Source organism: Roseovarius sp. E0-M6 (assembly GCF_037083845.1).
GTDB lineage: Bacteria > Pseudomonadota > Alphaproteobacteria > Rhodobacterales > Rhodobacteraceae > Roseovarius.
Genome location: NZ_JBAPLA010000002.1, coordinates 452501 through 507583 on the forward strand (window position 1 = coordinate 452501; position 55083 = coordinate 507583).

Consider the following 55083-nt stretch of genomic DNA (forward strand, 5'->3'; position numbering starts at 1 on the left):
GGTTCCACTTCTGTCCTCAGGTCGCCGCAAGGCGATAGGATGACATGAGTGGAAGGCATGTTTCAGGCTGCTTCCTCAACCTGGCTCATGTATCCCGGCTGAAACGAACAGAGTTGTCCAAGTCAAGTACACTAACCAAAATGTTGCTGTTCACCGACATGAACAGCAGCGGGATAGTATGCTTTTGGTCCGGAATAAGGGCGGTGGTTTCTTACCAGCTTCCACTGCTGTGCAGGCTAGTCTTGCTTTTTCTGGATCAAATCAAGCGCGAAAAGGGCGTTTGGTGAATGCCTTGGCAGTAAGAGGCGATGAAAGACGTGATACTCTGCGATAAGCCATGGGGAGCTGAGAATAAGCTTTGATCCATGGATTTCTGAATGGGGCAACCCACCTGATACTGTGTTATTATTGCTCGTTCGCGAGCAGCTAATAATGCGGTAAAACAGGTACTTTTAACCTGAATACATAGGGTTAAAAGAGCAAACCCGGAGAACTGAAACATCTAAGTACCCGGAGGAAAGGACATCAATTGATACTCCCCTAGTAGCGGCGAGCGAACGGGGACTAGCCGAGCCTTGAGAGTGACTAGAACATGTTGGGAAGCATGGCCATAGCGGGTGACAGCCCCGTATAGGAAGCTCGATAGGACGTATTAAGTAGGGCGGAACACGTGAAATTCTGTCTGAAGATCGGAGGACCACCTTCGAAGGCTAAGTACTCCTTACTGACCGATAGTGAACCAGTACCGTGAGGGAAAGGTGAAAAGCACCCCGACGAGGGGAGTGAAACAGTACCTGAAACCGAACGCCTACAATCAGTCGGAGCTTGACTGGACTCTAATAACAATCTGCTTCATCAAGACGATATAACGTCGGATTGAGGAGCAATAACGTGTCGGACATAATCGGTATCTCGGACGGAACCTTTGCGGTTGTCGGTCTTATCTTCGGTCTTACGGACATGGCTATAAACCATTGTCCGAACGAAGGATGCCTGGCGCGAAACGAAGTGCCGGGATACACAAGCGCCTCGATTGGTGAGACCTACTTTCAGGAGGCTCACCAAGGCGAAGAGCTTTACATCCGGCGCGACACGAAGCTGGCCTTTGGCCCCTTCCAGAACATCTATGGTGCGTCGCTCAGCAATGACGGCGAATTCTGGGTCGGAGCAGGCCATGCATGGACGCAGCCTTACTTTGATAAGAGGGCTTACATCCAGCTTCACGCCATGACCGGCCTTTACTCAAAGGGCGATGGCGTTGATCTCGGAGGTCCGATCGAATTCAGATCGGGGATCGAGATCGGGTATCAGGCGCGCAACGGTGTGCGTGTGGGCCTCGGGTTCGATCACAGGTCGAATGCAGGGCTCTACAGCCAGAACCCCGGCCTCGAGACGATACACCTGCGGGTCTCCATCCCAACGAAATGATTGTTATTAGTGTCCAGTCTTGTGACGGCGTACCTTTTGTATAATGGGTCATCGACTTGGTCTATCTAGCAAGCTTAAGCCGTTAGGTGTAGGCGCAGCGAAAGCGAGTCTTAATAGGGCGAATGAGTTAGATGGATCAGACCCGAAACCGAGTGATCTAGGCATGACCAGGATGAAGGTAAGGTAACACTTACTGGAGGTCCGAACCCACATCTGTTGAAAAAGATCGGGATGAGTTGTGCCTAGGGGTGAAAGGCCAATCAAACTCGGAGATAGCTGGTTCTCTGCGAAATCTATTTAGGTAGAGCGTCATCCGAATACCCTCGGGGGTAGAGCACTGGATGGGTAATGGGGCCCCACAGGCTTACTGATCCTAACCAAACTCCGAATACCGAGGAGTACTAGATGGCAGACACACAGCGGATGCTAACGTCCGTTGTGGAGAGGGAAACAACCCTGACCTCCGGCTAAGGCCCCTAATTCATGGCTAAGTGGGAAAGCAGGTGGGACGACCAAAACAACCAGGAGGTTGGCTTAGAAGCAGCCATCCTTTAAAGATAGCGTAACAGCTCACTGGTCTAAATAAGTTGTCCTGCGGCGAAGATGTAACGGGGCTCAAGCCATGAGCCGAAGCCGAGGAGTGCGTATGCACTGGTAGCAGAGCGTAGTGTGACATAGTCTCATTCCTCCTTAGCGGGCTTGCCCGCATTGGAGGAGAGAGGCTTTCGATGAAGCGGGCGCGTGAGCGATCCCGTGGAGAGATCACTAGTGAGAATGATGACATGAGTAGCGACAAACAGTGTGAGAGACACTGTCGCCGAAAGTCCAAGGGTTCCTGCTTAAAGCTAATCTGAGCAGGGTAAGCCGACCCCTAAGGCGAGGCCGAAAGGCGTAGTCGATGGGAACCAGGTTAATATTCCTGGGCCAGATGGAAGTGACGGATTGTGAAGGTTGTTCACCCTTATTGGATTGGGTGGGCCGCTAATCAGTCCCTGGAAATAGCTCCATCATAAGATCGTACCCTAAACCGACACAGGTGGACTGGTAGAGAATACCAAGGCGCTTGAGAGAACGATGTTGAAGGAACTCGGCAAAATACCTCCGTAAGTTCGCGAGAAGGAGGCCCAGTTTCTACGCAAGTATTGGCTGGGGGCACAAACCAGGGGGTGGCGACTGTTTACTAAAAACACAGGGCTCTGCGAAGTCGCAAGACGACGTATAGGGTCTGACGCCTGCCCGGTGCCTGAAGGTTAAAAGGAGAGGTGAGAGCCTTGAATTGAAGCCCAGGTAAACGGCGGCCGTAACTATAACGGTCCTAAGGTAGCGAAATTCCTTGTCGGGTAAGTTCCGACCTGCACGAATGGCGTAACGACTTCCCCGCTGTCTCCAACATCGACTCAGCGAAATTGAATTACCTGTCAAGATGCAGGTTTCCCGCGGTTAGACGGAAAGACCCCGTGCACCTTTACTACAGCTTCGCACTGGCTTCAGGCACAACTTGTGCAGGATAGGTGGTAGGCTTTGAAGCAGGGACGCTAGTTCCTGTGGAGCCGCCCTTGAGATACCACTCTTGTTCTGCTTGAAGTCTAACCGCGGTCCGTTATCCGGATCCGGGACCCTGCGTGGCGGGTAGTTTGACTGGGGCGGTCGCCTCCTAAATCGTAACGGAGGCGCGCGAAGGTTGGCTCAGAGCGGTCGGAAATCGCTCGTTGAGTGCAATGGCAGAAGCCAGCCTGACTGCGAGACTGACAAGTCGAGCAGAGTCGAAAGACGGCCATAGTGATCCGGTGGTCCCGAGTGGAAGGGCCATCGCTCAACGGATAAAAGGTACGCCGGGGATAACAGGCTGATACTGCCCAAGAGTCCATATCGACGGCAGTGTTTGGCACCTCGATGTCGGCTCATCTCATCCTGGGGCTGGAGCAGGTCCCAAGGGTACGGCTGTTCGCCGTTTAAAGAGGTACGTGAGCTGGGTTTAGAACGTCGTGAGACAGTTCGGTCCCTATCTGCCGTGGGTGTAGGATACTTGAGAGGAGTTGCCCCTAGTACGAGAGGACCGGGGTGAACGATCCACTGGTGGACCAGTTGTCGTGCCAACGGCAGTGCTGGGTAGCTATGATCGGAAAGGATAACCGCTGAAGGCATCTAAGCGGGAAGCCCCCCTCAAAACAAGGTATCCCTGAGGACCGTGGTAGACCACCACGTCGATAGGCCGGAGATGTAAGCACAGCAATGTGTTCAGTTGACCGGTACTAATTGTCCGATAGGCTTGATTTGATCCAGTAATAGCCAGACTTCGTTCCTTTGGGGACGCTGAGCTGACTGGTCAAAAGCATACACACCTTGTGTACTGACTTGGAATTCAGAGGTTTTTCTCGGTTTGGTGGTCATAGCAAGAGCAAAACACCCGGTCCCATCCCGAACCCGGTCGTTAAGTGCCTTAGCGCCAATGGTACTGCGTCTTAAGGCGTGGGAGAGTAGGTCGCTGCCAAACCTAGTAAAACCTCTGAGAGTATCTCTCTTTCGATGTAACCTCACCTGACCATTATCTTGGCCCGTGAGGCACAAATTGGCGCGGGGTGGAGCAGTCCGGTAGCTCGTCAGGCTCATAACCTGAAGGTCGTTGGTTCAAATCCAACCCCCGCAACCAAATATACCTAAGAAATATCAAATACTTAGGCCGCGCTCAGGGTGACTTTTGCATGTCGCGCCGTGTTGCAACCCCGTGCGACACATTCCCGAAAGATTCCAAACCCTTACGATGAGCCCCGGTTCCTCCGTGCAATACCAATGCGACACGGGACAGCGGCGATATTCCGCATACGTTCGCGGCTGACGCCGAGTGCAATCTTGGCCAGTTGCCGCCTTTTTGCATTGACCACCGATCGCGGATTCCCGATCCTTCCCATATGCTTCCATTCTCGACCGAATTCCCCGTCCTACCTAGCGCCAATCGAGCCGCCTTCGTGGCGGAAGTGGTTGCCTGGATCCGAGGCATGCAGCATCAGACTGTGCTCTCGAGCAGATCTGAGGCAGAGCTTGACGGAGCCAATGTTCACGTCCGGTCGGCTAATGGTGAAGAACTCCGCATGCGTGAGCTCCAGACGAACGAAGGCTGGAGCGCAATCGGTATTCGGCACGACCTTCCCGATGATCTCGGGCGGGCCTGGCGGACGGAATGCGTCCTGAAACGTGCTGCCGCAGAGGGTGGGCAGGGCTTGGTTCGTCTTCGGACCCAGTGCATAGCTTCGACACCGGGAGCACGACTCGACACCCCGCGAAAGCCGTACCTGATCAAGGCGCTCTTGAAGAACGGTTGGGGAGGAAAAGACCAGCAGTTCAGCGTCACCGATCAACCTGTCTGGCTCGAGAACAACGATGCCGGCCTTGCATCAGCCAAATCAATGGCTCTGGGCGAAGCGGCAAAATGGCTGCCGACCGTCTACGTGTCGGCGACAGGGGCATCTGCCTGGCTGCTCAGCCAGCGGGAAATTGAGAAACTTGCCTATGACCTCGGCGGAATTGCGCATGTCGTTGTCGAACCAGATCGAGCGTTCTCGTTTCATCTTCGCGACGAGACAGAGGGCCGCAACGCCTATGGGGGGACGGTTGGTTTGTCAGCTCCCGGACAAGGTATCGTTAGGCGATACTATCTCGGGTGGCAGATCCAAGACGGTAAAGAGCTGGCTGCCGCGATTGTGGCAGCGGCGTCGACCTGGCGGAGTCAGATGCCAGCCTTCGGTTGGGACTGGACCGAGCTGCAGGAGCAGGCTCTCCGCGTTCAGCGCGAACGTGAGAAGGATAGTCTGACCGAGGCAGAATGGGACCAGCTGCATCAGGAGCAGATTGACAACCTGCAGGACAGAATCCGCGAACTTGAGCAGCAGCTAAGCGTAAGTCCGGCTGCGAGCCTCGGCACGGATGAGGCTGAGTTCTCCACCGACAATCTCGTTCAGAGGGTCGGTCCGGAGGTCTATTCCGGCGAGATATCTGACAGACTCCGGTTTGCGGCGAAAACGACCTTGTTTGTCGCCGAACAGATCGGGCTCGATGCCAGGCCCAAAGCCATTCTTCAGCGCGTTGTCGAACGCCTACCCGCGTCGCCCGCGCTCGCCGAACTCTCGAAGGATCTTGAGCGAGCGACCAAAGACCCCAAGCGGATTGCCAGTGAACTGACTTCGCTCCTCGCCCGACATGGCTATTCGGAGAAGTCCGACAACAAGCACATCCGACTTGAAGCGAACAAGGGCTTTGACGGCCTGGACTCAATCACGCTTCCGAAGACCCCGAGCGAGAACAGGGGCCTCAAGAATCTTCGGAAGCAGATCGAGCGCACATTGGGCATGACCAAACTTGGCGATTGAGCGATCCTTACGCCGCGGCCGTCGCCACGCCATCCAGCCGAACCGCGACGCCGGTGACGCCGCCCCCTGCGGCCTCGACAGCGACGCCGATGGGGAAGCGTCCAGTGCCAGGCGTGTTCACCTGTTTGGCGGTGTTGTCCCACGCCACGCGCGCGCCGATGGCCAGTACAGCGGCGCTGGCTTTTGGCAGCGTGTAGATGCCGGTAGTGGCCAGTTCGAGGGGATCGCCCTCGGTGGCCGAGTAGGCCGCGATGCCGAAGACGCTGCCAACGACCAGCCCGTCGCCAGATGCGATGCCGCCTGCCGGCGTTGGCACGGTAATTACCTTGCCGTTCTGGATATATGTTTTCATGGTCAGAGCCCTTTCGAGGATTGGATGCGGACGACGGAGACGCGCCCCGCGGTGCCCGTGATCTGCCGGTTAAGGTCCGCGAGCGCAGCGGCCATTTCGCCATCGCTCGCGTAGGTGATCCGCTTGCCGTCGTATTCGACGGTGCGGACGCCCTGGTAGCGCGCGGCCATCAAGGCGTCCCGCCAGGCGGTGAGTTGGGCGAGGTCGGCCATCACGCACCCGCGTTCATGAACCAGCCGCGGTGGTCGATGAAGCCCGCGCCGAAGTCCAGGATCACCCGGATTTCAACACCATCCACGTCCCAGCCAGACCGGCTTTCCACCTGCGGACCTTCAGCGCCCGAAAGGTAGGCAAACTCCAGCCCGTCGATTTCACCGGGATCGGCGGTGACATACCAGCGCGTGGCGCTCGACAGCCGAGGTTCGACCACCATCGAGAGCGATCCCGAAAAAGGGTTCGCATCTGCTGCGGTGGCAGGCGAGATCGAGGCCAGCCACTTCTCGGCGGTGGTCTCCAGCGCGGGCGGGACCAGCAGGTTGCGCGGGGTCACGCGGATTGTCCTGTCCTCGATCCCCTTCTGGGTCCGCAGCGCCAGCCGCGCCGCCGACAGCGTCGCATCGGAAATCACCGCGCCCGAGCCAGCCTTGTTACCGTGATCGGCGTGGAACAGCGTCTTGCCGTCCGACATCGTCGGCCCGTTGCCGCTGCCATTCTCAAGGAGGGTCACGAGGATCCGTGCTTCGGTCTCTGCTGCAGCCTGACCCATGCGGCGGGCGAGGTCCGCGAACGCGCCGAGGTCGTCGTTCACCAGAACCTGCCGCGTGATGCCGATCTTGCGTGCCCAAGTCTCGACCTTGTAGGCCTCGCGCGCCTCGGCCATCGTGCCGGCCTTGATTTCGCCGTGCTCGTTGAGCTTTTCCAGCAGCGGCGCCTCGCCCAGCATGATCTTGTTCACCGCGCGGAAATCCCGGGCCGTGGTCTGGCGGCCGAGGCGGCGGATTCCCGACGGCGCAGTCTGATAGGCATCGCGCAGCACGCGCCCGACCGTGTCCCCAAGGATGATGGGGAAGTCGGAGGTGGTGTGCAGCGCGCGTGTGATAATGCTCGCAGGCGACAGCGCCATGGCGGACTCGCCGCGCAGCGTCAGCAGTTCCTTGGCCATGTCCACGGGTGTGGCATAGGCGTAGCGTCGTGCAGGCTCGCTCAGGTCGTGGCGCGGATTGATCCGCGCATAAAGCGCCTCGCCCATCTGTCGGGTGCGCAGGGCGGGATCATCCTGGCTTTCGCCCATCTCTACGCGCACCTGTTCAGTGCGGATCGCCGGTGCACTGCGTGTGGCGAGCGCCTCGAAAGCGGCGCGGCGTGCTGTTTCGGGATCGGCAGCTGCGTCGATCTGGCTATCGACCCAGGACTGGTCGAGCCCGGCGATGCGGCCGATGGACCGGATCTCGGCATTGGTCGCAGCGCGGGTCTGAGCATCGTTTCCGTCCGGAATGGTGCTCGCGCGGCGCTGCACATCGTTGGCAGTACCAACGATGTCTCCACGGCGTTCAGCATTGTTGTCGTCTGCAACATTGCTCGGTGTTTCTGTCATTTCTTTCTCCATGCGAATATGGGCGCCGGGGTCGGCGGGTGTCGGGACCAGGGAAATTTCGTGGGGTGCCCAGCGCACTGCGGTCAGCACGCGCGTGCCGTTTTTGGCCGTTTCGGCCCAGTCCTCGACGGAGTAGCCGACCGAGACATGCCGCAGGATGCCTGCCAGCACGTCCTGCCAAACCGGTTCAACTTCCGGTCGGGCCGAGAACTGGATGACAGCCGTGCCACGCTTGCCATCAACGCCAGCGCTGCGGACCGAGCCCAGCACGTCGCGCACGGCGGTTTGGCGGTGCGCGTCCAGGACGCTGGCGCCTTCGAGGCGCGACAGGTCCACCGCCTGCGGATCGAGACTGAGCCGTTCAATATACTGCCCGGCCATGTCGCGGCGGCGCACCGGCGAGCCTGTGGACCAGATAACCTCGACGGTGCGGGCTTCTGCGTCAGCCGTCGAGGGTGCCAGCGTCGCGCGGCGGGTCAGCAGTTCGATTGTATCAGCCATCTTCGGACTCCTTCTTTGGCGGCCCGCTCGTTTGGCCGAAGGTCAGACCCAGCACATCCGCGCGCCCCTTGTCGGCGGCAATCTCGGCATCGACCTGCTCGGCGTCGTAGCCGCGCTCGGAGATGGCCTGCGACCGGCTCTTGAGCCCAGCGCCGATCGCCAGAATTTCGGCTTCCACATCCTTCTTGGGATCGACGTAGTCGAACTTTGGCGGCAGCCATTCGCAGCCGAGATAGGCATCGGGGTTCCGGTCGAAGTCCCGCGCGGGCAACTCGCCGGTCAGCACCGCGAGACGGACGAACCGCTCCCAGACCGGGCGGCAGAACAGGTGCACCACCACGTTATGCTGGAGCTGCTCGACGCGGCGGCGGAATTCGATCAGGCCCGCTCGGATCGAGGAATAGGTGACGCCCTCCAAGTCGCCTGAGACCAGTTCGTAGGGTAGGCCGAGCCCCGCTGCGACGGCACGGAGATGGTTCTTCACGAATGGCGCGTAGGCCTCGTTCTCGGTCGGATTTGAGAAGCGGATGTCGCTGCCTGGCGGCAAAGGGATCAGACTGCCGGGTTCCATGCCCACGGTCAGCGCGCCGCCGGTGTTGGTGCCCGAGAGCCCGCCCGCCGTGCCGTCGGGATCGGTGATGAAACCGGTGAACAGCGCCGCGACCTTGGCCTTGACCAGCGCGGCGTCCTCGAACTGGTCGAGCTCGTGCAGCCGTAGCAACACCGGTGCGAGCCATGTAATCCCGCGCAGCTGGCCCGCGCCGAGCGGCTTGAACAGGTGCAGGCAATCGGCGGCGGGGACGCGGATCGGATCGATGTGATGCGATCCCAGCGGATCGCCCGGGCGGGAGGACAACATTCGATATGCAACCCGGCGACCTGCGGCATCGAACTCGATGCCCGCGCGGATCCGCGCCCCGCCGCCGATCTCGCGGTGCAGGTCCATGGGAACCTGCTCGCGATCCAGAAGCTCGAGGTGAAGGGGAATGCTGCTGGCGTCGCCGTTCACGCGCATCCGCGCGAAGCTCTCGCCGCTTTCGACCATTGCGCGCACGGCCATGGCCTGCAGCCCGTAAAAGTCCGCAAGCCCGCCCAGATCGGCATGATCGGTCCAACGCAGCCAGAGTGCTTGCAGCTGCTCGCGCACCGCGCGGTCGGGATGCGTGGATTGTGGCTTGATACCAGCGCCGACGACATTGCCGACCAGGCTGTCCACCGACGCCGCGACCCACGGGTTGTTTCGCGCATACCAACCGGCCCGCCGTGCCGCCGTGGTCGCGCCAGCCAGGACCGCCCCGTTCAGCCCGTCGACCGTCCGCGCCCCCTCCCAGCGCCGCCCGCCACCTGCAGCGTCGAAACCTCGAGCGCGCGCGAGGCCGAGAAGGCGATGGAGGAATGTCCGCATAGGCAGGAGAATCGCACTAAATGGACCTTCAAGCTATTGGGAATGTTTGGGAAATCTCGGAAGCACCTGCACCCGTCTCACGATCGCTTCCGACCGGATTGTGTTTGAGGAATGGCGCCAGTAGAAGGAGATATGGCGAGACGTAAGGCATACACCGAAGTCAAAAAGTTTGCTCAAGTACGAGCTGACCATGTCAAAGACATGGGAGACGTTGTTTTCAAGGTGTTTCAGTGTTTCAACCCTCAGTGCGAACAGATCATAGCAGTCCGGGAAGACACACTGGGCGAGGATTTCGAGATTGAGTGCCCCGCGTGCGGGTATGTGCACCGGATGGGTGACGCTCAAAAGTTTTACGATTATGAGCTCTGGAACACGACCAACAACACAAAGATTGAGGATGGCTCGTTCGAAATCTTGATCGATGACTACGTCGCCGAGGCGATGCAGTACAAATATTGCATCATCTGTAACTCTCTGAAACCACTAGAAGCATTCCATAAACACGCGCCGAGAAAATCTGGGAGACAAGGTGAGTGCCGTCTTTGCAAGACAGTCTACAATGGAATAAAGAACCAAACACGAATAACGGACCAGCACCGAGAAGCTGCGCAAAAGAGACGTCTTTATCTGGACATCACCGGACCAGGTAAGATCGACAGCGGTCGTGTTCGAAAGCGGTTTGACAACAAGTGCTTCAAGTGCGGATGTGATCTGAGCAATCCAAAAGAAGGACACCTGGATCATACGCTGCCGGTTTCACTCCTCTGGCCCTTGACGACAGACAACGCAACATTGCTGTGCGGACTTCACAACGGACAGAAGTCAGGTAGCTGGCCTAGCGACTACTATACGGATGCCGAATTGAAGCGTTTGGCGATTAGAACTGGTGTACCCTACGAGACACTTCGGGGCCCTGCACATATCAATCCAGACGCTCTTGACGCTCTCAAGAACAAGATCTTCGTTGATCAACTTCTTGCAAAATACGCCGCATACATCGACGAGATCATCAAGGTCAGAAATCGAATCTTGAAGATGACAGGATTTGACTTCTTTTCTGTCTCGACGTCGATCTCAAAGAGCATCATCGAACACGCTGACAAGCAGCTCGGCGGTACAGGCGGCTAGCTCTGAAGTACGAGGTATTGGTGAGCCGTCACGGAGCCTTTATCTCGGAGACCGTGCTTCTCACAGTGCTCAACACTTTCGGAAAAAACGTCAAACGTTCTAAAGAATGGTCGTGCGACTTTCGCAATTTCTTCAGCCATGTCGCACTTCTTACTCTCTCCGAGGTGCAAAACCAAGAACCCCCCAGATTTCAGCCGTTCGCGCGACTGCCGAATGATCGGCTCATAGACATCAAACCCAGACTTCTGGCGCTCATCGATGTACGTTTGTGGCTGCGTTTTGAAGTCGGCGGCCTCCCATCCTGAAAACCACAAGCGCATCCAATTCCCGAGATAGAAGCGCGTGCTATCAAAAAAGGGCGGAGAAGTGATAACTGCATCGATGTTGTCAATTTCGTCCGGCCAAGGATCGGTTGAATCCATCTGCCAAATATAACCTTCTCGAAATCGATCTCCTCGATCAACTTCAAGGCTGCGTGCGATCTTGGTGCGAAGCCGCTCCATCAGACTCCTGTACTCGAACGGCCCAGTCGGAGAATATGGCGTAAGTGGGTGTGATCGTCTGCTAAGGGCATATGGCCTATTTCCGTGCAGGATGTGCTGTAAAGCGGCGTGGACCATAGAAAATGCGGGCGAGGGAGAGTCGTGTAACCTCATGAATTCCCGGGCGCCTAGAACCTCTCGGAAAGTTTCTGGATGGAAGTAATCATCAAGTTTCTTGTTGAATCGGATTTCTCGTGCATTCTGGAGTTCCTCATCAGTAGACTGATAGATGGACAAGAAGGTCTCAAGCTCCTCCAAGACCGCATCAATTTCATGTCGAGCCGGGCATGTAAGTTTTGCGTGGGAGATCCGAAATGCTGAAGGGCTTATCTCAAGGGCAAACGAAGTTGCGCCGCGCAGGGACGCCTCGAACGGGATCGTGCCCACGCCCGAGAACGGGTCCAGCATAGAACCACCGTCTCCGACGAAAATGTCTACGAGGCTCGATGCAATTGCGGGCTTAAGCTTGCCTTGGTACGAGCAAAGAGAGTGGAGCTTATTTCCCCAGTTGCGCGCGGCCATTCCGGGTTCGCGATGTGGTAGACTCGTCTTGAAGGACTGCCATTTCGAACGCGTGGAGATGCGCTCCACACGACCCTTGGACGGCTTCTCCAGGACCAGTAGGGACTGCCGTAGTTTCTGCCCACTACGCGACATGCGCTCGCGAAGCGTTATGTCGTCTTTCAGTTCAAAGCCGAGGCGTTCGCCGATCTCAACGATCAGTTGATCCGTGGGCACATGGACCCCGCCATAGACACTATCTCCGATGTCAATGCAGACGCGACCATGCTCCGGTAAAGCGGCAAGAGCTGGACGGAGCGCCTCATGCATGTCGTTGAAGTATGTCCGTACCATTGCCGGAATGCGTTGATCGTAGGCGCATGCTGTTATTTCGTCCACGAGCAGGTCGAGCTTCTCGGACTCGTACCTGCCGTCGCGCCGCTTTGACTTGGCTTTCGTTACGTCGTTGATGCCGGCCGTAATCGCTTGGACCCGGAACGCGCTCAGATCGGCCTTCGAGGTGAGATACCCTAGAAACCAGAGCTCGACCTTCGTGTTGCGGAAATAGTTCGTCCCATTCAGATATGGCGGGGAGGTGATTATTGCATCTATGCCATCGGCATAGTGATTTTCGAGCGCGCTCATTCCAACCTGCAAGATTGAGCCGCTCGAAGGTGTCAACTCATGGACATCGTTTGCGATCAGTTCCAGTGAAGCAGCGAAGACTTCGATAAAGTCCTCGGTTCCGCGTTTCTCCTCAGTCTCTCTTTTGAAACGCAGGTCACCTCTGCGAATGAGTCTTGAGGCTGGAATAAGGCTGCGGATCGCCGCGACCTCAGCAAGTTGGCGGACCTCATCGTTTCGGATTTCATCCAAAATGGTACGAGCGCGTAGAATACTTTCGTACTGGCTAGCTGAAAAAAACACGCTGGTCCCAAAGGTCTCGCGATATGCGACATCCAGCTTCTGATGTGCCGGGTACTCAACCATTTGGTCTCGGGTGATCTGTGCGATCGCCATTAGCTTTTCGGCATATTCACGACGCTTCTCACAGGTCAGCGTTCGCGCCAGCGACTTGGCCTTGATAACGTGAATACAAAGCGGGCTTACATCCGAAAAAAGACCTGTTTTACCGAGACCCATGATGGTGATCGGCGTCGTGCCTGATCCGGCGAATGGATCTAGGACACGCTCTGCACCATCGCAGTATCTGCTATATACCTCCCATACAAAATCCGGAGAATATCCTTCAAGATACGGGAACCAATTGTGCAACGGGTCGTGGCGTCCCCCTGCATATGTTACTTGTAGCTGGTCCTTGAACGCACCTTCGTCGGTAAGAAGGCCAGATGATACATGTTCTCTCAGTCGAACTTTGCAGAAATGGTTGACGTTTAGGCTTACATTTTGTGCTGCGCGTTCGAGTTCATCAAAACTGTCCACACCGATTAGCTTCCGCAAACGGGCACTGCTGAGGTGCTCGATGCTCTGGAAAAGACTGGCGTCGTCCGGCCCAAAGGCAACAGTAAGTCCCCGGCGCCCTCGATGATTACCCGCAAGGTCGGCGAAGTAGATTGTTTTGTGGTGCTGCACTGCCCGCCCCGCCCCTTGTTCCCGGGATGTTCATTTTGGTTGTAGGTACCATTGAGGATCTTAAGCGTCCACTGGGAAATGAACTCCTTGGCTAGTTACCGCATCCACGCCGACCGGATCGGGGCGCAGGCCCTTCTCCCATGCGCGCAGGATGTCTTCGGCGCCGTCGAACCCGAGGTCGAGCTCCGCGGTCAGGTCAGATGTTGCCTCCTCATCATTCAAGCGAGACCCGGAGGTCGGCCATTGCGTCGAGCTGCTCTCGGACATGGGTTTCCAGCACCCTTTGCAGGATCGCAGTCTCGATCGTCACGGGCGTCCCGGATGCACTCTCCATATCTGCGGACAATTGCGCGGCCATGAGGGCGGCCACGCGGGTGGGCCAGCTGGTCCAGACATCGCGCTCCTGCCGGGCGAGGCGAAAGACCAGCGTTTCGGCGCGGGCGCGATCGACCAGCGCGCCCTTCTTGCGCTGGATCGCCAGCTGACGCTCCTGCGCCTGGTAGACGGTCAGCGCGGTGCGCGCCTTGAGATAGGAGGCGCTGTCGCCCGGCCCGGAGACGGGACCGGCCTCAGCGCTGCCGCTGCCCCCTATCCCGCCCCGCGCGCGCCTCTGCTGATCGGGATCGGTCATCCCGCCCCGGCGCGCATCGGAGGCTGCGGCATCGATCGAGCCATCGGCAAACAGCACCAGCCGACCGGTCTTGCGCGCCTTTTGCACCGCGCCGCGCGAGAGCCCGGCATGGGCGGCGTAGGCGCGCTCGGACAGTCCCTTCATGGCGCCTGAAAGCCCTCTCAAGATATTGGAAATAAACGCGGAAAGACGTCTATTTGAGTTGATTACACTCTCTGGTCGAGCGATTCTGTTCCCCACAGGGCAGGCGCATCGTGCACCGCCACGCAGAAGTCGGAGACAGCCCATGACCATCGCAGAGCGCTACAACGCCGAGGCCGCCCGCCTGCTGCCGCACATGGCAGAGGGCCTGGCCGTCGCGCCGACCATCACCACCGCGGACGAGATCGACGAGATCGTGTTCCGCCGCAGCGAATTCCTCGGCGGGATGGCCTGCGCCATCCTCGCCATGATCGACCAGCAGGATCGGGGAGCCTGACCATGAACCCGATCACCACCCCACGCCACCAGCTGCGCGCCGGGAAGGCGCGCAAGAACCGCGAAGCCGCACTTGCCGCTTTCATCGGAAAGAAAGCCGAGATCGACGAGAGGCTCGCCCGGCTGCAGGCGCTGAGCGACGATCATTTCGAGACCCACCCGGACGAGGTGGGCTGGGCGATGGTCGGCACGCTCGAGCATTACGCGAGCCTCCTGAAGCGCATCACCGACAGCGCCTTCGGTGAGGGTGAATTCGCCGAGTAACCCTCGGAGCGCCCCGCCACCATGGCGGGATGAGCCTGTCCCGTGGCCCCGGTGGGGCCGCGTAAGCCGGGCGAATGCCGGTAGAAGGCGGCGCATCCCGCACTGCCCGAGAACACCGGAGACTCCCATGCCCAAACTCACCGATACCCAGTCCATTATCCTCAGCCGCGCAGCCACCCGCCCCGGCAATCTCGCCATGCCGCTGCCCGAGGGGCTGCGTGGCGCCGCCGCGAAGGTGGCCGTGACCAGGATGGTCGAGCGCGGCTGGCTCGAGGAGGTCGATGCCGATATCCGCAAGGGCGAGCCCATCTGGCGCGAGACAGGCGATGGTCATGGCACCACGCTGATCGCGACCGAGGCCGGGCTGGATGCCATCGGGATCGAGCCGGTGGTCGCCAAGGCCGTCGTCGGCACGCGCAAGGCGAAGCCGGACCCCGCGCCGACGTCCGAGGCTCAGAAGTCTCCGGCCATCCGCAGCGGCACCAAGCAGGCGCAGATCATCGCGCTCCTGAAGCGCCCGGAGGGGGCGTCCATCGCCGAGATTGTCGAGGCGACCGGCTGGCAGGCTCACAGCGCGCGCGGCATGATCTCCGGGGCGCTCAAGAAGAAGCTGGGCCTCGCGATCACGTCTGCGAAGGAGGAAGGGCGGGGGACGGTGCATCGGCTCACGTGACACGGGTCCAGGCTCCCGCCGGTCGGTCTGATCGGGAAACCTCAGGTCGGTCTGATCGGGAATCCGCCAAGACCGACCACAAGAGGCAGGCGACGGCTGGGGGGCCGCTTCATCCGATGCTGCGCTTTGGTTGAACAGCAGGTCTGCTGTAGGAAGCGGGGTTTGCAAAGATTCAACGATTCTCCGACAGAGGCCATTCGTGTAGAATGCGGCGAAAGCCGGTTGAGCCCACTTCCGCCCTTCATCGGTCTACCGATATGCTGCAGCGAAGCCTGCCCATTCTGGAAATTCGCGGCAGAGTATCCCCGCCGATCCTTGTGCTGGCCCCGCCGATGAAGCTGCCAAATCGGCTTGAAACGCCGTCCCGAGGCTCAACATGGAGATAGAGTGACGATATGCGTTGGCGGAACTCGCCTGCGTTATTCCATGCCTTCTACGATCAAATCGGCACACGAATCAGCCACTTCCGACTGATACTTTTCGCTCACATTGTCGACCCAGCCAGCCTCGACCACGAAGTTGTCACGCTGATAGCTCCGTTCTTCCTTCAATAAGGCGATCTGTTCCGGCTCTTGCTCGGCCTTGGCGACGCAAAGGGGTGTGAAGGCCTGAACGACGGCTGATTCCGCACTGGCGGATTGCATCTCGGACGCTGTTCCACCAGTCACCCATCCGCCCCAGGCAAATCCGATCACGATCGCGACGATGGCACCACCGATGGCACCCCACACTGCGGGTTTGGTAGATTCGGGAATATTCATTGCTGATCCTTTTTCTGTGAGCTCCCGCCCGTGGAGGAGCTGCCTGCAAAGACGGAATTCTTGACCAATAACGCATTTTACTCTCTGACGTGATCAAGGAGTATCATAAAAAAAACGCGAGCACACGACTGTTAATGGCGTTTCTGATGGCCGAGCGCGCGAGGCGTGCATCGCACGATCCAAAGCCTGCTGGGGGCGTAGATGAAACGACAGATCCCGCCAAGCGTCAGCATCCTGCTCAAGGAAGACCCCGGGCAGCGACCCCGACCGCGACAATTCGGTTCGGCCTGCTTTCGAGGATGTCGGGTTTGGAAAAGTCCGATTTATCAGCCCATGACATTAGCGACAGCGCGTTTGTCGATCTCTTAGTCGGGCGTCCGGCAGAAGCGGAACGGCAATCCCGCACGTGCAGCGAACGACCGGACGGTCCGCAGTTAACCAGTTCGCAATCCGCGCAGCGAAGGTCAGCTATCGCAGATTCGGGCCAAGGGCTGTGGGTCCGCTCTGGGCTGGAGCGGTCGTGGCATCCGAATGTGTCAACGGCAAGGGCCTAGTCTCAAGTTTCAAGTGCGACGCACACTATCGCCTTTGTGCGGCCTCGAACTGCCTGCGCAGCGCGTAACTGCGCAGGAGCGATATGCCGGTGAAGACCCCGCCCAGCGCCGGGTTCCCGCCGAGGCTCGCCTGCAGACCGAACCAAGGTAACGCCACGCTCTGCGTGGCGACTGCCAGCGCATATCCCAAGGTGACATTGGTGACAGCATCGATCAGCGACATGCGCCGTGACTGGCTCATGCCGCGAGCCTTCGGGCCTTGAGTGCGGCGAAGCTCTCTCCGGTTTCCGCCAGTACCGCATCTTCGCCGGTGAAGGACTGCCAGCGCTCGATGGCGACATCGACATAGGCCGGGTTCAACTCGACCCCGTAGCAGAGACGCCCGGTCGTCTCGGCCGCGATCAGCGATGTACCCGATCCCATGAAGGGCTCGTAGACCGCCTGGCCGGCGTTCGAGTTGTTCAGGATTGGCCTGCGCATGCACTCGACCGGCTTCTGGGTGCCATGCACCGTCTCGGCATCCTGATCCTTGTTCGCGATCTGCCACAGCGTGGTCTGCTTGCGATCACCGGCCCAGTGGCCTTTGGCCTTGGTCCGGACAGCATACCAGCAGGGTTCATGTTGCCAGTGATAATCGCCGCGGCTGAGCACCAGCCGGTCCTTCGCCCAGATGATCTGCGAGCGGATGGCAAAGCCCGAGGCGGTCAGAGACCCCGCCACCTCGGCGGCATGCAGCGCTCCATGCCAGACATAGGCGACATCGCCTGGAAACAGGGCCCACGCTTCGCGCCAGTCGGCCCGGTCGTCGTTCAGCACCTTGCCCGTCCGCTTCGTCTTCGCGGCACCGGCCTGGTTGCGCCAGGCCGGATCATAGGCCACGCCATAGGGTGGGTCGGTGACCATCAACAGAGGCTTCACGTCGCCCAGCAACCGCCCGACCACGTCGGCAGACGTACTGTCACCGCAGATCAGCCGATGATCCCCCAGTTGCCAGAGGTCACCCGCAACAGACACCGGTATGGCCGGTGCCTCGGGCACATCATCCTCGCCCTCGACCGGGCCATCACCGCCCAGCGCCCCAGGGTCCTGCAGGAGGGCCTCGAGTTCGGCCTCGCCGATGCCCAGCAGAGACAGGTCGAAATCCTCGGCCAGCAATCCCGCGATCTCATCACGCAGCAGGGTCTCGTCCCAGTCGCCCAACTCGGTCAGCTTGTTGTCCGCGATCCTGTAGGCGCGCCGCTCGGCCTCGTCGAGATGGCTGAGCCGGATCACCGGCACTTCGGTCAGCCCGAGCATGGTGGCGGCCAGAACCCGACCATGCCCCGCGATCAGCTCACCATCGTCGGCCACCATGCAGGGCACGGTCCAGCCGAACTGCGCCATGCTGGCGGCGATCTTGGCCACCTGGTCGTCGCCGTGGATCTTGGCATTGCGGGCATAGGGGCGCAGCCGGTCGATCGGCCACGCCTCGATCTCGCTTGGCGCGAAGACAAGGTCCATCGGTGTTCTCTGCTGTGATGAAGGGTGGGCAGACGCATAGGCACGACCGGGCCGGTCGGCAGCAGAATCATCACCCGAGATGTCGGGAAAAGGAAAACGCCCGCGAGGGGTTTCCTCCGGGCGCTATTCTTCGATGATCAAGGGGTACGTCAAGGGGGCTAGAAATGTCAAAGGGTTTTTTGCCGTTGAATCAACATCTTCCCCGACAATCGCCGTAACAGGGCTGCGGGCGGCTTTCCGGGGTGGATTCCTCGGGTGGCTTCCCGCCACGGTGGAGGCCGCGCATGTGGATTCCCTGGATTCCTCCGAGGAATCCACTTGGGCCAAGGGGCGCTCGGCCAAGTCCTTGATAACGAGTCAGAATTCCGGCCCGGTCCGCCGGGGTGGATTCCAGGTGGATTCCCCGGTGAGGAATCCAGTCGCTAGCGAAATCGCGCGCTCAGCCCCCCCGTATACGATCAGCGCCCGGGAGGAACCATGGGAGGGGGGTAGAGGACGTCCAGGCGTCACCTGACGACCGGCAGATCCGAGAGTCGCGTGGTGTAGCGCGGGCTACGATGATCCGCACGCAACTGCCAGGACCGCGACGTGCCCTCGCTGGCCAGCACCATGGTCTTCTTGCCAAACCGACTGTTCACGGCATCCAGCGCGGTCATCAACACAGGCGATCCGCGTGGCGTATCAAAGAGCGTCCTTGGCCGCTCCTCCAGCGGCAGCAGGTCATCCAGAATGACGCCTGCCTTCGTAAAGGCGTAGTTCTGGCGAGCTGTCTTTGGCCAGGCAGCCAGGGCGCAGCGCTTTGCAGCAGCGACAAGATCGAACGTGTCGGAGGACATGGGCGTGAGACGCGTCGTCCTCGACCCAGCATATTGTGGCCGATCCGGGCGATGCCGGTTGGTGTGGAAGAACACGGTCAACGTGCCCGCCACCAACCCGTGCTGTCGCAGCTTTTCCGCGGCGCGCGTCGCGTGCGCAGTGATCGCCTGGAACAGCGTGTCGAAATCCGTCATCGGCGTGCCGGACGAGCGTGTCACCGCCATTCCTTTCCTTTGGGGCTCAACCTCATCGAATGCGATGCAGGGCTCGCCCTGCAGCTCCAGCACGGTGCGTTCCAGCACGACCGTGCCCAGCGCGCGGGCCTGGCGCAGCGGCATGTCTCGCAGTTCCGCCGCCGTACCGACCCCCAGCCCTTGGAGCTTGGCTTGGGTCCTGCGGCCAATACCCCAGATGTCGCCGACGGGGACGAGCGGCAGAAGCCAGTCGGCGAGAGCTGGATCCATCATGTCCAACACGCCCGCGAAGATCGGGTTTTTCTTGGCGATGTCGTTGGCGCACTTGGCCAGGGTCTTGGTCGGTGCAATCCCGACCCGGACCGGGACGCCGACCCGTCGCAGCACATCGAGCCGCATGGCTCGGGCATGTGCTTCCCGGTTCCTGAACCCGCCGAAGTCCAGGAAACACTCGTCGATGGAATAGACCTCGACGTTCGGTGTGTAATCTTCATAGACCGCCACCACGCGCCGGCTGATATCGCCGTAGAGCGTATAGTTGGACGAGAATACACGCACGCCGTGCGCCTCGATCTTGTCGCGGATCAGGTGCACCGGCTCGCCCATCTTGATGCCGAGGGCCTTGGCCTCGTCGCTTCGCGCCACGGCGCAGCCATCATTGTTCGACAGCACGATTACCGGCACACCCTTCAGACTCGGATCAAAGATCCGTTCCGCGCTGACATAGAAGTTCGCGCTGTCGCTGATCGCGATCGGGCGCGTCATGCAAGATCGTACCGCCGCACGACCCCCGCGATGACGCCCCAGATCTCGCTGTCCTCGCTCAGCTCGATATCAGGAAAGCTCTCTTGGCTATTGGCGGGCGAGAGGTAGAATTTGTCGCCCCGTTTGCGCAGGATCTTCGCCGTGACTGCACCGTCAACGACCGCAAGGACTGCGCGTCCGAGGCGTCGTTTCCCGGCGCGGTCAACGGCGATGATGTCGCCATCCCGGATGCCAACATCCCAGAGGCAGTCGCCTTCCACCCGCCACCAGAAGGTCGAGGACGGGTGCCGCACGACCCAGGCAATTGGGTCGATCTCATCCTCGAGATCATCCCCAGCCGGCGACGGAAAGCCCGCACTGGCGCGCGGCAAGCGCAACGGGACAACTTGCCCCTTCGCAAGGACAGGGGCTTCTATCGGATAGACCGGCATCCGCGAATCCTTATATGTTCATGATATGTTCTAGCATAGATCACCCGCCAGGCCATTTGCTGTCAACAAACGAAGTGGCGGTCGTCGCGTCAGCGGCAGGCTGGACGTGATAGGCTGCGAGCTTCGCGCAGAGACATGCCGTCTCGGGGCCGCGCCACTAATTCCCCGAAGCAGGCCCAGAACTTAGACCCAAATATTGGCGATCGTCGGAACTGGCTCCATGGTGGGAAATGGCCGAATCAAAGGGCCCTGACTGCTCACCGGTAAGCACCGCCGTTGGGAACCGCATTGCGAGATTTTGGCTGATGGCAAGTCAGGCCGAGCGCCTGCAGAGGCTGTCGTGAGCCGCTTCCGCAGCAGCCAGCGCCCCCTCCAGAAAGCCACCATCAACCGGTGAAGTTTCTGATCCAGCGAAGATCACACGCGCAGTGGGTGGGATCGCGCTGTAAGCCGGATGGCCTGCTGGTGGCGTCCGGTCGGCCTGCGTGGCGGTGGCGACATCATCGCTCCAGTCTTTGACAAACACGTCATTGGGCGTCGCCGCCACGGGTCCGAACAAACGTGCCAGTTGCGCAATGGCGGCGTCGCGGAATTCCGGGTTACGCGTGGCGCCGGGATGGGCGAACCCGAAGAGCGCGCCCGAACGCGCATCGGCCGGCGACGCATCGTGGATCTCGGCCAGCGGCCCGCGATGCGATATCGCATCGCCGTTCAGCCCGCTGTCCCGCCAGAAGGGCGCATTGTAGGTGGCGACCAGCTTGGCGTGCCCCGCCATCCATGTCGGCACATCGGGAACGGCAACGCCGAAGCCCGCCGTCAGCCGCGGCGGCAGCGCGAAAACGACGCGCGCCGCCCGCATCTCGAAGTTGTCGCCTGACAGCGTCACGCCTGCGGCGTCCTCGGCCACACCGCGCACAGGGTGATTGAGGCGCAGGTTGTCTCCCAGCTGTTCGGCCAAAGCGTCAGTCACGCGCGTCAGTCCTCCTTCGATGCGCAGCGCGCCCCCCATGGTGGCGAAGTCAAGATCACGACGAATTGCGCCATTGGCATCTTCGAAAACAAGACGCCCAGACGCGTATTGTGGAAAGCTGCGCAAACCGAGATACTTGGCAAGCGCCAGCATGCGGTGGTTGTGCGGCCAGATCCAGGAAGGTCCAAGATCATAACCTTGCGGTGACAGCACCCGTCCGCCGGCGCGGTCGCGCGCTTCCAGAATTGTCACGTCACGCCCCTCGGACCGCAGCGCAGTTCCCAGCGCGAGTCCGGAAAGCCCGGCACCGACGATACAAATCTCGGTTTGGTCCATCACGCAAAGTGGTCCGGCACGTGGCGCAGATGCCCGGTCTTGAGCCAGACCCGCGCACCCTCGTCTCCGGCCGTCGCTTCGAACGTACTCCCCACGGGCAGGCGCAGCCAGTCCCAGGGGCCCAGCGTGTCAACACCATCGGAAAGCGATCCCGCGATCACGAAGACCTCGAGGCCACCCGATGCGTCCAGCGATCGCGTCGTTCCCGGCGCCCAGCGCTCCATGGCCACCTGTTCGCGATCATCTTCATGCAGTTCCAGCGTCTCGACGCCAGGGGCTGTCTTGGACCATTCTGTTTTTTCGCTGTCTATCTGGAGCTGCGTGCGATCGGCCGCATCGAACTGGTGCAACTTGACGAGGATGGTCGCGCCGTCTTTCGAGGCAGGAGTGTGCGACGAAGTCGGCGGGTTGCGAACATAGGAGCCAGTGGGAAAGTCACCGTCCTCATCCTGGAAGGTTCCATCGAGCACGAGGTATTCCTCCCCGCCGTCATGGGTATGCGCGGAAAAGGCGCTGCCGGGCTCGAAGCGCACGATGGTGGTGGCACGGGCGACCTCGTCGCCAATCCGGTCCAGCATCCTGCGCCGGACACCTTGCATGGGTGAAGCGACCCATTCGCCATCGGCGAAGCGGACGAGAGCACGCTGGCTGAAATCTGCGTTTACATGCATTGTCTGTGACCCCTATGCATTTCACCTATCGACCATAGGCAGGAGGTTGGATCTGAACCGGATTAGTTCAAGCGTACAAGCGCGTCTGAAACCGGCGCTTGATACCGGTCAGGCCGATGCACCACCTTCCACGAACCGGTCGCTTGTTCAAGCTGCAGGGAGGGACCGGTGTAAGCCCGAAGGGGACGGATAGTGAGCGTCCAACCTGCCGACGCAGCACATGCAGGTCGGGCGGACAGCCGACCTTCGCTGCAGGGGCTCGGACTACACTTTGACAGAGAAAAAGCGGCCATTCGTCGATTGAAGCACCTGAAATTGTTGCTGCTGCCCCAACCAATTTCAGTAATGTGTAGAAGAACGCGCTTGCAATTCATGGCCCGCTTTCCGACAGAAGCCTTTTGAATAGCTTACGGGGTACGGGCCGCGGCGGCGGCCCGCATTCGCGAACTATTTGAGATGTTCAAGCTCGGCGTCTGCCGACAGCGGCTGTGATGCGCCAATTGCCGCATAAAACGCGTCGAGCGCCTCAAGTGAGGAGGCCGGTGCATAACCGTCATTCCCCGAAACAGAGGCGATGGCAAAACGAAGGGACCAGTCGTCTCCGTTCCGACAGGCCACTCCGACATGGCTGTCTCCACCTTGCGCAGTCGTCTCGTATTCCCGACAGAACGCGCCCGCGCTATCGGTGAAGGACGCCACGACGCTGATGCGCCGCCCGTCCGGCAACCGGTCTTCCGCACCCGAGGGCAGCGTGCCAAGCCGCTCCTGCACATCGGCGCTCAGTATGGTCGCCCCTGTCTCCGGTGCGCCAGGGGCAAGAAACAGCCCCGCCGACAGACCGATTGCCAACGCCAGCGAGGCGGCCATCGCCACCGGCTGCCACCGGGATGTCGGACGATGCAGCGGCACCACGTTCTCCGCCTCGGGAGACGTGGTCGCCGCCATCTCGCGAATGCGCGCCTCCAGATCGGGCGACACCGTGGCCTCCGGATTGGCCAGCGACGCCGCCTTCACCCAGTCCGCGCTCTGCGTGAAGAGCGCGTAGCGATCCGCCAGCGCCGGATCGGCGGCAATCTGCGCGTGCAGCCGCGCGGCCTCGTCGCCGTCGATCTCACCATCGGCGAGCGCCATCAATGTGTCATCGTCGATATCCATCGTCACGATCCTTTGCGTTGCACGGCGTCAACGGCCCATCCCGCCCTTTATTCCCACTTGTTCGCCAAGGGCGCGCCGGGCCCGGCTCAACCGGCTCATCACCGTGCCCCGGGGGATGTCCAGCGTCTGCGCCGTCTCGGCATAGCTCAGCCCCTCGACGCAGACCAGATGCAGCACCGCGCGCTGATCCTCGGGCAATGTCGTTATCGCCGCATGCACCGATTGCAGCATCAGCCGGTCATCGGTCTGCGCGGCGCTGTCCACCGGATCGGCCTGCGGGCTGTCATGAATGTCCACCGTCTCGCCCCGCGTCCTGTCGCGCCGGAGCATATCGATCCAGGCGTTGCGCAGGATGCGGAACAGCCACGCCTCCAGCCGCGTCGCAGGGTCGAACTGATGGCGCGCGCGAAAGGCGCGCTCTGCGGTGATCTGCACAAGGTCGTCGGCCACATCCGGCCTGCGGCACAGCGACAGCGCGAAACGCTTGAGGTTGGGCAGGAGGGCCACGACGTCCTCTACAAAAGAATCCTGCATGACCCACACTTGCCGATTGCAAAACTTCGCCGGGGAATAAACCCCTGCTTCTAACGTTGAGCATTAGATGGCATCATTTTCCCAATAAGCAAAAGGAGATTTCCGGGATGCGCGTATTCGGAGGGACTGTGTTGGTCTTGACGGCCTGGCTCTGCGCGATTGGCGCGGTTTCGACCCTGTCCACCAGCATGATCGCCGCGCCCGCCTGGGCGGACGATGGCGATGGTGGCGACGGTGATGGTGGTGACGGAGATGGCGGTGATGATGGTGGGGGTAGCAGCAGTAGCTCTTCCAGCACAGGCGGCAGCGGGTCGCGCGGCGGCATCAACTCGGGAGAAGTCGACGATCCCCGGGAGATCATCCGCGGTCTGCGCCGTCTCTTTCGCGGACAGCCCGTGGAGCCGCAACGCGCCCGCCGTCGGCCCGCCCCGCAACCGGCCCCCCGGCCCGAGCGTGCGCCCGCCGAGATCGTCGCGCGCGGCCTGACCGATGACCAGACCGCCACCCTCGTCAGCCAGGGCTATGTTGTTCTGGAACGCGCCGATCTGGTCAGCCTCGCCACCACCGTGCGCCGTTTTCAAGTGCCCGAGGGCACAACGCTCGACGCGGCGCGCGACACCATTCGCGCCCTGCCCGGTGCCGAGGCGGCGGATTTCAATCATTACTACCGCGCCGGACAGGACAGCGCGGCGCTGATCGAGACCTCCGAGACCGCACCCGCCTGTGACGGTCTGCACTGTCCTGCCCGCGCGCTCATCAAATGGCCTGCGGGCCTCGGGGCCTCGGGGTGCGGAGTGCCAGTAACGATCGGCATGGTCGATACCGGGCTGAACGCCGATCACGAGGTGCTGGCCGGGGCCGATATCGACCTCTCGCGCATCGCCCCCGAGGAGTATTCCGCCTCCGCCGCAGTCCACGGCACGGCGGTGGCTGCCATTCTCGTCGGCGATCCCGAGACCCGCGTTCCCGGCCTGCTGCCCGGCTTGCCGCTGGTGGCAGTGGATGCGTTTCACAAGGAGGCCGGCGACGAGCGCGCAGACGCGTTCACGCTGGTGCGCGCGCTTGATCATCTCTCGGAGCGCGGCGTGCAGGTGATCAATCTCAGCCTCGCCGGACCACCCAACACGGTGCTCGAAGACACGCTCCTGCAACTGACCGAGCAACGCAGGATCCCGGTGATCGCGGCGGCGGGCAATGACGGCCCCCGCGCCGAACCTGCCTATCCAGCTGCCTATGACAGCGTGATCGCCGTGACAGCTGTGGATCGCAGCGGCACCATCTATCGCCGCGCCATTCGCGGCGCGCATGTCGAGCTTGCCGCCCCCGGCGTCGAGGTCTGGACAGCGGCGTCCGTCAAAGGGGCGCGCTGGAAAACCGGCACTTCGTTCGCCGCGCCCTACGTCACGGCGGCGGTGGCGCTCTGGCTGCAACACGACCCGATGCTCACGCCCGAAGATATCCGCGCGCGGCTGACCGCCTCTGCGGCTGACCTTGGCCCGGACGGTCTTGACGAGACATACGGGCACGGGGCGCTCAACCTCGGCGGCAACTGCCCCGGCCAGGCCGCGATCCTGCCCGCTTCGGCGGAATAACGCCCCCGCTTTCCTCTCCTTGGAAAAATACCAGCGCGCCGGGAATAACTCCCGGCGCGCTGCGTTTGCATGACAACGGATCACTGACCGGGAGAGGACCGATGAAAGACACCCTGATCGAGACGAGCCCACTGACCCTGCGCCGGGTCACGGCCTGCAGCAGCGCCGGGCGGCTCAGCGCCCGCATAATCCGGCCGGTGCGCCGTGCAGACGCGCCGCCAATGGTGGTGCTGCATGGCATTTCGCGCAACGCGGGCACGCTGGCCCGGCTCTTTGCCCCCGAGGGCGAGCGCACCGGGCGCACTCTGATCGTGCCGCATTTCCCGGCGGACACATGGCCCGATTTCCAGCGCCCCAGCAAGGCCGCCCGCCCCGATCTGGCCTTGCTGGCCCTGCTCGATCTGGTGGCGTCCGAATACCCGGATATCCCGGGGCCGGTGGATATATTCGGCCATTCGGGCGGCGCACAGCTCGCGCACCGTCTGGCGATGCTCTATCCGCACCGCGTAACCGCGCTCCATCTGGCGGCGGCAGGCTGGTATTGCCGGCCCGATGAGACGATGCGCTATCCCTACGGCCTCGCCCCCGGCAAGGATGCGTTTGCCGCCAAGCTGGTTCGCCGCAACACCGCCGCGCTGCGCGATTTCCTGCATATCCCGACCTGCGTCTACGTCGGCACCGAGGACGTGACCCGTGACGACGCCCTGCGCAAGACCCGTGCGCTCGACACCGGGCAAGGCCCGCACCGCCGCGCCCGCGCGTGCAGCTATGTGACTGCCCTCAACGCAGCCGCAGAGGCCGCAGGCGTTCCGCCCCGCGCCCGCCTGATCGAGATGCCGGGCTGCGATCACGACGTGGTGTGCGCGATCACGCAGAATGACCTCGCCGCGCGTGTGCTCGATGCGCGCACCGCCCTCATCTGACCCACCAAAGGAGAGCTGACATGACCCTCGCCGACACCCTCGCCCAGGCAAAATGGACCTTTGTCACCCGCCGCGTTGACCCAGCCTGCGTCACCGCCACCGATACCGATTTCCCCGCCGCGCAGCCCGGGGACCTGATCCTTGCCCATGTCGACCGCCTCGGACAGCACCGCCGCGTGCAACTGCCCTCGGGGCGACCCTCGCTGATCTTTCCGGGCGATGCGGTGGTGATGGCCTGCGGCTCGCGCTACGCCCCCGATCAGTTCGAAGGGCTGGCCGAGATCGACGCCGAGGGCGCCGATCTGCTGGCCGGGGGTGGCTGCATCGGGCGCATGGTGGCGCGCAACAGCCGGATCAAACCGGCCACGCGGTTGGTTCCGGCCGCCCGCCTGTTGCGGGCTGACGGGCGCGCGGTCAACCTTGCGCAATTCGCGCTCGGCCCGCGCCCTGCCACGCAGCGCCCGTCGGTGATCGGCGTGCTCGGCACCTCGATGAATTCCGGCAAGACGCTGGCCACCGCGCAGCTTGTGCTTGGGTTGCGGCGCGCGGGCTTTCGCGTGGGAGCGATCAAGGCGACGGGCACCGGGGCCTTTGGCGATTTCAACGAATACAGCGACAGCGGTGCGCATTATGTAGGCGATTTCACCGATGCGGGCATGGTCACCACCTATCTGGAGCCGCTTGACCGGATCAAGACCGCCATCGAGACGCTGATCGCCGAGGCCGGGCATCGCGGCTGTGATATCGTGGTGATGGAGGTGGCCGACGGCCTTTTGCAACGCGAAACCGCCGCTCTGATCGCAGATCCGTGGTTCGCACGGCTTGTATCAGGCCTTGTCTTCGCCTGCGGAGACGCGGTGGCGGCCATGGGCGGCGTGGCGCATCTGGCGCAGCTGGGGCTGGTGCCGGATGCGCTGACCGGTCTTGTCAGTTGCTCTCCCATGGCCTCGTCCGAGGCGCAGGCGGCCTCCGGCCTGCCGGTGCTGACCAAGGAGGATCTCGCCGACCCGGCCGAGGCCACCGGCTTTGCCCTGCGCGCGGGGCTTGGCCGCAAGGAGGCCGCCTGATGCCCATGCCGCGCCTCTTGGAGAGCGGCCGTTGGCGCGGGCTGGTGGTCGTCAGCCTCTTGACGCTGGTGCAGGGGGTGGCCGCCGGGGCGGCCGCCTTCGCCACGCGCGGGCTTTTTGATGCCATCCACGCCGGTGCCCCCCTGCCACCGGGCCTGATCGCGGCCCTTGTCGCCTCTGGGCTCGTCATCGCAGGGGCCCGCGTGCTCTCGCGCCTGATGGGCGAGCGGCTCGGGCAGGGTTATGCCCTTGCCATCCGCCTTGCGCTGCTCGATCATGCCTCGAGCATGGCCGCGAGCGCCGTCGCCAAGCGCCGCAACGGCTATATGAGCCTGCGCTTTGTCGGCGACATGACCGCCTTTCGCACCTGGCTGGGCAAGGGGCTGCCCCGGCTCATTGGGGCCATGGTGATGATCCCCGCCGCCTGCACCGTGCTCTGGCTGCTGGAGCCACGCTTCGCCCTTGCCATCGCGCCTCTATTCGCGGTCACGCTGGCCGTGCTGGCCGTGGTCGGGCCACGGCTGGAGCCGCTGCACCGCCGCCTGCGCGCCCGCCGCGCGCGCATCGCCGCCGAGATGGCCGAACGCATGCCGCTCGCGCCAGAGCTTGACCGCATGGGCCGCCGCCCCGCCGAGATCCGCCAACTGCGCAAACGCACCGAGCGGATGATCCACGCCGCCCTGCACCGCCTCTTCTGGGCGGAAGCGCTCAAGGCGCTGCCCGATGCCGTGGCGGGCCTCGCCGCCTGCGCGGTGATCGTCGCCGGCGCGCATACCGGGGCCAGCACCGGCACCATCGCAGGCGCGCTCGCCGCCATCGGTCTTATGCTGACACCTTTGCGCGATCTGGCCAGCGTCTGGAATTTCCGCGCGGCCTATCTCGCGGCGCGCAGGAAATGCAACGCCGCCCTCTCGCGTGCACCGCGCGGGACCGGTCAGGGCGACACCCGCCTTCCAACTGGCCCGCTCCGCGTGACGGTGCGCGATCTGCCGATGCCCCAAGGCAACACGCTCTCGCTCGACATCTCCGCGGGCGAGACGCACGCCCTGACCTGCACGCCCGAAGAGGCCGACACGCTCTTTTCCGCTCTTTGCGGGTTGGAGCCGGTGCCGCCCGGTCATATCAGCCTCTCCGGTCAAAGCCTGACGGATCTGTCGCGCGGCAGCCTCCGGCGCGGGGTGCATCGCCTGAGCAGCGCGCCCGTGGTGCTCAAGGGCTCGTTGCGCCGCAGCCTGTCCCTTGGCCTGCTCAATCGCCCGTCGGATGCAAAGCTCAGGAAAACCGCCCACGCCGCCGGGCTGCGGACGCTGATGGACCGGATCGGCGGCCTTGACGGCGCACTTGCCGAACGCGGCCGTAACCTGTCCCCGGCGGATCGCAGCGCGCTCTCGCTCGCCCGCATCCTGCTGGGCAAGCCTCAGCTTGTCCTGTTGGAGGACGGCGTCTGGCATCTCGACCCCGACGCCAGAGACACCCTTGCCGCGCATATTGACAGAACAGGAGCCACGATCCTGCGCCATCCCGTTCTGGCGAAAGGGGACATGGTTGGGCCTCTTGCTGCGTGATAATCTATTCAATGAACCCACGCCGACACTACGACGTGGCCCGGGGTTGCGAGGCTGTGTTCATCTTCTCTGATCGTTATCGCGGTGCGAACCATAAAAAGACAAGCCCGCAAGCGCTGAAAAAGCTCCCAACTCCGGAGTCGGGCTATGCAATGGATGAGAAATAATTCCTTGGCAATTTGCGGAAGCGATCATAGCTGCAACACGCGGCTGTATACAACCATCTGTATCACTCCAGTCTCTCATGGTTGTCGAAAGTGGCCGCTGCGAGTGTCACATCTAACGCCTACTTCGTCCGCACTGCCGCCGCTCGCCGGTCTCCGATCATGCGCCTGCAGCGAACGGCAGGTCTGGTGAAGCTGCAACGCGGCGCTTGACGGTGAGACGGACGTCCGCTGTGGGCCGAGCTTGCCTGCAGTCACGTTGACTCAGGAAGTGCAAGAAGCCTCAGCAACCGTGGTATTTTCTAACGTTTGGAGGCGTGTCTGGCGAAAGGCAAATGCCCTGTTCGATACGCTGAAATACTGCCTCTACAACATCTGATTTCGGAATCAAAAAATCGATTTCAAGCCCTTTTTCGATTTGCGAGGCTCTAAAAATCTGCGCATTGGCATAGAACACATACGAGAGGTGAGATATGCTTTCATGATCCCCTGTATCCAGAAGACAAGTGTCGTCGCAGCCATCATAGAAGCTGGAAATTGGCACAAGTAGGTTGAGGCCTAGTGCGCATGTGTCGTTACAAACGATCTGCAGGTGCATAATATCAGGATTGTGCCGTGGCCCGGATGGCATGAGAAAGGTCCCGCGCCGGAACGCCATCGCCTAAAGAGACGCCAGAAAGGAGGTCGCCTGGTTGAGGCTTTCCAGCTCGCGCGCGCGCTCAATTGGCTTGTCCAAGCCGACTGCTGCCATCATGCGGTCCAAAGGAATCCGTCGCGACGATCCGTTAGGGTCTTCCCACTCGGCAATGTTGTCGTGAGTCCAGTCCGCAAGATCAAAGCGGTCCATGTGCCCAAATTCTGCCCAGACGTTCTCCAGAATGCCGATTTCCCGCTTGCTCAACTCGTCCAGAGAGTCGGGGGTCACCTCTTGGCTGGCCAAGCCGACGTCATTGTTGGCGCGGTCCCGCAAGAACTGCGACCATCCGCCATCATCACGGTAAAACCCATTCAGATAGTCGAGCGTCAAGGAATTGACTGGACCGTGCGGCATTGAAACACGGCCTTCATCTTGAATGGGATGACCACGCAAGCGCAGACTTTCCCGGTCGGCAAGATATACCAGTTTTATCACCTTGAGCACGTTAATTGCTCCGCCTTCTTTCATGGCGAAGAAGGCAATGGTTTGCGCTGCTTTTCGGGGATCGTATGACATGTCTGGTTGGGTTTCTGGTTGAGTACGTAGTATGTATAGTATGGTGCTTTCCATATATTGAACAAGTTGTCATCACAAATCGTGAAGAAGGTGTGTCCTTAAGCGGCGGCTTGCCCGGCAACTTGGCTCAATGCTGCGCCGTGCATGAACGGCCGGTCTTTGGGGCGGCATCGCAGCATCGCGATAGCATGATGAACGGCGGCTGTGGGCCGAGGCTGTGTGAAAACTCAGATTTTGAGAATCTGACGAGAATAGTTTTCTCGAGATACGGAATTTGGCGGCCCTCGATAGAACAGAATCTCGTGGCAGAGCACGTGGAAGAACGCTGTTCCGCAGTCGGCCATGGTCGAGCGAGTTTTCACACAGCCTCGGCCGCTTGCGCGCTGGGCCGGGGTAAGTCGCCGCAAGTCTGCGCCCGCGGCTCCATGCCCATTGCCGCCGCTCGCCCGCGGCGCGGCAAGTGCCAAATACCAATGCCCAACGCCGCTCACCCTGTCTCCCAAGGCCGCGTCTTCGGCATCACGCTGGTCACCTCGACCTCCCGCAGCATGCCACCCGCGATCAACCCGTCGCGCACCCAGCCCAGCGCGTGCCACCAGTCGTCATACGCCTTTCGGGCGGAGTCGATCTGCTGGGGATGCGGGGAAACCGACGAAAAGACCGGCGAGGAGATCGATCAGACGATCCCCTTCATGAAGGGTTATACGGTCTTCAATATCGAGCAAATCGAGGGGCTTCCGGCGCATTACTACGCGCCCGCCAAGTCACAGCTCAATCCCGATCAGCGGATCGAGGCCGCGGACGCGTTCTTCGCCGATACCGGCGCCGAAATTCGCCATGGTGGCAGCAGCGCCTACTACTGCCCGCCCGAAGACTACGTCCAGATGCCCGTCTTCGAGAACTTCCGCGATGCCGAAAGCTACTACGCCACGCTCGCGCATGAATGCACGCACTGGACACGGCACAAGAGCCGCCTTGATCGCGACTTCGGGCGCAAGCGGTTTGGTGACGAAGGCTATGCCCGCGAAGAGCTCGTGGCCGAGCTTGGCGCTGCGTTCCTATGCGCCGATCTCGGGCTGACCCTCGAAGATCGCGAAGACCACGCCGCCTATATCGGCAGCTGGCTGAAAGTCCTGAAGGACGACAAGCGCGCCATCTTCACCGCCGCCGCGCACGCGCAGCGCGCCACCGACTATCTCCACGGCTTGCAGCCGCTGATCGACGAAGCCGACGAGGCCGCCGCATAGGCGGCCTCTTGGCCGAAATTTCAACAACTCAACGAAAGGATCGAAATTATGACCAAATTCATCATCTCACGCGGCGAATATGTCGTGCATAACATCATCATTGAAGCTGCGGACGAAGACGCTGCCGAAGCTGCCGCGAAAGAAATTCCGATTGATGACGAGCGCTGGAGCGAATGCGGCCCGCTCGGTCACGACGTTCTGTACCAGTGCGAAGGACCATTTCCGTTCGATTGAAAAATCGATCGAGGCCGCCGTATGGCGGCCTCACTCATCAGCAAACCGTACCAGATCGTGCTCGTTAAAGCTGTGCTTCGCATAGATTGCGGCGGCGTGACGGTACGGCATGTTCATGAATTTTTTCGCGAACCACTGGAAAAAACGTTCATCGGAAATGCCCGTTTGAAACGGTATGTCGCGTCCGAAGCTCTTGAGTGGCGGTACGATGGAACGCGCTTTCCCGATGAGTTCAGTCGTGCGCTCGTCGAACAGAGACGGCTCGACGAGGTCTTCAAGCACAAAATACGCCATGTAGGCTGTCTGAAGAGCCGGAACCATGTCGCGCGGGATCGCAAACACCTGAAGCTCTGCTTCGCTGGTCAGATTGAGCGCGTCGGCTGGCCTGATCCGCTCGGTCGTGTCGATAATGTAGTCATCATTGGCCGCGTAGCTTTCGGTTGCCTGAGCCAAGCGGTTTCGCAATTCATTGATCTCGTCTCCTGTCATGTTCTGTCTCCAGGGCTGTGATAACTCGTTGGATTCTACTATTTTCAACAGGAATCTCGCCAATTCTCCCTTTTCAGGGTGCTTGCACCTGGCCGACAGTCCGACCTGAGTTCGGCACCGCCAATCAGGGACGGATACCCGCAGCGCACGCACGCCGCCTCCAGCCGCCGCGCCGCATCATTGACGCTACGCGGGACATAGGTGATCCAGTCGGGGTTCGATGACCTGGCGCTCATGACGCTTGCCGTTCCTCATCAGCGGTGAGCATTGCGTCGATCTTTGCCTTGAGCAGCAGAGCACGGTGCTCGTGCCCATCGACGATGGCGATCTGCTTCAGGGCGTCACCGTGCTGGAGCAGCACTTCATAGGTGCCCGACTTGCGGCGGCCGACATGAACGGCGCGGCATTCATCGCGCGGGATGGTGACTGGCGTTCCCAACTGACCGCGCTGGATGCTCAGCATGTCGCCCCGCCGTTCGACGGCGAGATAGGGGCGATCCGTCAGGTCACGCCAGAGATGCGCGGTGACGGCGCCGAACATCAGGAGGATGAACGCCAGCGCAAGGCCGATGCCCCAGCCCTGGAGATCGGGCGGCGCTGCGCCCGGCTCCCATGTGCGCGCAAACTCGACAAGCGGCGCGAGCGCGGCCGGAATGCCGCTGATCATCGTCATGAGCAACTCGCCCAGACTTTGCGGCGGGGCCGCGGGCGCGCCGTAATACAGCGCCGGTGCGGCCACGATGGTCAACAGCGCGACGATCACGACGACCGCGAAGTATCGCGTGCCTTTCTCGGTGTTCGGGTAGAAGCCTTCGAGGCGCACCGCGTTATCCTCGCGCCGCACAACCGGCTTTCCCGTGATCTTGCTTCGGATCAGGCTCAGGGTTGTCATCATCTTACTCCTTGTTCTTCGGCGGCCGACCGCGTTTGCGGGCCGGGCGGTCGATGGCCACGTTGAGTCCGTGCTCCTTGGCCAGCATTCTGATCTTCGCCATCGCCTCGCGTTTGCGCTCGGCATCGCGCCGTTCGAGGTGATCGCTGGCGGCCTTGATCAGCCGCCGCAGCTCTTCGTCGCTGGCTTGGGCGAGATCACGCGGGACATTACCGGCGGCCATCGGCCCGCCGTGCTGTCCGGTTGTCGTTTCGTCATGGTTCATCATGGTCCTTCCTTTCAGGGTTTGGGTTTCGGGAGGCGCAGCGGCGTTTTGCCTTGCGCGATCTGCGGTGCGCGCGGCGGGGCGGTCGTTTCGATACGCTCAAGCGTGCCGATCGACCCTTCGCTGCCGCAGGACGGTGCGCAGCGAAAATAGAACCCGCCGCGCCGCCGCTCGGAGCGCCCGCCACAGACAAAGGCGCCGCAGCGACCGCATTTGATGAAGTGTCCTTCCCCGCAATGCGGGCAGTCCACCGCGTTCAGGTCAAAATGCCGGATATCGTGCTGCGTCGTCGGCGCAGCAGCGGCGGCACCTTGGTTTGTCTGCGGCTCCGGCGTGCGCACCGCTTCCAGCGCGTAGCGGGGCTTGCCGCGCTGGCGGATAAAGACCGCCTCGAACGGCGTGTCTGTCCTGGCGCAGCGGCAGGCAAGATACTGGCGATCGGTGCGCGCTTCATCGAAGGCGCGCAGCCGCGATCTTGCGCGCCGGAGCGCGCCGCCGGTTGCCGTAAGGTCTGGCAGTCTGAAATTCATGATCTTCCTCCTAGCTCCATCCAAAATGTTCACTGATGCGGTCGCGGGCGCGCAGGATCGCCATGGTATCCGCCGCATTGCCGCCCTGGTCGGGATGCGCCCGCTTGATGGCGCGGCGATAAGCGCGCTTGAGATCATCCGGCGTGAACCCGCCCTCGGGCAGGCCGAGCAGGGCACAGGCTTCGGCGATGCCGGCTGATCCCGCCGCTGTGTCCGGTCCGGCTCGGTTGTCACCATCGCCGTCGCCGTGCGCGTCGCCGCTGCGGGCTTCGAGCGCGATGAACCAGACGAGCAGCGCGAGCCGCCCGGCGCCCGTCAATACGAACGCGAAGACGCTTCCGAGCCCGATCGCCGCCGCGGGCAGGATTGCGAGCAAGGCGGCGAAGAACAGCTTCGCGACCACGCCGAGCAGCTGGCACAGCCCGGCGATCAGGATCGGCAGCAGCCGCAGCCCGATCAGAAAGGCAAACAGCGCCAGATGCGGCAGCCAGCCTTCGTCAATGACCCAGGGTGGCAGCAGTTCGATGATCCAGCGTTCAAAGGACATGACGGGCAAACTCCCACAGACGGAACAGGCCGTAGCCAAGGCCGGCCAGGTAAAGCAGGGCCGCGACCGGATGCGGCGCGAGCAGAAAGGCCGTGGCGTAAAGCGCCTTGCCCCAGAGCCGCCTTGCCAGCGCGCCGAAGGCAGGTGGCGTCCGGCCCGATTGATACGGGTTGCGGTTAAACCGCCCCCGCAGCGCCGCGCGCTGCCAGTAGCGGGTCTTGCGCAGAACCGCAGGCTTCAGGTTGCCGATGAAGGCGATTTGCTTGTCGCCGTCGAAATGAAGGATTTCATCGACGGTCAGAAGCGGGCGCCGCGTCTCGGACGTCGAGGCCTTGCCTTCGGCATTGACCGACCGGCTTTCCGCCGTGCGTTCGCCGACCAGCCGGTGGATATACTCCGCCGTCTCCAGATCGGCGGCGCCGAGAAACTGCCGCAGGCCGCAATTGGCGATGAAGCCCTGCCATTCCTGGCCATAGAGCGCCTTGACCTGACCGATGTTCTGGAAGATCGGCCAGAGCACAACGCGGTACTTGCGCAGCGTGGCGAGCCAGTTCGGAAACCGCGAAATCTTCCGCAGCGCCGCCGCCTCGTCGATGACGAACAGCACCTTCTCGCGTGCGAGCGGGGCGCGCTGCATGGTCCAGATCGCGCAGCCCATGGCAAGGCGCGGGATCGCGGCATGCGTCTCGCTATATTCCAGCGGCAGGACAACGGCGATGATGCAGCCCTTCACGCGCTGCCCGTGCCGGTTCGTCCCCTTGAGCGCCCCGAAATTCACATCGCTGCGCTTAAGGTTCCGGCGCACGAGCGGGTCGGCGAGCCAGCGCAAATCCTGCTGGATCGTGGACATGATGGCCGAAAACTCTTCCGGCGCCTGGGCTTCACGCCGCTCCATGGCGGAGGCCTCGGCGGCCACAAGCCCGTCGGCGACCGGATTGGCCTGCATCTCTTCGAGTAGCTTCTCCCAGCCGTCCGCCGGCAGGTTCACCAGCTCGTAAAGCGTCCCGAGGTGATGCTCGTCCCGTGGCCGCGCCGTTCGAATATGGATGATCAGTGCCTGTTTGAAGGTCTGGCCGGTATCCTTGAAGAATTGCGAGGAGCCGTTCTCACGGCCGCTGCGCGGCGTGAGCATCTCGGCCAGCAACTCCGCATGCGCGGCGAATTGCGGGTCCTCCGGATCGAGAATATCCATTGGGTTGAAGCCGTGCCGCGGCAGCGCCCACGGCTTTTCCGGGTGCATCCCGAACGGATTGATAACGGCGACCTTGTAGCCTTGCGCGCGCCATTGTTTGATCGCGATCGCCGCGTTCTCGCCGCCCGGATCGTTGATGAACGCAAAGGGGTGATCCAGAATGGCCGGCACGATCGCCGCCGTTCCCTTGCCGCTGCCCGATGGGCCGAAGGTGATGGCGTGCGTATCGTCGTAGTAGACCGGCAGATCGGCAAACGACCAATCGCCGACGATCATGCCGTCCCGGCGGAACAGGTTCTTCTGAAGCGCCGTGCACAGGGAGAGGTAGGACCCGAGCCGTGCGTCGTGGCGTCCTGCTTGAAACGCCAGCGCAAGAGGGCATAGCCCCCTGCACTTATCGCTGCCGATCCCAGAACAACTCCGATCATGGCCGTTTACACCCTTGTTGCTTGCCCAAGCATTTTGGTGTTTTGCGGCGCTTAATCTACGACACGGATTGGACACGGTGCGCGGGGCGCATGGCGCGCCCGCTCGATCAGGAGGCTGAATTCTGCTGGTTTTGCGGATTGAAGATAGCGATGCGCTGATCCGCACCACGCACATGGGAAGCGTTTTCAGCGGGCGGTCGCCCGGCTTGGGGGTAATGCACCCCTGGCGCAAACTCTCTACAGACGGGTGCCAGTCAGCGCCGAAAGCCGCGTGCCGACCTTGTCCTTCAATAATGCCACAAGCGCGGGATCACCGCGTTCGTACTCATCGGGGATATGCAGCGTGACGATCCGGTTGTCCGGCGGACGTTGCTTGAACTTCTTGCGGATGCGTTCGCGGTGGTGGGTTTCCATCGCGAAGATCATGTCGGCCGAGGCCACCAGCTCCTTGGTCAATGGGCGCGGTGCCTCTGAATCCGTCCCTGCCGATATTACTTCGATACCGGGCGTGTCGCGGAAGACGTCTTCAGCGGTCGGACTCCTCAGCTTGTTGGCGGTGCACACGAACAGGATACGCATGGCGGCATATTAGCAGACCGTCGGCGTTTGTGCAGGTTTTGCCAGCCGCAGGCGACCGGATTTGTCGGCGGCGGTCACATGCCCGGGCGCATGTGGGCACCGGCATATTGTCCTGCCGTAATTTCGGAAAAACAGGCGCATGGCGTTTTGATCCGCGATCGGATGGCGTTCCGACATACCCGTCTCCTGCCTTTCTGCAAGGGCAACCCGCATTGCCAGACCGTGCGCGAAGCTGGCGCATAACGCGGGGCTCAGCGCTGCAACTTGCTTTGTCGGCTCCCCCGTTCCCTTCGCGTCGCTCCGGTCACGGTCCCCCCAACAATGCGTTGCAGCCGCCCCGACGCATGCGCCGGACGCGTCGGCATCGGCTGGCATGGGGCCAGCCCGCAACGAAAAGGAGACTGAAAATGACTGACGCAACGCAAACCCAAACGCAGGACAAGCCGTCCGGCACACGCCCGAAATTCCGGGCCTGGCTGGTGCAGGACACGCCGGAAGGCGAAGCCCACTGGACCGAGCTCTCGGGCCTCTGGCCGACAAAATCCGGCAAGGGCTTCAAGGGCAACCTGCGCACGCCGATCGCAGCAACCGAGGGCCGCCTCGTGATCCTGCCGGCCACGTTCAACCCGCACAGCGAGGAGAAGTCCGATGAAACTGATCCCCGCTAACGAATACCGGAAACTCATCGAGCAAGGCCGCGCGACTGCCGCGGCCTTCGCCGAAGGGCAGGAGCCGCCCGATCACAAACCCGTCGTGAAGCTGTTCACGCCCGATGCGAATTGCACCTGGCTGATCGCCGAGCTCGATCCGGACGAACCGGACATCGCCTTCGGGCTGTGTGATCTCGGACTCGGCTGCGCCGAACTCGGTAGCGTGCGGATTTCCGAAATCGAGAGCGTCCGCGGTGCCTTCGGGCTTCCGGCAGAACGCGACCGGTTTTTTCGGGCCAACCGCAGCCTTGGCGCCTATGCCGCCATCGCCCGCGAAAACGGGAGGATCGTCACATGAGCACGCATATCACAAACGATCACGTCAGCGCCTTCGAGGCGCTGACTTCCGGCGAATACAGCAACTTTGCGCTGCTGTCCTGCCATGTGAACGGCGCACCCGCCGCGGCCATCGTGGCCGTGAACGAGGATGCCGGCGAATACCGGATCACGCCACTTTTCGTGAGTGTCACGCCCGAAATGGACCTGACCGACCATGACGGTGTCCCGGCGGGAGGTGCATCATGAGCACCACCGAAACCTACCGCATCGACTGGGAGGGCATCGCCCTCTCGGTCCGCTGGACGCCGCAATGGCTTGGTATCGATATCGATGGCCAACAAGTGGCGCATCTGGAGTTGATCAGCGACGAACGCGTGCCGTTGTCGATGACCGAGACCGGCTACCGTTCGCACTTTACAAGCCGTGAACTGGTCGAGACGGAAGGCGGCCCCGTTGCCTTTGTGAAGAAATGGCTCGACGTTGAGGCCATGTCCGATGAATGGAAAGCGCATGAAGACGCCGCTCGCCAGCTCAGCCTATTCTGAACTGGCGGCGCCATTCGTGCGGCCGCATCTCCGATCCCCGGCTATCTTGCTCCCCGCCGTCCGCGTGTTCAGAATTGACAGGCGAATCGGCAGACGGGAGATTGAGATTATGACCGAGCCAGACATTGTACCCGATCACGAGCGCGCGACAATTCGCGCGCAACTTCAAGCCTACCTAAATGCCCATGCCATCGGTGTGCCGCGACTCCAGCAATTGGTGGACGAGACGCTTGATGCCGCGGACAAACCCTACGTTGATTTGCGCTCATTGCAGCGATTTATGGCCGACAGCGTGCGCATCGAAGACGCCAAAGTCATGCGCTACCGGAAGTTCCTCAAGATCGTGCAAGGCGACTGAAGCATCGATGGCGTCCTGGCGGGAGATTTAAATGCGCCCATCGAATTAGAGGTCTGATTGATGCCGAAACTGCCCGTTTTTGACACGAAAGAGCGCGAGGAAATCCGAGCGCGACTCGAAGACTACATGGAACAGCACCAAATTCGTGTCAAAAAACTGTTTGAGCGCATGCAACTCGCTCTCGACATGCGTGATTGGTATTACTTGGATTTACGGTCACTCCAGCGCTTCATTGCAAATGACGTGCGCACTGATGACGAAAAAGTCTTGCGGTATCAAAAATTTTTGAACTTCGTCGTACCGCCGAACAAGCATGAGGAACTCGGCGCGATCCTTGACACAATGCTTATCCTGCCCGTTGCCGCCGGTGTCGAGAAGGATGGCCATGTCGTTGCGGTCCCCTTCGATGAATTTTACGGACGCAAGCCGATTGAAAGTTATGTCGGGCGCTATGTCTTTGAAAGTTATCCATACGGACCTGAACACACGCGTTGTACTGGCTCGCCAGCGCATACCGTGCACTATGTCCTGCTTCCCGCAGCGGATGAAAGGTTTCTGACGATTTTCATTTTGGTCGAGGACCCTGAGCTCGATGACGATCCCGTCTTGAGCGGGTTCCGCGTGGTTGCGGGTGGCTCATTGTTCATGCGCTTCGGCTTTACCGAATTCCTTATGATCCAGGTGGGAGGGTCTGGCGGCCGTTTCACCTTGCTATCCGATGTTACAGACACAGGTGACGACTCTGTAACCACCCTTGAAGGCCACGCGATATCAAATGTTGTGCCGGGGCAGGATCGCGAAGAAGACCGTGTGCAGCTGATACGCCTGACCCGGCTGCCTGAAAAGGTCTGACAGGAAGTGATCTGTCCGGGTCCGTTTGACTCCGCCTCGATCCGTTTCAGTCTGAATGAGCCCATGTGGCTGACAAGGATAAACAGCGTGTCCTATCCTTGTCACGTCAGAAAATTCAGCGTAAAAGTGAAGGTAAATCAACAGGATCGCAGTCTCTCCGCGGGATAGGGAGCAGGCGTTAATAATTTCCTAAACTTGTCGTCGTATCCTGAACCTCATAGGTCGTTAGCAGGGAGTACAAGATGTGCGCGGGGACCCCGCGCCATCTTGGGAAGGGGGCTCAATTGCCGCCCCCGTTCCATCCCCGGCTAGTGCGGAAAGCACCATAGAGACCGATTCCCGGCCCCGGTGTTTCCGCAGTCAGCGTTTCGGCGCTGAACCACGACCAAAGAGCCTTCGTGCCCTTTGGAAACCAGACGAGGGGCTTCCGCGCCCCTTCGATCCCACGGCCAGGGTTTTCGCACCCTGGACCACGACCGGTGTTTCGGCACCGGCTTCGCCCAAAGGGAGACGTCAGCTCGCCCTTTGGAAACCCATCGACCAGCGAGTTCGGCGCTGGACCACGAGCACGGAACGGCCGTGCCGCCGGTGTGAGGAGGGGGAAAGGAGAGCGCACATGCCCGGCAGCGGCAGCGAAACCAGACAGCGCCAGGTCACACTCAAGGCGCGCTTTAACGAGCAGGAAGCCGCGCTCGTGAAATCGCAGGCGGATGCCGCCGGTGTGCCTGTTGCCGGTCTTATTCGCTACGCCGTTCTCGGACAGACGCCGCTGCGCTCGACGCGCACGCCGCCGATGGATCGCGAGCTTGCCGCGCGCATGATCGCCGCCCTTGGCCCCATCGCTTGTGCGCTGCGGCAAGCGCATGCATCGGGCGATCTTGAGCTTCTGTCCGAGACGATCATCGCCGCGCAGCGCGACCTGTCTGAGATGCGCACCGTGCTGCTGTCGTCGCTCGGCCGGGAACCGTGAGGGGGCTGCCATGATCCTCAAAGGCAGCGCCCGGTCCGGCGGTTCCGATCTCGCCACCCATCTCCTCAACGCATACGATAACGAGCGCGTCGAGCTTGCCGATATTCGCGGTACGATCGCCGATGATTTGCACGGCGCCTTTGCTGAATTCGAGGCGGTGGCCAGCGGCACGAAAGCGCAAAAGCCGCTCTACAGCCTGTCCGTCAATCCCTCCGAGCCGCTCACGCGGGAGCAATATATCGAGGCCGTCGAGGCCATCGAAAACAAGCTGGGATTGACCGGTCAGCCGCGCGCCGTTGTCTTCCACATCAAGGACGGTCGCGAGCATTGCCATGTCGTCTGGTCGCGCATTGACGGCGCCGAGATGAAGGCGATCCACATGGCCCATGATCGCCGGAAACTGTGCGACATGGCCGTGCATCTTGCCGAGCAATACGGACACGAGCTGCCCGAAGGGCTGAAGGCGTGGAAGCAGCGAGAGCAGTTCAAAAAGGACAGGCTCGAAGCCACGCTTGCCGAGAATGCGCAGCAGAAGAAATCCGGCATCACGCCGGAGCAGCGCCGCGAAGACATCACCGCCGCTTATCGCGAGGCGGACAACGCCAGCGCGTTCCGGCATGCGCTGGAGGAACGCGGCTATATCCTGGCGCGCGGTGATCGCCGCGCCTTCGCCGTCGTGGACAGGTTCGGCGACGTGCATTCCCTGTCCCGTTACCTCAAGGACGTTCCTCGCAAGGAGATGCGGGCGCGGATGAAAACGCTCGACCCGTCATCCCTGCCATCGGTCGAACAGGCCAAGGAACAGGCCCGCGCGCAGCAAAAAGCCAGCGCTGAACGTGCCCGAGAACAGCGCGCCGCGCAGGAGGAGGCTGTCAAACGCCGTTCCGCCGAAAAGCGTGCCGCCATGGAGCGCGCCCAGGCCGCGCGCTGGCTGGCGCTTTCGCAAATGGAACAGGCGCTGTTATTGACGCAGCAGCAAGAGCGCATGGCGCTTCATGCTGCGCAGCAAACGGAAGCTTCGGGCGTGGTGTTTCGCATGCGCGCGAAAGTGGCCGATCTTGTTGCCGGTACGCCGGCGCTGCAATCGGTGCTTGGGCATATTTCCAGCCGTGCCGGGCTCGATCCGCGCGCGCGGCACAAGCTGGAAAACGAGGCGCTCGACCGCCGGCACGAGCGGGAGAAGATCGCGCTCGAAGGCCGGAAAAAGGCGCTCGACAAGATCGACCGTCGCGAACGCATGGCGCTCGAACGCGATCTCAAGCGCGAGGCTCTTGCGGCCCGCGCCGCACCGGTGCAGCGTGCAGCGCCGCAGCAGGACGAGAAGGTGGCGCGCACCGACCCGCGCCTGCTTCAGGAAGACGGGCTCGGCGCGGCGTTCAACGACAGGGCGCAGGATGCTCGCGCTCGCCGCGACGACGGTGAGACCGAAGGCGAGGACCGGCGGCTGCGCGAAAGTTGGGACAAAGCGCAGAAGCAGGATAAGCGCCCGCATCGTACCGACCCGCGGCTTCTGGAAGAGGATGCGCTACGGGCGGAATTTGACGAAGCCGCGCAGGCCCGGCGTCATGACAGTACCGATGAAGGCGAGGGCGAGGATGGTCGCAGCCAGCGTAAAAGCTGGAAGCAGCGCGCGCAGGAAAAAGGTCATCGGCGCGGCCGCGGAAAGGGAGGCGGTTTCGGCCATCGACGCGGGGAATAATTGTCACTTCCCCCTGAACCAATGCACGATACGTTGCCAGAAGCCCGGCGGTGTCTCGGCGCTTATCTGTCCTGGCTCGGCTTCGGTCGTGTTGAAATAGCGATCCTTGGAGCGACGATCCTGTTGCCTGCCGGCAACAATTTTTTCATCACTCATGTCGCCCGCCCACCGGACATTGCTGTGCTTGATCCAGTAATGTGACCGGCAGGGAAAGCTCCAGTTTCCGATGGACGGTGACAGCGAAACCGACACACCGTCATAGCCCATCTTCCAGTCGGTCGGGCTAAACGGTGTGACAACCTCACGGCCGCAGCCGCAGGCACATTTGTGAATGGCCGTCGCGTAATCCATCGCAAGGTAGAGGACACCCTCCTCGATACGTTCCGGAATCGCCTCTACAAACCGGTGTGAAATCTTCTTAATCGCCATCTCGCCTGTCCATGTTGTCAATTTTGTTGCCGTCGATTGTATAGTTGCTGGAGTGCTCGCCCTCAAAATCGGCATAAAAACCAGCCAGTTTCTTCCACCGGATCACCGCGAGCGTCGCGTTCAGGGCGTTCAGGTCAGCGACCTGGATGTTGGTGTTGTAGGCATCGTCAATGTCCGCATCGCCCATGCCGACACGGCGGCGCAGGGGCTCGCGCTGTTCGGCAGTGCTCAACGTCACACGCAGCAGGCCCACGAGAGCGTCATCGCCGATCTGGATACCCATGCCGACATCAATGAAGGAAATTTTCATTTTTTCGAGACGTTCGACTACCGGGCGTTTGGCTGCGCCAGAGTCAACGCACACGAAAACGAAATCCATCTCGTCCAAGAGGTTTGTGTTGGCATCGTCGAGATAGACCGGGTGCGGGACGATCCCCTTACGCATGGGTTCATACAGCGCCGCGAAGTAATCCACCTTCTTTTTCCGCTCCCGCAGGGTTTCGATACTCGGCGCGCCGGGGCTGCGGAATGCGTTGTGCTGCAGGAAATCATCCCCATCGACGAGATGCAGCTCACGGATGGGGGTTTTGGCGATCAGGTCGAGCACGTAAGAGCCCGTGCCGCCAAGACCGACAATGGCAACCTTGTTAATTGCAAGCTTTTCCGAGAGTCCGCCGATGCCGGCTCGTGTCGAAGCCGTGTCATGGTACTTGAACACCGGATCGGGCTCATCTGAGTTTGCCACCACGTAGGTTCGCGCATCCGCCGTCGGGTCGATCTTCCGTGCGGGCGAGGCGATCATCTCGACATAGGTGGTCATCTTGTGCTGGTAATCGCGGTAGCCCTCTTTCGGCTTTGCCGAAAACATATGGTCAACCGTGATGTCCTTGCCGAGGGTCTGGCGTTTGCTTGAATGCCTGATGGATTCCAGTAGGCGGCCGTCCGGATCGCAAGGATGTTCACCGGCGAAATACGCCTTGTGGTCGCTCGGTGTCATCGTCCCGTCCCCATTCATCTGCAGAACGGACACGAGTATGCCGCGTTTAACTTCGCGGTTTGCGTTCACGTAAGGCACATTGGAGATAACGAGGTGGCCACCCTTTACAGCCACCTCGTATCCGTCTTCTTCGAGGGCCTCCAGATCGGCGTTACGACTTATCAGTTGCCGTGACATTGAAGATCATGCCCTCCTTCAGCTTCACGGTATCGCCCTCATCCAGCGTGCCTTCGGGCTTGTTGCCTTGACCGCGCCGGTAAGTGATCGTGAAGCAAATCAACTCGCCGGTGGGCGGGTTCTCATAGGCGAGGGCGACCAGATCGTTCTCACCAAGCTCGGTTGCCGTCACCGTCTTCTCGCGGCCGTTCACGACAATCGTATACTCTTTGTCGGGTTTGCCTTTTTCGTCTTTCGCCATGGCTATGTCCTTTCTGTTTAACCTTCGGGCGGGAACGGGTCGCCACCATGGCTATCGCTGCTGGCGATCCGTCCGTCGCGGTTGTGGATACGCAGTTCGCTTTGTTGGTTGCGGCTGATTTCACGTCCGCGATCGACAGCGTCGTGCTTTGTGTCATGGTGGCTGCTGGCGCGTGATGCGCCGCCACGCTTCACATCCCATCCGCCTGCCGGATTCGGCATGACATGATGGGTCTTCGGTCCCTTACTCATGGCTTTCCTACCTCCTGTTCGTTAGGGGTGTAGGCAAAAAAAGTACGCCTACTCCGAACATGATATACTGGTTGAAAATCAGAAGTCAAGCACGTAAAGTATGTCTATACCGAACAAAAAACGACGATGGGGGAGCCACCGCATGACCAACAGCCTAGGAGAGAAGATTCGCCGCTTGCGAAAGGAGCAGAAGCTAACGCTCGAAAAGCTCGCCGAGATCACTGGTTCCAGCAAGAGTTACATCTGGGAGCTAGAGAACAAGAACCCGCCGCGACCGTCGGCGGAAAAACTTGGTAAGATTGCGGAAGCTCTTGGCGTCACTATGGAATATCTCCTCGATGAGAAGCAAACGATCACCGAGGAAGATGCGGTCGATGTCCAGTTCTACCGTGAATACCGGCACATGGACCCTGAAACGAAAGAAAAAATTCGTGAAATGGTAAAACTGTGGGGTAAGCCCGGATGACAAAACCGAAGTCGCCACAACGATGGGCATACGACCTGACCATCATCCTGAACACTTTGGGTGGCGACGACCGCTTTCCGGTTAACGTTCGGGAGCTTGCGCAGGAGTTTTCCAGGCAGCGCTTCCCTGACGACCCGATAAGCCTTGTGCAGGGGCGCGCGCTTCCTGGCTTTGAAGGCGCGCTGGTAAAGGCTCCGCCAGGTGAAAAAGGCTGGGGCATTTTCTACAATTCCGACACGGCATCGACCGGACGCATCAACTTCACGCTTGCCCATGAGTTCGGGCATTACCTCTTGCACAGACAGGATCATCCTGACGGCATCCAGTGCAGCACTGAGGATATGGAGCGATGGGACAGCAAGTACCGACAAATAGAGAAAGAGGCGAACGAGTTCGCGGCGAATCTCCTCATGCCTTTGGATGACTTTCGCAGGCAGATTGCGCCGAAAGCCAGGCCCGATCTGGAGACCCTCGGGGTATGCGCTGATAGCTACGGCGTATCACTGATTGCAGCCACGCTGCGATGGCTGCAGTACACCGAGCGCCGCGCCGTTCTTGTTAAGTCAATCGACGGCTTTATTCATTGGGCATGGTCGAGTGATCGTGCCTTGCGGACAGGGGCCTACTTCAAAACATCTGGCCGTCCGCCGATAGAGATACCCCCGTCCTCGATTCCGGCAAAGGATGCCGATCTGGTAAGAAGGAAGGCAACGCGTGAGCATGGCGCTGGCATCTGGTTCAAGGAACCTTGCGTCGAGCATGCTCTGGTCTCCGAAGTTCACGATTTCGCACTTTCTCTTATCCTTCTTGATGACGCACCTTCGCGCTTTGAGGTTGGCGAGAAAACTGAAGAAGATACCTACGACCGGATGATAAGTCGTACACCCGGCTCGTCCTGGCTTGGATAGTAGACTTACTGTATGAGGCGCGACTGGGATTGATCATGGCGCCGCCAACTTGGCAAAATTGTCGTGAGGCGAGGATGGATTGATGAACGATAATGAAGATGAAGTGACCGTGACGATCACGTTGAGCCGGAAAGCCTATGAGAAGGCTGAGAGGCAGGCCAAGGACCCGCGTGGTCCGATGGGGGAGTTGGCAGGGTTCGTGCCGGTAACAGATTATATCGAGCGCATAGTCGAGGTCGCGCTGGAGGACTGACGGGCACCTTGGTCGTCATTATAGGCGCTCGGATGGCAGTTCAGTCTTCAGTTGCCAGATCGAGTCCGCGCAGGCGATCCGTGACACTCTCGTTCACAGCATCAACAACGGACGTCGTGAAGTCCTTCGGCAGATTGGCATTTGCTGATTCAAGCGCTTTGGGTGCGCCCGCCGCGATGTCTTCGACGATCGCCGTTGCTCTTTTTTTGGACATGCCGGAACGCATGGCCGTTTGCACGAAATGTCGCCCATGAATCTGATCGAAGCGGTAATGGCGGTTGTTGCCGACCGACATCGCCATCTTCATCTGCTTGCGTTCAATCTGGCGGGCGTTCAGCGCGGGCTGCGCTGTCAAAATGTCATAGAGCGGGGTCATGCGGTAGCTGCCGCCGGGGCTCAGGAACACGCTGAAATTCTTGGCGTGGCCGTCGGTGGCGCCGATCAGCCAGAAGATCAGTTGCGCTTTCAGGAAAACCTCCTGATCTTCCATCGGGTTATCGCTGCCCTTTAGCAAGTCAAGCACATCGACCATGCCCGGCCCGCCTTCATTCTGGTATTTCAGGGTCGGGGGTACAGACAGCGCCTGGCAGCAATCTTCCTGCGGCAGGCGGAGCAAGCGCCCGTCCTTTGTCCAGCGCCGGTCGAAGCGTTCGATCACGAGCGCTTTGGTTTCGCCGAAGGTTTGGATGGTGGCGGTGTTGACCGGCAGGCCAAACGCTTCGGTCAGCTTCAGGCAGTAATATTCGTTCTCGACGCTGTCCGAGAGATCGATGCCGCCGGGCAATTCGCCAATTTGTGTTTTGATGAGATGCGTAGTCGGTGTCGTGCCGTGCGGCTTGATCCATTTTCCGTCATGCCAAAGCAGCGCCGTCTTTTCCTGAGCGCCCGCGACAGAAATCCGGAACGCATCATCGCTGGTCAGACCAAGCGGTGCCTGGCTCAGGCCTTTGAGGATTTTTTCGATGGCGGCTTCATCGACCGGTTCGCCCTCCAGCGTGCCAGTGGCATCAGGCGCATCTTCATCCCCCGCAATAAATTGCAACGCGCCCACACAGTCATGACCAATCTTGGTCAGCATGCTGTAGGCATCCGTGCCGCGCGCGCCGACCTTTTCGGCAACCAGGCGGCGCAGCTTGTCCGAATCCGGCAGCAGGTTTTCGAAGACGGCGGCAACGGGTTCGCCGCGATAGGGTGTCTCTCGTAGTGGCAGCGACAGAGAGACCGGCAGGGCGTGCTCCCAGCCCAGCCAGTCCTCATGATACGAAAAGCCGATGGCACCGCTGGCCTCGCGGCTCAGTGTGCCGACGCGGCGGTTGTTCAGATACACGCGCAAGGGTGCGTAGGCCGGGCGCCGTCCCATCAGAACAGCTCCTCGATGTCGCGTTCGTGCCCCTTGGATCGGTCGCCAATCCTGAGTTCAAGGTCGAGAGCGGCAAGGACGGAGAGGATGGATTCGAGCTTTGCGGGCTTTTCGCCGCTCTCGATCATCGAGATCGTCGCCTGGCGCAGGCCTGCCCGCTCGGCAAGCTGCATCTGTGTCCAGTCGCGCTTCTTGCGTGCACGCTGGATGATGGTACCGATCTGTCTTGGTGTGCGGGCTAGATCATTCATAAGTATAATATACGTTATGGCGCATATTTTGTCAATATGCGGTGTGGCGGATAATCTCGACCTATGCGCTGAAACGCATAAAACGGAATTATCTGCTGGAGCGTATAGAAGCTTCGGAGCTGTTTGGGAAACCCTGACCCGGTGTACCGAAAGAGCATGAGGTGGATGAAATTCAAAGAGCTTTGCGTCTCACCAGCAAAGAAGGGCGGGCAGGAAAAAGGTCACCGGCGCGGACGTGTCCTGGACTATGACATCAAGCGCGACACAGATCGAGCATCAGCACGGGTATCTAGCTGGTCCTGATTATCATGGCAGGCGGGGAAAGCCTTCCCCTCGCTGCAACCCGCCGCTGGCGGTTTTCCGCTACCCCTTCCAGCGGGGACACCCCGCAACGCCCCGTTCCATTCTTTGAAAAGAATGCTTTTGGTCCGTCCTGGATGGACAAAATTGACGAATGGTAAAGCGTTGCCGCCACGACAAGGCTCGGGAGCCCTCCAGCAAAGCAGGGCGGGCGCCGGTGCCCTGCATCGTCTCCGCCGCCGCACCCCCATCAGCAAGTGAGGGGTGACGGACGGCTCCTGCGAAGCAGGGCGACAAAGTCGTGGACGATTCAGCCAAAGCGCTACACAAATGTGTATCCACTGGCTACACTATCAGGCGATGAAAAAGAACGTCGGGCTTCGCATACGCATTGATCGGGACCTGCGGGAGCAGTTTCTTAAGGCGTGCCAGGCGGACGACAAACCCGCCGCTCAAGTGCTAAGAGAGTTCATGCGCGCCTATGTGGCCGAGCGTGGCCTTGATTCCGCAATCATAGATGGCGGCGTAAAAGAAAAAGATAACGGGGTAGAACCTTGAACGCAGTTGAAATCGAAGAAGCAATTTCCAGACTGGCCGAACAGCCGTTCGATGCCGAGGAATTCCCCTTCACGTTTCTGGAAGCGTTCGGCAACAAGGCGACAACTATCAAAAGGCTGCGCAGCGGCGCATCGAACAAGTCCGATCTCGGCGGCGTTCTCCAGATAAATAATATCCACATCAAGGTCTGCGCCGAGGGGCGGGTTTCCGATACGATCCGCGTGCTGCGCGAGAGCCCTGCCACGAAGAACGCCCGCAACCGCGTCAAGTTTATCCTGGCGACAGACGGCATCACGCTGGAAGCCGAAGACCTTTCATCTGACATCGCCCCGATCGTCTGCCCGTTCGCGGACTTCCCCGATCACTTCGGCTTCTTCCTGCCGCTTGCCGGTATCTCGACCGTCAAGCAAATCCGCGAGAGCGCCTTCGACATCAAGGCCACGGGACGCCTGAACCGGCTTTACGTGGAGCTGCTCAAAGACAACCCCGAATGGGGAACCGCCGAGCGCCGCCACGACATGAACCATTTCATGGCGCGGCTGATCTTCTGCTTCTTCGCTGAAGACACCGATATCTTCGTCAAGGCCGATCAGTTCACCGCCACGATCGAGCAGATGAGCGCGCCGGACAGCGCGAACACCCATGAGGTGATCAGCACGCTGTTTCGCGCCATGAACACCAAGCTCGAAGAGCGTGACGCGGCGAACATCCCCCGTTGGGCGTCCGATTTTCCCTACGTCAATGGCGGACTGTTCTCGCAAAGCGTGGACGTGCCGCGATTCAGCAAGATCGCGCGATCCTATCTTCTGCATATCGGCAATCTCGACTGGAAGAAGATCAACCCCGACATCTTCGGCTCGATGATCCAGGCCGTCGCCGATGACGAGGAACGCGGCGCGCTCGGGATGCACTACACGTCCGTTCCGAACATCCTGAAGGTACTAAACCCGCTCTTCCTTGATGATCTGCACGAAAAACTGAACGAGGCCGGTGACAACGCGCGCAAGCTCTTGAACCTGCGCAACCGGATGGCACGGATCAGGGTTTTCGACCCCGCCTGCGGCTCCGGCAACTTCCTTGTCATCGCCTACAAGGAAATGCGGGCGATCGAGGCCGAAATCAACAAGCGGCGCGGCGAGCCTGATCGGCGCACTGATATCCCGCTGACCAACTTCCGTGGCATCGAGTTGCGGGATTTTTCTGCCGAGGTGGCGCGCCTGGCGCTGATCATCGCCGAGTATCAGTGCGACGTGCTCTATCGCGGCCAGCGCGAGGCGCTACGGGACTTTCTGCCGCTTGATGCCATGAACTGGATCACCTGCGGCAACGCCCTGCGGATCGATTGGCTCAGCATCTGCCCACCAACGGGGACGGGCGTGAAAATGCACGGGGATGACCTATTCAACACGCCGCTCGATCAGGCCGAAATTGACTTCGAGAACGAAGGCGGGGAGACCTACATTTGCGGTAATCCGCCTTACATCGGTGACAAGAAGCAAACTAACGAGCAGAAGTCAGACATTGAAGCAATTCTTGGAGCGCGCACCAAGAAGTGGAAGTCCCTCGACTATGTCTGTGGATGGTTTGTCAAAGCCGCCGAGTATGGACTTAGAACTGAAGCGACATCGGCGTTCGTGTCCACCAACTCCATCTGTCAAGGTCAGCAGGTTCCGGTCCTATGGCCTATCATCCACGGCCTCGATCACGAAATCTCCTTTGCTCACACGTCATTCAAATGGAAGAACTTAGCTATATGATGCACCTCTTTGGAATATGGCGCTGATCGCGTCACGTCTGCATCTCGCGTGGATCGCAACTGTTTGCGGGAAGATGAAGTCTGATTATCGTTATTCCAATACCCTCGGCTGGAACACTTTCCCCGTCCCCAAGCTAACCGAAAAGAACAAGGACGACCTGACCCGCTGTGCCGAGGATATGCTTCTGGCGCGCGAGGCGCATTTCCCCGCGACCATCGCCGACCTCTACGACCCTGAGAAGATGCCCGCCGACCTGTGCGCCGCCCATGACCGCAACGACGAGGTGCTGGAACGCATCTACATCGGGCGCCGCTTCCGAAACGACACCGAAAGGTTGGAAAAGCTTTTCGAGCTTTACACCAAGATGACCAAGAAGGGGGCGGCATGACGAGTGATGACCACATGCCGATCGAACGGTACTATGCGCTCAAGTCGATGTTCGAGCGAATTTGGGGGAAAGATACCTACCTCGATCTAAAGCATTGCTCCGATCTGAAGGTCTGGAAGCGGTACTGTGAGAGGACACTGCGTGCGACCGAGATTGCGGCATCGGATACTGTCCAAGTCGCAGATGAAGATTGGCATAGGGAGCTGTGCGAAATTATTCAGCATGGTATTGGAAGAATCGAATCCGCCAAGGCTTTTGACGAACTGTTTCAGTGCTTTGCGGCAACCTATGCCGAAATTTCGTTTCATCAGCTTGGCTTCGTTCCGAGTGTTTATCCTGCAACGCGTTCTCAACTTCGGAAAGGAAACTGGCGTTTGGACGCCTTTCGGTCGGTTCAGTATGTCCAGAACGCTGAACAAAAAGAGAGCCTGATAAGAAGAAGAAAGAAATGAGAGGCAAAATGACCACCGACAAATCCGTCCTGTCCGTGTCCGTCACCTATGCCCGCAATGGCAGTTCGACCAAGTCGAACGAGCTTGGCATGCGTCCGATGCAGGAGCGCGCGTTTGAGCGGCGGGGCGAGCAGTATCTTCTGATCAAGTCGCCACCCGCGTCGGGCAAGAGCCGCGCGCTCATGTTCATCGCGCTGGACAAGCTGAACAATCAGGGGCTCCGGCAGGTCATCATCACCGTGCCGGAAAAGTCGATCGGATCAAGCTTTGCCGACGAGCCGCTCAGTGACTTCGGGTTCTGGGCGGACTGGCATGTCGTGCCGAAATGGAATCTCTGCAACGCACCAGGCGCCGACGGCAGCAAGGCCGACTCTGTGGGGGCGTTCCTGAAAAGCGATGACGGCGTGCTCGTCTGCCCGCACGCGACCTTCCGCAACGCCGTCGAGAAATTCGGCGTCGAAGCCTTCGACGAGCGTCTAATCGCCGTGGACGAATTCCACCATGTTTCGGCCAACCCCGACAACAAGCTGGGCGCGCAGCTCACCGAGTTGATCGCGCGCGACAAGGTGCATGTCGTGGCCATGACCGGATCGTATTTTCGGGGCGATACCGAGCCGGTGCTCATGCCCCATGACGAGGCAAAATTCGATCCCGTCACCTATACCTACTACGAACAGCTCAACGGCTATAAATATCTGAAGACGCTGGATATCGGCTACTACTTCTATTCCGGCGCTTACGCCGACGACATCCTGAAGGTGCTGGACCCCGCCGAGAAGACGATCATCCACATCCCGTCCGTCAATTCGCGCGAGAGCACGAAGGACAAGATCAGGGAAGTCGAGCACATCATTGAGGAGCTTGGTGCATGGCAGGGGACCGACCCCACCACCGGCTTCCAGCTTGTGAAGCGCTCGGACGGGCGCGTTCTGCGGATCGCCGATCTGGTCGATGACGATCCGGCCAAGCGGGAGAAGGTTTCGGCAGCACTGAAAGACTCTGCGCAGAAGCACAACCGTGATCATGTGGACATCATCATTGCCCTTGGCATGGCCAAGGAAGGCTTTGACTGGATTTGGTGCGAACACGCGCTGACGGTTGGCTATCGTTCGAGCTTGACCGAGATTGTGCAGATTATCGGGCGCGCCACCCGTGACGCCGAAGGCAAGACACGTGCCCGCTTTACCAACCTGATCGCCGAGCCGGATGCGGCAGAGGAAGCCGTCACCGAGGCGGTGAACGACACGCTGAAAGCCATCGCCGCCAGCCTGCTTATGGAGCAGGTTCTCGCCCCGCGCTTCAACTTCACCCCGAAGAAACCGGATAGCGGGCCGGTTGAAGGCTTTGACTACGGCGAAGGCGGCTACAAGGAAGGCGAATGCAACGTCGGCTTCAACGAAGACAGCGGCCAATTCCAGATCGAGATCAAGGGGCTTGTCGAGCCGAAAAGCAAGGAAGCCGAACGTATCTGTCAGGAGGACTTGAACGAGGTAATCGCAGCCTTCGCGCAGGACAAAACCACCGTCGAGCGCGGTCTTTTTGACGAGGAGCTTGTTCCCGAAGAACTGACACAGGTGCGTATGGGCAAGATCATCAAGGACAAGTATCCCGAGCTTGACGATGGCGATCAGGAAGCCGTGCGCCAGCACGCGATCGCGGCGCTGAACCTCACCCAGAAGGCCAAGGAAGCCGCGCTTGAAGGCGATGACGCAGACAAGAGCGGGAACACCGCCTTGATCGATGGCGTCCGGAAATTCGCGATGGATGTGCGCGATCTGGACATTGATCTGATTGACCGGATCAACCCGTTCAGCGAAGCCTATGCCATCTTGGCGAAAACGATGAGCGAAGAGAGCCTGAAGCAAGTTCAGGCCGTCATCTCGGCGAAGAAAGTGAAACTGACGCCAGAAGAAGCGCGCGACCTGGCGCGGCGCGCCGTGAAATTCAAGCAAGAGCGCGGGCGGTTGCCATCGATCACTTCGCCCGACGCATGGGAAAAGAAGATGGCAGAAGGCGTGGCCTTCCTTGCCCGCATGAAAGCGGAGGCGGCCAATGGTTAAGGAATTTACCGAGGACGATGATGCGCTTCTGGCCGAGCTTGGCGTCGAAGTTGAAGAGAAAAAAGCCCAAAGCCGCACCCCACGTGAAGAGCGTATTATCGCGGGCTTCGAAGAAATCCAGCGCTTTGTGGAAGAACATGGCCGCGCGCCGCAGCACGGCGAAAACCGTGATATTTTTGAGCGTTTGTATGCCGTTCGGCTGGATCGTATCCGCGAGCAGGCGGATTGCCGGGAACTGGTCGAACCGATCGATCACCAGGGATTGCTGGCAGGGTCAGCACCATCATCGTCATCAGCGCCTGACGAGATGGATGACGATGCCCTTTTGGCGGAACTCGGCGTCGAGGCTGAGGCCCCACCGATCACGGAGCTCAAACATGTTCGGACGAGTGCCGAGAAAAAAGCCGCCGAAGAAATTGCCAACCGCGAAAAGTGCGAGGACTTCGAAACCTTCAGGCCACTCTTCGAGCAAGTGCAGAGCGAGCTGGACAGCGGCCTGCGCGAGACGCGCCCTTTCGAGATGAAGGCCGAAATCCAGCCAGGACGGTTTTTCATCGTTGGCGGTCAGAAAGCCTATGTCGCGGAGATGGGCGAAACCACCATTACAGCACAGGGCCGAACCGACGCCCGGCTACGCGTGATCTTTGATAACGGCACAGAGAGCAACATGCTCATGCGCTCGCTTCAGCGTGCCCTGAACAAGGATGAAACAGGCAGGCGCATCACCGATCCCGTGGCAGGTCCTTTGTTCGCCGACAACACGATCGATGGCGACGAGGCCAGCGGAACGATCTACGTCCTGCGCAGCAAGTCCGATCATCCGGTTGTCGCCGAAAACCGCGATCTTGTTCACAAGATCGGCGTCACCAACATGAGCGTCCAAAAACGCATCGCGGGAGCGCGGCTCCAGCCGACATTCATGATGGCGGACGTAGAAGTCGTGGCGACCTACGAACTTTACAACATCAACCGCACCAAGCTGGAAAACTTGATCCACCGAATTTTCGAGCCCGCGCGGCTCGACATCGAAATCATGGACCGTTTCGGCAATCCCGTTGTTCCACGCGAGTGGTTCCTTGTACCGCTGTTCGTGATTGATGAGGCGGTAGAAAAGATCAAGAACGGGAAGATCGCCGACTATTCCTATGATCCGCACAAGGCGACTTTGACACCACGTATCGCCAAATCAAAAGAAAACTGAACGGGAGGAATAATGCCAGATTTACATAGTGATGTTGTTGGTCAAGCCGCCCGCCTTCCGCTTAAGCCATCGGAAAGTAATGCGCTTTTGCTGGATGCGCAGACCCGCAACGCCATCTTCTTTGATAAGCTCGGTCTGGGCGGGTGAGGTAATCATGAATTGGAACCATGATCACATAGTTCACATTGGCGGCGAAACAGAAACGCCGCTCGACCCTGCAACTGAAACTGCCGTGTGGCGAAAGCGAATCGAGCCCTGGCTATCTGCTGTTTTTCAGTCCGAGCACCTTTCTCTGTTGGTCGGAAATGGCTTTACGACCGGCATAGCCAATCAGGCGGGGGGTGTGCCGACGGGCATGGCTGGTTCAGGTTTCGGTGGGTGTCCGAACGAAGACAAGGTGAGTGCCCACGCCAAGAAGATGGCGGAAGCCATGGGACGGGGGAGCGCCAATATCGAAGATGAGCTTTCCGCAGCACTGTCTCTCTTGAGCGGTCTGGAGATTCTTAAACACGCAGACGCGTCGGCTTGGGAAACCGCGATCGACAATGTACTCG

At 60.5% G+C, this 55083-nt stretch carries 60 protein-coding genes, 1 tRNA gene, 2 rRNA genes and 1 pseudogene (1 of these 64 running past the window's edge); 33 read left to right on the plus strand and 31 right to left on the minus strand.

Annotated features, from left to right (window positions below; translation table 11 throughout):
• Positions 1-259 precede the first annotated feature (259 nt).
• The 4 genes from V8359_RS08595 to V8359_RS08610 all read left to right on the plus strand — a co-directional run bounded on the left by V8359_RS08595 (position 260) and on the right by V8359_RS08610 (position 5792).
• Positions 260-3705: ribosomal RNA gene (locus V8359_RS08595) — 23S ribosomal RNA — on the plus strand.
• 102 nt (positions 3706-3807) lie between these two features.
• Positions 3808-3922 (plus strand): 5S ribosomal RNA (gene rrf, locus V8359_RS08600).
• 79 nt (positions 3923-4001) lie between these two features.
• A tRNA-Met gene (locus V8359_RS08605) sits at positions 4002-4078 on the plus strand.
• Between the two features lie 439 nt (positions 4079-4517).
• On the plus strand, positions 4518-5792 hold the full coding sequence (locus V8359_RS08610; RefSeq protein ID WP_336428347.1) for a hypothetical protein: 1275 nt from the start codon (positions 4518-4520) through the stop codon (positions 5790-5792).
• A gap of 7 nt (positions 5793-5799) precedes the next feature.
• On the opposite strand, the gene V8359_RS08615 is transcribed toward V8359_RS08610, so the two are convergent.
• Genes V8359_RS08615 through V8359_RS08630 form a run of 4 tightly spaced genes read right to left on the minus strand, consistent with a single transcriptional unit; the run spans position 5800 to position 9644 of the window.
• Positions 5800-6144, minus strand: coding sequence for a DUF2190 family protein (locus V8359_RS08615; protein WP_336428348.1), 345 nt, complete (start codon positions 6142-6144; stop codon positions 5800-5802).
• Positions 6145-6146: 2 nt separating this feature from the next.
• Positions 6147-6356 carry a phage head-tail joining protein gene (locus V8359_RS08620; protein WP_336428349.1) on the minus strand — a complete coding sequence of 70 codons (210 nt, stop codon included), beginning with the start codon at positions 6354-6356 and terminating at the stop codon, positions 6147-6149.
• The gene (locus tag V8359_RS08625) at positions 6356-8239 is read right to left on the minus strand and encodes a prohead protease/major capsid protein fusion protein (protein ID WP_336428350.1); all 1884 of its coding nucleotides are present in this window, start codon (positions 8237-8239) and stop codon (positions 6356-6358) included. The genes V8359_RS08620 and V8359_RS08625 overlap by 1 nt, the downstream gene beginning before the upstream one ends.
• Complete coding sequence (locus V8359_RS08630; protein ID WP_336428351.1) at positions 8232-9644, minus strand: phage portal protein; 1413 nt, start codon at positions 9642-9644, stop codon at positions 8232-8234. The genes V8359_RS08625 and V8359_RS08630 overlap by 8 nt, the downstream gene beginning before the upstream one ends.
• A gap of 132 nt (positions 9645-9776) precedes the next feature.
• On the opposite strand from V8359_RS08630, the gene V8359_RS08635 reads away from it, so the two are divergent.
• Positions 9777-10772, plus strand: a complete 996-nt coding sequence (locus tag V8359_RS08635) for an HNH endonuclease (protein WP_336428352.1) — start codon at positions 9777-9779, stop codon at positions 10770-10772.
• On the opposite strand, the gene V8359_RS08640 is transcribed toward V8359_RS08635, so the two are convergent.
• From V8359_RS08640 to V8359_RS08650, 3 genes are read right to left on the minus strand one after another with little or no spacing between them, the layout of a single operon-like run.
• The gene (locus V8359_RS08640; protein ID WP_336428353.1) at positions 10769-13408 is read right to left on the minus strand and encodes a DNA methyltransferase; all 2640 of its coding nucleotides are present in this window, start codon (positions 13406-13408) and stop codon (positions 10769-10771) included. The genes V8359_RS08635 and V8359_RS08640 overlap by 4 nt on opposite strands.
• A gap of 60 nt (positions 13409-13468) precedes the next feature.
• Positions 13469-13630, minus strand: coding sequence for a hypothetical protein (locus tag V8359_RS08645; RefSeq protein ID WP_336428354.1), 162 nt, complete (start codon positions 13628-13630; stop codon positions 13469-13471).
• A complete protein-coding gene (locus tag V8359_RS08650) occupies positions 13623-14183 on the minus strand; it encodes a hypothetical protein (RefSeq protein WP_336428355.1) in 561 nt (186 codons plus the stop codon). The genes V8359_RS08645 and V8359_RS08650 overlap by 8 nt, the downstream gene beginning before the upstream one ends.
• 142 nt (positions 14184-14325) lie before the next feature.
• Here V8359_RS08650 and V8359_RS08655 point away from each other — a divergent pair, with 142 nt between their 5' ends.
• The 3 genes from V8359_RS08655 (at position 14326) to V8359_RS08665 (ending at position 15453) form a co-directional block, all read left to right on the plus strand.
• Entirely contained in the window at positions 14326-14517 is a 192-nt protein-coding gene (locus V8359_RS08655; protein WP_336428356.1) for a hypothetical protein, read from the plus strand.
• A 2-nt stretch (positions 14518-14519) separates the two neighbouring features.
• Entirely contained in the window at positions 14520-14780 is a 261-nt protein-coding gene (locus V8359_RS08660) for a hypothetical protein (RefSeq protein ID WP_336428357.1), read from the plus strand.
• Between the two features lie 127 nt (positions 14781-14907).
• On the plus strand, positions 14908-15453 hold the full coding sequence (locus V8359_RS08665; RefSeq protein WP_336428358.1) for a DUF3489 domain-containing protein: 546 nt from the start codon (positions 14908-14910) through the stop codon (positions 15451-15453).
• Between the two features lie 419 nt (positions 15454-15872).
• Here the strand turns inward: V8359_RS08665 and V8359_RS08670 are convergent, their stop codons facing one another.
• The 9 genes from V8359_RS08670 to V8359_RS08710 all read right to left on the minus strand — a co-directional run bounded on the left by V8359_RS08670 (position 15873) and on the right by V8359_RS08710 (position 24140).
• Positions 15873-16214 carry a hypothetical protein gene (locus tag V8359_RS08670; RefSeq protein ID WP_336428359.1) on the minus strand — a complete coding sequence of 114 codons (342 nt, stop codon included), beginning with the start codon at positions 16212-16214 and terminating at the stop codon, positions 15873-15875.
• A gap of 579 nt (positions 16215-16793) precedes the next feature.
• On the minus strand, positions 16794-17009 hold the full coding sequence (locus V8359_RS08675; protein WP_336428360.1) for a DUF7220 family protein: 216 nt from the start codon (positions 17007-17009) through the stop codon (positions 16794-16796).
• A complete protein-coding gene (locus V8359_RS08680; RefSeq protein WP_336428361.1) occupies positions 17006-18268 on the minus strand; it encodes a site-specific DNA-methyltransferase in 1263 nt (420 codons plus the stop codon). Before V8359_RS08680 ends, V8359_RS08675 begins: the two co-directional genes overlap by 4 nt.
• Before the next feature lie 506 nt (positions 18269-18774).
• On the minus strand, positions 18775-20043 hold the full coding sequence (locus V8359_RS08685) for a Y-family DNA polymerase (protein ID WP_336428362.1): 1269 nt from the start codon (positions 20041-20043) through the stop codon (positions 18775-18777).
• The gene (locus V8359_RS08690) at positions 20040-20474 is read right to left on the minus strand and encodes a LexA family protein (RefSeq protein WP_336428363.1); all 435 of its coding nucleotides are present in this window, start codon (positions 20472-20474) and stop codon (positions 20040-20042) included. Before V8359_RS08690 ends, V8359_RS08685 begins: the two co-directional genes overlap by 4 nt.
• Positions 20475-20787: 313 nt before the next feature.
• Positions 20788-21780, minus strand: a complete 993-nt coding sequence (locus V8359_RS08695) for a flavin monoamine oxidase family protein (protein ID WP_336428620.1) — start codon at positions 21778-21780, stop codon at positions 20788-20790.
• Positions 21780-22451, minus strand: a complete 672-nt coding sequence (locus tag V8359_RS08700; protein WP_336428364.1) for a cupin domain-containing protein — start codon at positions 22449-22451, stop codon at positions 21780-21782. Before V8359_RS08700 ends, V8359_RS08695 begins: the two co-directional genes overlap by 1 nt.
• Before the next feature lie 447 nt (positions 22452-22898).
• The gene (locus V8359_RS08705; protein ID WP_336428365.1) at positions 22899-23606 is read right to left on the minus strand and encodes an anti-sigma factor family protein; all 708 of its coding nucleotides are present in this window, start codon (positions 23604-23606) and stop codon (positions 22899-22901) included.
• 27 nt (positions 23607-23633) lie between these two features.
• Entirely contained in the window at positions 23634-24140 is a 507-nt protein-coding gene (locus tag V8359_RS08710; protein WP_336428366.1) for an RNA polymerase sigma factor, read from the minus strand.
• A 107-nt stretch (positions 24141-24247) separates the two neighbouring features.
• Between V8359_RS08710 and V8359_RS08715 the strand changes: the two genes are divergently transcribed.
• The 4 genes from V8359_RS08715 (at position 24248) to V8359_RS08730 (ending at position 29287) form a co-directional block, all read left to right on the plus strand.
• Positions 24248-25732, plus strand: a complete 1485-nt coding sequence (locus V8359_RS08715; protein WP_336428367.1) for a S8 family serine peptidase — start codon at positions 24248-24250, stop codon at positions 25730-25732.
• 101 nt (positions 25733-25833) lie between these two features.
• Entirely contained in the window at positions 25834-26655 is an 822-nt protein-coding gene (locus tag V8359_RS08720) for an alpha/beta fold hydrolase (protein ID WP_336428368.1), read from the plus strand.
• 20 nt (positions 26656-26675) lie between these two features.
• Positions 26676-27722, plus strand: coding sequence for a hypothetical protein (locus V8359_RS08725; protein ID WP_336428369.1), 1047 nt, complete (start codon positions 26676-26678; stop codon positions 27720-27722).
• Entirely contained in the window at positions 27722-29287 is a 1566-nt protein-coding gene (locus tag V8359_RS08730; protein ID WP_336428370.1) for an ABC transporter ATP-binding protein, read from the plus strand. Before V8359_RS08725 ends, V8359_RS08730 begins: the two co-directional genes overlap by 1 nt.
• Positions 29288-30112: 825 nt before the next feature.
• Here the strand turns inward: V8359_RS08730 and V8359_RS08735 are convergent.
• On the minus strand, positions 30113-30664 hold the full coding sequence (locus tag V8359_RS08735) for a Panacea domain-containing protein (RefSeq protein ID WP_336428371.1): 552 nt from the start codon (positions 30662-30664) through the stop codon (positions 30113-30115).
• Positions 30665-31137: 473 nt separating this feature from the next.
• Between V8359_RS08735 and V8359_RS08740 the strand changes: the two genes are divergently transcribed.
• A complete protein-coding gene (locus V8359_RS08740) occupies positions 31138-31911 on the plus strand; it encodes an ArdC family protein (protein ID WP_336428372.1) in 774 nt (257 codons plus the stop codon).
• Positions 31912-31959: 48 nt separating this feature from the next.
• Complete coding sequence (locus V8359_RS08745) at positions 31960-32145, plus strand: hypothetical protein (RefSeq protein ID WP_336428373.1); 186 nt, start codon at positions 31960-31962, stop codon at positions 32143-32145.
• Between the two features lie 30 nt (positions 32146-32175).
• On the opposite strand, the gene V8359_RS08750 is transcribed toward V8359_RS08745, so the two are convergent.
• From V8359_RS08750 to V8359_RS08785, 8 genes and pseudogenes are all read right to left on the minus strand, one after another.
• The gene (locus tag V8359_RS08750) at positions 32176-32634 is read right to left on the minus strand and encodes a hypothetical protein (protein WP_336428374.1); all 459 of its coding nucleotides are present in this window, start codon (positions 32632-32634) and stop codon (positions 32176-32178) included.
• Positions 32635-32866: 232 nt separating this feature from the next.
• Positions 32867-33526, minus strand: coding sequence for a hypothetical protein (locus V8359_RS08755; protein ID WP_336428375.1), 660 nt, complete (start codon positions 33524-33526; stop codon positions 32867-32869).
• 4 nt (positions 33527-33530) lie between these two features.
• Positions 33531-33794 (minus strand): hypothetical protein, encoded by a 264-nt coding sequence (locus V8359_RS08760; RefSeq protein ID WP_336428376.1) that lies wholly within the window; start codon positions 33792-33794, stop codon positions 33531-33533.
• A gap of 11 nt (positions 33795-33805) precedes the next feature.
• Complete coding sequence (locus V8359_RS08765; protein WP_336428377.1) at positions 33806-34321, minus strand: hypothetical protein; 516 nt, start codon at positions 34319-34321, stop codon at positions 33806-33808.
• Positions 34322-34331: 10 nt separating this feature from the next.
• On the minus strand, positions 34332-34868 hold the full coding sequence (locus V8359_RS08770) for a J domain-containing protein (RefSeq protein WP_336428378.1): 537 nt from the start codon (positions 34866-34868) through the stop codon (positions 34332-34334).
• The gene (locus V8359_RS08775; RefSeq protein ID WP_336428379.1) at positions 34858-36336 is read right to left on the minus strand and encodes a type IV secretory system conjugative DNA transfer family protein; all 1479 of its coding nucleotides are present in this window, start codon (positions 36334-36336) and stop codon (positions 34858-34860) included. The genes V8359_RS08770 and V8359_RS08775 overlap by 11 nt, the downstream gene beginning before the upstream one ends.
• Before the next feature lie 389 nt (positions 36337-36725).
• Positions 36726-36944 (minus strand): hypothetical protein, encoded by a 219-nt coding sequence (locus tag V8359_RS08780; protein ID WP_336428637.1) that lies wholly within the window; start codon positions 36942-36944, stop codon positions 36726-36728.
• A gap of 30 nt (positions 36945-36974) precedes the next feature.
• Positions 36975-37067 (minus strand): annotated as a pseudogene (locus tag V8359_RS08785) (arsenate reductase/protein-tyrosine-phosphatase family protein); the annotation flags it as partial.
• A 407-nt stretch (positions 37068-37474) separates the two neighbouring features.
• Between V8359_RS08785 and V8359_RS08790 the strand changes: the two are divergent.
• The 8 genes from V8359_RS08790 to V8359_RS08825 all read left to right on the plus strand — a co-directional run bounded on the left by V8359_RS08790 (position 37475) and on the right by V8359_RS08825 (position 42480).
• Positions 37475-37735, plus strand: a complete 261-nt coding sequence (locus tag V8359_RS08790; protein ID WP_067628224.1) for a hypothetical protein — start codon at positions 37475-37477, stop codon at positions 37733-37735.
• Complete coding sequence (locus V8359_RS08795; protein WP_336428380.1) at positions 37716-38075, plus strand: DUF2958 domain-containing protein; 360 nt, start codon at positions 37716-37718, stop codon at positions 38073-38075. The genes V8359_RS08790 and V8359_RS08795 overlap by 20 nt, the downstream gene beginning before the upstream one ends.
• Positions 38072-38302: a hypothetical protein gene (locus tag V8359_RS08800; protein WP_336428381.1), complete on the plus strand. Its 231-nt coding sequence runs from the start codon at positions 38072-38074 to the stop codon at positions 38300-38302. Before V8359_RS08795 ends, V8359_RS08800 begins: the two co-directional genes overlap by 4 nt.
• Positions 38299-38601, plus strand: coding sequence for a hypothetical protein (locus V8359_RS08805; RefSeq protein ID WP_336428382.1), 303 nt, complete (start codon positions 38299-38301; stop codon positions 38599-38601). The genes V8359_RS08800 and V8359_RS08805 overlap by 4 nt, the downstream gene beginning before the upstream one ends.
• A gap of 109 nt (positions 38602-38710) precedes the next feature.
• Positions 38711-38959: a hypothetical protein gene (locus tag V8359_RS08810; RefSeq protein WP_336428383.1), complete on the plus strand. Its 249-nt coding sequence runs from the start codon at positions 38711-38713 to the stop codon at positions 38957-38959.
• A 60-nt stretch (positions 38960-39019) separates the two neighbouring features.
• A complete protein-coding gene (locus V8359_RS08815) occupies positions 39020-39811 on the plus strand; it encodes a hypothetical protein (protein WP_336428384.1) in 792 nt (263 codons plus the stop codon).
• Between the two features lie 616 nt (positions 39812-40427).
• Positions 40428-40781 (plus strand): plasmid mobilization protein, encoded by a 354-nt coding sequence (locus V8359_RS08820; protein WP_336428385.1) that lies wholly within the window; start codon positions 40428-40430, stop codon positions 40779-40781.
• A gap of 10 nt (positions 40782-40791) precedes the next feature.
• Positions 40792-42480, plus strand: coding sequence for a relaxase/mobilization nuclease domain-containing protein (locus tag V8359_RS08825; protein ID WP_336428386.1), 1689 nt, complete (start codon positions 40792-40794; stop codon positions 42478-42480).
• Positions 42481-42483: 3 nt separating this feature from the next.
• Here V8359_RS08825 and V8359_RS08830 read toward each other — a convergent pair whose 3' ends face one another.
• From V8359_RS08830 to V8359_RS08845, 4 genes are read right to left on the minus strand one after another with little or no spacing between them, the layout of a single operon-like run.
• A complete protein-coding gene (locus V8359_RS08830) occupies positions 42484-42909 on the minus strand; it encodes a DUF6527 family protein (protein ID WP_336428387.1) in 426 nt (141 codons plus the stop codon).
• Complete coding sequence (locus tag V8359_RS08835) at positions 42899-44083, minus strand: ThiF family adenylyltransferase (RefSeq protein WP_336428388.1); 1185 nt, start codon at positions 44081-44083, stop codon at positions 42899-42901. The genes V8359_RS08830 and V8359_RS08835 overlap by 11 nt, the downstream gene beginning before the upstream one ends.
• Positions 44058-44324, minus strand: a complete 267-nt coding sequence (locus V8359_RS08840; RefSeq protein WP_336428389.1) for a multiubiquitin domain-containing protein — start codon at positions 44322-44324, stop codon at positions 44058-44060. Before V8359_RS08840 ends, V8359_RS08835 begins: the two co-directional genes overlap by 26 nt.
• 17 nt (positions 44325-44341) lie before the next feature.
• Positions 44342-44575, minus strand: a complete 234-nt coding sequence (locus tag V8359_RS08845) for a DUF2188 domain-containing protein (protein WP_336428390.1) — start codon at positions 44573-44575, stop codon at positions 44342-44344.
• Between the two features lie 142 nt (positions 44576-44717).
• Between V8359_RS08845 and V8359_RS08850 the strand changes: the two genes are divergently transcribed.
• The 3 genes from V8359_RS08850 (at position 44718) to V8359_RS08860 (ending at position 46202) form a co-directional block, all read left to right on the plus strand.
• Entirely contained in the window at positions 44718-45041 is a 324-nt protein-coding gene (locus tag V8359_RS08850) for a helix-turn-helix domain-containing protein (RefSeq protein WP_336428391.1), read from the plus strand.
• Entirely contained in the window at positions 45038-45949 is a 912-nt protein-coding gene (locus V8359_RS08855) for an ImmA/IrrE family metallo-endopeptidase (RefSeq protein WP_336428392.1), read from the plus strand. The genes V8359_RS08850 and V8359_RS08855 overlap by 4 nt, the downstream gene beginning before the upstream one ends.
• An 82-nt stretch (positions 45950-46031) precedes the next feature.
• Positions 46032-46202, plus strand: a complete 171-nt coding sequence (locus tag V8359_RS08860) for a hypothetical protein (RefSeq protein WP_336428393.1) — start codon at positions 46032-46034, stop codon at positions 46200-46202.
• 40 nt (positions 46203-46242) lie between these two features.
• Here V8359_RS08860 and V8359_RS08865 read toward each other — a convergent pair whose 3' ends face one another.
• Both V8359_RS08865 and V8359_RS08870 read right to left on the minus strand, forming a co-directional pair.
• Positions 46243-47562, minus strand: a complete 1320-nt coding sequence (locus V8359_RS08865; protein ID WP_336428394.1) for a type II toxin-antitoxin system HipA family toxin — start codon at positions 47560-47562, stop codon at positions 46243-46245.
• Positions 47562-47813 (minus strand): helix-turn-helix domain-containing protein, encoded by a 252-nt coding sequence (locus V8359_RS08870; protein ID WP_336428395.1) that lies wholly within the window; start codon positions 47811-47813, stop codon positions 47562-47564. Before V8359_RS08870 ends, V8359_RS08865 begins: the two co-directional genes overlap by 1 nt.
• A gap of 660 nt (positions 47814-48473) precedes the next feature.
• Between V8359_RS08870 and V8359_RS08875 the strand changes: the two genes are divergently transcribed.
• The 8 genes in view from V8359_RS08875 to V8359_RS08910 are tightly spaced (at most 16 nt apart) and all read left to right on the plus strand, a layout consistent with a single transcriptional unit that may run on beyond the window.
• Complete coding sequence (locus V8359_RS08875) at positions 48474-48671, plus strand: plasmid-related protein (protein ID WP_336428396.1); 198 nt, start codon at positions 48474-48476, stop codon at positions 48669-48671.
• A complete protein-coding gene (locus V8359_RS08880; RefSeq protein WP_336428397.1) occupies positions 48668-50428 on the plus strand; it encodes a DNA methyltransferase in 1761 nt (586 codons plus the stop codon). Before V8359_RS08875 ends, V8359_RS08880 begins: the two co-directional genes overlap by 4 nt.
• A 16-nt stretch (positions 50429-50444) precedes the next feature.
• A complete protein-coding gene (locus V8359_RS08885) occupies positions 50445-50816 on the plus strand; it encodes a type IIL restriction-modification enzyme MmeI (RefSeq protein WP_336428398.1) in 372 nt (123 codons plus the stop codon).
• The gene (locus V8359_RS08890) at positions 50813-51268 is read left to right on the plus strand and encodes a hypothetical protein (protein WP_336428399.1); all 456 of its coding nucleotides are present in this window, start codon (positions 50813-50815) and stop codon (positions 51266-51268) included. Before V8359_RS08885 ends, V8359_RS08890 begins: the two co-directional genes overlap by 4 nt.
• 8 nt (positions 51269-51276) lie before the next feature.
• Positions 51277-53328 (plus strand): pseudomurein-binding repeat-containing protein, encoded by a 2052-nt coding sequence (locus V8359_RS08895; RefSeq protein ID WP_442970342.1) that lies wholly within the window; start codon positions 51277-51279, stop codon positions 53326-53328.
• Positions 53321-54529: a GIY-YIG nuclease family protein gene (locus V8359_RS08900; protein WP_336428401.1), complete on the plus strand. Its 1209-nt coding sequence runs from the start codon at positions 53321-53323 to the stop codon at positions 54527-54529. Before V8359_RS08895 ends, V8359_RS08900 begins: the two co-directional genes overlap by 8 nt.
• 12 nt (positions 54530-54541) lie before the next feature.
• Positions 54542-54676: a hypothetical protein gene (locus tag V8359_RS08905; RefSeq protein ID WP_336428402.1), complete on the plus strand. Its 135-nt coding sequence runs from the start codon at positions 54542-54544 to the stop codon at positions 54674-54676.
• 7 nt (positions 54677-54683) lie between these two features.
• A protein-coding gene (locus V8359_RS08910; RefSeq protein WP_336428403.1) for an SIR2 family protein crosses the window boundary here: on the plus strand, positions 54684-55083 show its start. The gene runs 884 nt beyond the window's last position; the window shows 400 of its 1284 coding nt (coding positions 1-400); its start codon is at positions 54684-54686; its stop codon lies beyond the right edge, outside the window.

Coding starts and splice junctions, on each gene's coding strand:
- V8359_RS08800 (WP_336428381.1), top strand. CDS start 38,072: ATGAGCACGCATATCACAAACGATCACGTCAGCGCCTTCGAGGCGCTG.
- V8359_RS08870 (WP_336428395.1), bottom strand. CDS start 47,813: ATGAATGATCTAGCCCGCACACCAAGACAGATCGGTACCATCATCCAG.
- V8359_RS08865 (WP_336428394.1), bottom strand. CDS start 47,562: ATGGGACGGCGCCCGGCCTACGCACCCTTGCGCGTGTATCTGAACAAC.
- V8359_RS08840 (WP_336428389.1), bottom strand. CDS start 44,324: ATGGCGAAAGACGAAAAAGGCAAACCCGACAAAGAGTATACGATTGTC.
- V8359_RS08850 (WP_336428391.1), top strand. CDS start 44,718: ATGACCAACAGCCTAGGAGAGAAGATTCGCCGCTTGCGAAAGGAGCAG.
- V8359_RS08810 (WP_336428383.1), top strand. CDS start 38,711: ATGACCGAGCCAGACATTGTACCCGATCACGAGCGCGCGACAATTCGC.
- V8359_RS08615 (WP_336428348.1), bottom strand. CDS start 6,144: ATGAAAACATATATCCAGAACGGCAAGGTAATTACCGTGCCAACGCCG.
- V8359_RS08715 (WP_336428367.1), top strand. CDS start 24,248: ATGCGCGTATTCGGAGGGACTGTGTTGGTCTTGACGGCCTGGCTCTGC.
- V8359_RS08670 (WP_336428359.1), bottom strand. CDS start 16,214: ATGAATATTCCCGAATCTACCAAACCCGCAGTGTGGGGTGCCATCGGT.
- V8359_RS08775 (WP_336428379.1), bottom strand. CDS start 36,336: ATGATCGTCGGCGATTGGTCGTTTGCCGATCTGCCGGTCTACTACGAC.
- V8359_RS08655 (WP_336428356.1), top strand. CDS start 14,326: ATGACCATCGCAGAGCGCTACAACGCCGAGGCCGCCCGCCTGCTGCCG.
- V8359_RS08695 (WP_336428620.1), bottom strand. CDS start 21,780: ATGGACCAAACCGAGATTTGTATCGTCGGTGCCGGGCTTTCCGGACTC.
- V8359_RS08895 (WP_442970342.1), top strand. CDS start 51,277: ATGACCACCGACAAATCCGTCCTGTCCGTGTCCGTCACCTATGCCCGC.
- V8359_RS08665 (WP_336428358.1), top strand. CDS start 14,908: ATGCCCAAACTCACCGATACCCAGTCCATTATCCTCAGCCGCGCAGCC.
- V8359_RS08685 (WP_336428362.1), bottom strand. CDS start 20,043: ATGACGCGCCCGATCGCGATCAGCGACAGCGCGAACTTCTATGTCAGC.
- V8359_RS08635 (WP_336428352.1), top strand. CDS start 9,777: ATGGCGAGACGTAAGGCATACACCGAAGTCAAAAAGTTTGCTCAAGTA.
- V8359_RS08875 (WP_336428396.1), top strand. CDS start 48,474: ATGAAAAAGAACGTCGGGCTTCGCATACGCATTGATCGGGACCTGCGG.
- V8359_RS08855 (WP_336428392.1), top strand. CDS start 45,038: ATGACAAAACCGAAGTCGCCACAACGATGGGCATACGACCTGACCATC.
- V8359_RS08815 (WP_336428384.1), top strand. CDS start 39,020: ATGCCGAAACTGCCCGTTTTTGACACGAAAGAGCGCGAGGAAATCCGA.
- V8359_RS08835 (WP_336428388.1), bottom strand. CDS start 44,083: ATGTCACGGCAACTGATAAGTCGTAACGCCGATCTGGAGGCCCTCGAA.
- V8359_RS08680 (WP_336428361.1), bottom strand. CDS start 18,268: ATGGACCTTGTCTTCGCGCCAAGCGAGATCGAGGCGTGGCCGATCGAC.
- V8359_RS08730 (WP_336428370.1), top strand. CDS start 27,722: ATGCCCATGCCGCGCCTCTTGGAGAGCGGCCGTTGGCGCGGGCTGGTG.
- V8359_RS08830 (WP_336428387.1), bottom strand. CDS start 42,909: ATGGCGATTAAGAAGATTTCACACCGGTTTGTAGAGGCGATTCCGGAA.
- V8359_RS08610 (WP_336428347.1), top strand. CDS start 4,518: ATGCGTGAGCTCCAGACGAACGAAGGCTGGAGCGCAATCGGTATTCGG.
- V8359_RS08705 (WP_336428365.1), bottom strand. CDS start 23,606: ATGGATATCGACGATGACACATTGATGGCGCTCGCCGATGGTGAGATC.
- V8359_RS08765 (WP_336428377.1), bottom strand. CDS start 34,321: ATGAATTTCAGACTGCCAGACCTTACGGCAACCGGCGGCGCGCTCCGG.
- V8359_RS08760 (WP_336428376.1), bottom strand. CDS start 33,794: ATGATGAACCATGACGAAACGACAACCGGACAGCACGGCGGGCCGATG.
- V8359_RS08675 (WP_336428360.1), bottom strand. CDS start 17,009: ATGAGCCAGTCACGGCGCATGTCGCTGATCGATGCTGTCACCAATGTC.
- V8359_RS08900 (WP_336428401.1), top strand. CDS start 53,321: ATGGTTAAGGAATTTACCGAGGACGATGATGCGCTTCTGGCCGAGCTT.
- V8359_RS08630 (WP_336428351.1), bottom strand. CDS start 9,644: ATGCGGACATTCCTCCATCGCCTTCTCGGCCTCGCGCGCGCTCGAGGT.
- V8359_RS08660 (WP_336428357.1), top strand. CDS start 14,520: ATGAACCCGATCACCACCCCACGCCACCAGCTGCGCGCCGGGAAGGCG.
- V8359_RS08795 (WP_336428380.1), top strand. CDS start 37,716: ATGAAACTGATCCCCGCTAACGAATACCGGAAACTCATCGAGCAAGGC.
- V8359_RS08860 (WP_336428393.1), top strand. CDS start 46,032: ATGAACGATAATGAAGATGAAGTGACCGTGACGATCACGTTGAGCCGG.
- V8359_RS08790 (WP_067628224.1), top strand. CDS start 37,475: ATGACTGACGCAACGCAAACCCAAACGCAGGACAAGCCGTCCGGCACA.
- V8359_RS08890 (WP_336428399.1), top strand. CDS start 50,813: ATGACGAGTGATGACCACATGCCGATCGAACGGTACTATGCGCTCAAG.
- V8359_RS08725 (WP_336428369.1), top strand. CDS start 26,676: ATGACCCTCGCCGACACCCTCGCCCAGGCAAAATGGACCTTTGTCACC.
- V8359_RS08750 (WP_336428374.1), bottom strand. CDS start 32,634: ATGACAGGAGACGAGATCAATGAATTGCGAAACCGCTTGGCTCAGGCA.
- V8359_RS08820 (WP_336428385.1), top strand. CDS start 40,428: ATGCCCGGCAGCGGCAGCGAAACCAGACAGCGCCAGGTCACACTCAAG.
- V8359_RS08755 (WP_336428375.1), bottom strand. CDS start 33,526: ATGACAACCCTGAGCCTGATCCGAAGCAAGATCACGGGAAAGCCGGTT.
- V8359_RS08740 (WP_336428372.1), top strand. CDS start 31,138: ATGCCCAACGCCGCTCACCCTGTCTCCCAAGGCCGCGTCTTCGGCATC.
- V8359_RS08745 (WP_336428373.1), top strand. CDS start 31,960: ATGACCAAATTCATCATCTCACGCGGCGAATATGTCGTGCATAACATC.
- V8359_RS08905 (WP_336428402.1), top strand. CDS start 54,542: ATGCCAGATTTACATAGTGATGTTGTTGGTCAAGCCGCCCGCCTTCCG.
- V8359_RS08770 (WP_336428378.1), bottom strand. CDS start 34,868: ATGTCCTTTGAACGCTGGATCATCGAACTGCTGCCACCCTGGGTCATT.
- V8359_RS08845 (WP_336428390.1), bottom strand. CDS start 44,575: ATGAGTAAGGGACCGAAGACCCATCATGTCATGCCGAATCCGGCAGGC.
- V8359_RS08735 (WP_336428371.1), bottom strand. CDS start 30,664: ATGTCATACGATCCCCGAAAAGCAGCGCAAACCATTGCCTTCTTCGCC.
- V8359_RS08620 (WP_336428349.1), bottom strand. CDS start 6,356: ATGGCCGACCTCGCCCAACTCACCGCCTGGCGGGACGCCTTGATGGCC.
- V8359_RS08700 (WP_336428364.1), bottom strand. CDS start 22,451: ATGCATGTAAACGCAGATTTCAGCCAGCGTGCTCTCGTCCGCTTCGCC.
- V8359_RS08625 (WP_336428350.1), bottom strand. CDS start 8,239: ATGGCTGATACAATCGAACTGCTGACCCGCCGCGCGACGCTGGCACCC.
- V8359_RS08825 (WP_336428386.1), top strand. CDS start 40,792: ATGATCCTCAAAGGCAGCGCCCGGTCCGGCGGTTCCGATCTCGCCACC.
- V8359_RS08720 (WP_336428368.1), top strand. CDS start 25,834: ATGAAAGACACCCTGATCGAGACGAGCCCACTGACCCTGCGCCGGGTC.
- V8359_RS08650 (WP_336428355.1), bottom strand. CDS start 14,183: ATGAAGGGACTGTCCGAGCGCGCCTACGCCGCCCATGCCGGGCTCTCG.
- V8359_RS08710 (WP_336428366.1), bottom strand. CDS start 24,140: ATGCAGGATTCTTTTGTAGAGGACGTCGTGGCCCTCCTGCCCAACCTC.
- V8359_RS08885 (WP_336428398.1), top strand. CDS start 50,445: ATGGCGCTGATCGCGTCACGTCTGCATCTCGCGTGGATCGCAACTGTT.
- V8359_RS08690 (WP_336428363.1), bottom strand. CDS start 20,474: ATGCCGGTCTATCCGATAGAAGCCCCTGTCCTTGCGAAGGGGCAAGTT.
- V8359_RS08805 (WP_336428382.1), top strand. CDS start 38,299: ATGAGCACCACCGAAACCTACCGCATCGACTGGGAGGGCATCGCCCTC.